A 57671-nucleotide genomic window follows, 5' to 3' on the forward strand; every position below is an offset into this window, starting at 1 on the left:
GAATACTTCCTTTCTGAACTTATCCTTGGCGGAGAAATTTTCAAAGGCATAATGGAATTCACATTGCCCAAGATAAAACAGCAGGATGTGCAAAAGGTTGGAAAGATAGTGTTGGGGACGGTAAAGGAGGACGTCCACAACATAGGCAAGGACATATTCAAAGTATTTGCGGAGGCATCGGGGTTTGAAGTGGTGGACATAGGCATAGATGTTCCCGAGGAGAAATTTGTAGAAGCGGTGAAAGAACACAATCCGGACATAGTGGGCATGTCGTGTCTCATCACGGCGGGAGTAAGCTCGATGAAGAAGACCGTGGATTCACTAAAGGAAGCCGGGGTAAGGGACAATATAAAGATAATAATAGGCGGAGGCAGGGTAGATGAAGGAGTAAAAGAGTTTGCCGGGGCGGATGCCTGGGCGGACGATGCGGCGAAGGGAGTAAGGCTTTGCAAACAATTAATGGGGATTGAGGGGTGATGGCGATGGCGGTAAATACTGCAAAGGAACTTGCTGAAAAGCGTCTAGCGCGAATAATGGCGGCTATTAACTTGGAGGAACCGGATAGAGTTCCCCTTCGGGGGTTTGGAGGAGATGTGATTCCGGCCTATTACGGCATAACACAGCATGAATATTGCTATGACTACGAAAAAGCTATAAAAGCAGTAGAGAAGTATTTAAAAGATTTTCCCTTCGACTGGCCTACGGCAGGAATTACCGGTTTGGACGGGCGCGTATTTAGTGTGGCGTTTTCGGAATATCCCGATATAGCGTCAAACACCACGTTTATAACGGGTCCGATGCACGATGTGTTAGGAGACAAATACTACCGGTATCCCGGCAGGGAAATAGCCGAAGATGCATCTCCCCAGTTTATCGGCGGCACTTTTATGGAAGCCGATGAATACGACAAATTGATCGAAGACCCCGTGAAGTTCGTTGCGGAAACGGTGTTACCGAGAACGTGCCGCAATATGGGGACTCCGCGCCAGACCATGGCGACAATGGTGAAGTTGGGTATGGAATTCAGCAGGTTTGCCGCCGCCGCCCGCGAAATTGGAGCAATTTCGGCTCAATTGGGGTATCCCTCCATTCCGCTGGGAGGAGCTTACGCACCGCTGGATATTATCGGGGACTTTTTAAGGGGTATAGAAAATGTACTTTTGGATATCAGGAGATATCCCGAAAAAGTCAAAAAGGCTGCTGAAGCTCTGGTGGAACCGATCGTAAATTATGCCCTGGCCTTTAAAAAGAGAGGAATAAATATTGCATTCATTCCGCTGCACTTGAATGAATACTTATCGCCGAAGCTTTATAAGGAGTTTTACTGGCCCACCCTGAAAGCGGTCATATTGAGACTTGTAGAGGAAGGTATGAAGGTATTTGTATTCTTTGAGGGCCGCCATGACGCCCATCTGGAGACTATCCTCGAGCTGCCCAAGGGCTGGGGTATAGCGTATTTTGAAAAGACCGATGTGGTGAAGGTAAAAAATCTCCTACAGGGCCACACCTGCGTCATGGGAGGTATACCCATCAGCCTACTGGTAGGAGGTACGCCGGCATCCATAGAAAAATACGTAAAGAACCTGCTGGAGCAGGTAAAACCCGGCGGAGGCTTTATACTTTCTACGAATATTGGAACTGCTCCTAAGGAGACTCCGCTCGAAAATATCACCGCTTTGATTGAAGCGGTAGAAAAATACGGTTAAGTTTTATAAAGCCGGACACCGGTGGATTTTTTCCATCGGTGTCCCGTTAAAAAAATTTCAAATTAGAGGTGTAAGTATGTGGCTGGAAAAAGGTATCGGTGAAGAAAAAAGATGGTTTTATCCCATCTCCGCCTTTATAATAGGTGCGGCCACTTTCGTAACCCAACTTTGGACCATGTTTTACCCTCATATTCAGGCCCATTTCGGACTGGAAACCACGGCATCAATAGTTTTGGCCGCCACTTTCAGCGGAATGGGTGTCATGATTATCGGTCCACCCATTACCGGGACCATTTTGGATAAATATGGCCCCAAAATACCGTTTATGATGTCGGCGGCATCTTTTGTGGCAGGTCACAGCCTGATATTTAAAATGCTCACAATGAAGGATTGGTCCACGGCAATGTACCTTTGGTATTTGGGAAGCTTCCTGGTGGGTTTGGGAGCCGGATTTTACTCGGGCACATATACGGCTACGGTGGGGAAATGGTTTCCCGACAAGCCCGGAACGGCTATGGGTCTGGCCGTCGCCGGCGCGGGTTCCGGAACGGTCATATATTCACCTTTAGTAGCATCTTTGATAAGGTCTTACGGTTTTTCGGGGAATGTTTTCTTACTTTTCGCAATAATTGCGTTGGTGGCTTTGGTAGGATTAGGGATACCTTTTTGGAAAACACCTCCTCACGACTGGGTTCCTGCCGGAATGCAGCCTAAGTCTAAGTCTTTCAACGCAAAGTCTATTCATATAGCCAAAGATTACACCCTTCAGGAAGCGGTTAAAGATAAAAGGTTTTGGCTTCTTTACGTATGTTTTATTTGCGCGGCCTTTTCCAACATGTTCTTTGTGCAGAATGCCTCTTTAATAATCATTGAAGGATTAACCCAAACCATGAGCAGAGAGGACATCCTAGCTTCAGTCGTACCGCTATTTCTCACGATATCCGCGCTGGCTGGACTCCTGGGGAGATTTGGATGGGGTGTAATCTCCGATAAATTGGGTGGGCCGTGGAAGACTCTCTGGATGGTTTACCTTTTCCCCGCAATACTAATGAGCGCCTTTTACCTCGGATATCATTCGGTAATGCTTATATTTATAATTGGATTTTTGCTGTATTTTGGTTTTGGCGGCGAGCCGGTGGTTCACTACGCAATAGTTCCCTATGTGTTTGGTAGAAGGCATCTGGGAAAGATCATGAGTACATTAAACGCCTTTTCGGTGGGTATAGGAATAGCTTTCGGGCCGTATGTGGGGGCTTATATTAAAGATGTAACCGGAGGGTATTACTGGGCGTTGGTGTTGGCGATAGTTATACGTTTGTGCGGAACGGCCTTTGCTCTTTTGGGATTGAGGCTTGCCCAACAACAGGAAAGTTCGGCGAAGGCTTAGATAGGCAAAACAGGCATGACCATGGCATCCACTATGACAAAGGTGAAACGTTTTTATCTATAGGGCCTTGAAATCCGGGCTGTACAATAGAGTCGACGTTTTTACCGAGTTCAGAAATAGTAGATTTAGAAAACTCGGTACCGCAAAGCTGAGGTGATTTCTTCAATTGAACTCTGAACATAAGGGTGCCGACTCTGGTAATAAGATTTCTCGGATAGTAGCTGTTACGGTAGGCTTGTCTTTCCACGGTTCTTTCATAAAGTTCTGCTTTTTTTGTTCGGTTGCCTGGGCTTGCAGTATTTGATTGAGTACTGATTCAAAAAGTTTGGTCATCCCCTCATCTCTAGCTTCTTATAAAAAGAGGTGGTGCAAATTACAGAATCAATGGTAATATTATATTGAGCCATTCTCATCCCTCCAGTTAGGTTTTTGAGTTCGTCACCTTTTATTCTAACCAGAGGGGTGAGGGTGGCTCAACCCTTTTTTAAAACTTCTTTTTTACGCAATTATACGGACTTAGCTCCATTTTTTTTAATATTTTAGGTGGTGTTTGCAATGAACAAATACAAAATTACGATACTTCCGGATAATATTGAAATCTCAGTGGAGGAAAACACTACTTTTATAAAAGTTTTAACGGAAAACGGCATAAAATTTGAATTTCCGTGCGGTGGGGCGGGCAAATGCAAAAAGTGCAAGGTAAAGATCTTCAAAAAGAGCGGTCAAGAAGAGGTACTTGCCTGCCAATTGAAAGTAACCGAGGATTTAGCTGTTGAAATTCTCAAAAAGGAACAGAAACACGAGATACTGACAGAAGGTGTGGAGCGACAGGTGGTGCTGGACCCTTTAATAAAAAAGGTGTATCTGGAATTGCCCCGACCTTCCTTAGAGGATAATCGCGATGACTGGAAAAGGGTAGCCGGGAATACTGGAATAAAGACGAATCTTAAAATATTGCAGGATTTGCCGGAAAAGATAAGGGAGAGCGATTTCAAGGTTACCCTTGTACTTACAGGCGATGAAATTGTGGCCATTGAAAGCAGGGATACCAGCGATAAATTATTGGGGATGGCCTTTGATATCGGAACTACCACCATTGCAGGATATCTTCTAAATTTAAAAACGGGGCGGGAACTTATCCGAGTATCAGCTTTGAATCCGCAGACAAAATACGGTGCCGATGTGATTTCGCGCATAAAGGTTGCTTCCGAATCTAAAGAGGGGTTGGAGAAACTACATAAAGAAGTTGTGGCAGAAATAAACAACTTAATAGAAAAGGCGGTAAAAGAAACCGGCTATAAACCGGAGGAGGTATATGCCCTTACTATTGCCGGAAATACTACGATGCACCATCTTTTATTGAAAATCCAGCCGAAATATTTGGCCCGGGCCCCATACGTGCCGGTGGTAACGGAACGGGTGATTGTCGATGCCGGCGATATCGGTATAAGGATAAATCCGGCGGGAAAAGTCTTTATACTTCCCAATATAGCCGGTTTTGTGGGGGCGGATACGGTAGCGGCGGCTCTGGCTGCCGAGATGGATAAGTCCGATGAATTAAAGCTTTTAATCGATATCGGGACTAATGGAGAAATGGTGCTGGGCACCAAAGGAAGGCTCTTTGCCTGTTCCACCGCCGCGGGACCCGCCTTTGAAGGTGCCCATATATCCTGCGGAATGAGGGGAGCTCCGGGCGCCATCGACCACATCCGTATCGATGAAGAATTAGAATATACCGTAATTGGTGAAACATTACCCAGCGGTATATGCGGTTCGGGACTTTTGGATGTGGTGGCGGAACTTTTGAAGGCAGGGATTGTGGACAAAAACGGTCGAATTTTAAAACCCGAAGGGGTTACAAGTGAGTTGGGCCAAAAGTACAGGGACAGGATTGTCGACATCAACGGTATTCGGGCATTTATTCTTGAAGAAAACACTGCAACGGGACAGCCGGTATATATTAACCAAAAAGATATCAGGGAACTTCAGCTGGCAAAAGGCGCCATTGCCGCCGGAATAGAGATCCTCTTAAAAACTTTTAATGCTAAAGTTGAGGATATAAGTGAGGTATTTCTCGCGGGGGCTTTTGGGAACTATTTGAAGCCCGAAAGTGCCTGCGAGGTGGGATTAATTCCTCGAGAACTTGAGGGTAAAATAAAAGCAATTGGAAACGCAGCGGGTGGCGGAGCAAAGCTGGCCCTGCTTTCGGAAAAGGAGTATGAACGGGCAGTAATGATTTCCAAAAAGATACATTACATCGAACTCAGTACAGAGCCGGAATTTAGCAGCGTATTTGCTAAGAATTTAGGGTTTTAAAGGTTAAAAGACCACAAAAATAAAACCAAACCATAGAGCTAAACGATCTTTTGGTTGTCCATTGATATTCCTTCCAATAGAAATGTACCTTAAAATACTTCTATAAAGAAGCACCTTGTACCTTCTATTGGAAGGAATATTTTTTGTACCAAAAAGCATCAATTTATATTATAACTTCAGAAAAAAAGAAAAATGATCAACATTGACAAATATTAAAAAATGTGTTAACTTAATAACGGAGGGAACGATATACATGTATAGACAAGATATTTTCCGTGATAAGGGAGAATATATCGGGGTTCTGTTGAAGGTTTTGGCTAAACCTTCTGGCTGAAACATGTAAGATGTCCGGAGTGTGCCGTTCTGGAAATGATGAATTATCAAAATATAATATAAAAAGGGGAGGATAAAATGATTATAATAGGAGAAAAGATCAACGGAACAATTCCGCGCGTCAAAAAGGCTATAGAAGAAAGAGATGAAGCCTTTATTCGCGAACTTGCGGTAAAACAGGCAGAAGCAGGTGCCGATTTCATCGATGTGTGTGCGGGGACTTCCCCGGAGGAAGAGGAAGAGACTTTAAAATGGCTGATGGAAATTGTCCAGGATGCGGTTGACAAACCTTTATGTATTGACAGTCCAAATCCCAGAACCATAGAGCAGGTATTTAAATATGCGCGCAAACCCGGAATAATAAATTCGGTATCTGAAGAAAGGAATAAATGCGAAATTATATACCCCCTAATAAAAGGTACCGAATGGCAGGTCATCGGGCTTACTTGTGATAATAGAGGAATTCCTTCAGATGTTCAAACGAGGATAGATATAGCAAAAATACTTGTTGAAAAGGCACAAAAATATGATATTAGTCCCGAACGTATACATATTGATCCACTGGTCATAGCCATAGCAACGGATAACCAATCGGTGCATAAGTTTGTGGAAACATTGGTCAGTATAAAAAAAATTTTTCCCAACGTCAAGGTCACTTCAGGACTGAGCAATGTTTCTTTCGGAATGCCCTTGAGAAAAGCGATCAATCAAACTTTCTTAACTGTAGCGGTCTTTGCTGGAATGGATTCGGCCATTATGGATCCATGCAATAGAGAAATGATGACAACGCTGCTGGCGGCTGAAGTTATAGCGGGCCGGGACAAACATTGCAGAAGATTTGCTAATGCGTATCGAAAGGGTTTAATTGGTCCTATAAAGACGCTGCCCGGTGATGCAAATTAGAGGAGAGGTAAAGCTGCGGTAGGAAAGGATTATCATGGTAAAAACTAGTACCGTTCTTGATGGCCGCCTTCACCGTAAAATGCGGGATGATATAATGTTCGTAGATTCTCACGTACATATTTCTTTGAACGGCATGAATTCAAAAGATTGGCGCAGGATTTTAGCGGAAGGCAACTATAAGCCAATCATGGAAATATTGGATTTATACAAAAGTAAAAACATCCTGATACTTCGCGATGGCGGTGACAATCTTGGGGCATCTTTAGCCGCCAGGGAAATAGCGGGGCGAATGGGTATCATTTATAAAACACCGGGATGGGCGATTTACAAAAAAGGAAGGTATGGAGGCTTTTTAGGTAGGCCCGTCACCGATATTAAAGATTTTAAAAGCATGTTCGCTGAACTTTTGAAATCTAAACCCGACCATCTTAAGGTTATATTAACCGGGATTGTGGATTTTAACTCGTACGGACAATTCGGCGGAATTTCATTTTCTTATGAAGAATTGTATTATATGATTCAACGGGCAAAGGAAAAGGAATTGCCTATAATGGTCCATGCAAACTCATCCGCGGCAGTTAAAATGGCTATCGAAGCTGGAGCCGATACGATAGAGCACGGGTATTTCATTACCGATGAAGAGCTGCATATGATGGCTGAAAGAGATGTAATATGGGTACCAACTCTGTCGCCTTTGGGTAACATTATTGAAAATAAAGATTTCAGATATCGATATCGCAATCAGATACAGATTATTAAAAGGATTTTTAATGAACATTTAGCAGCTGTCAAAAAAGCGATTGATTTAGGAGTAAAAATCGCTATCGGAAGTGATTCGGGCTCATTCGGTGTGTATCACTCTCAGGGCTTCTTCGATGAAGTTAAACATATAAAAAAGTGTGGAATTTCTGAAAATCAAATATTTAAGATAGCCTTTGTAAATGGAATAAAAGCTCTGGGTATAAAGCACCTCGAACTCAAATTGTTAGAAAACCAGGGTTAATATCGGAGGAGGATATATATTTATGAAGATAGGGACGAGGAAAATTACGTATCTTGCTATGTTCGTCGTGCTCAACATAGTACTCACCAGAGTTGCCAGTATAAGGATAGCTTCTGGAACGGTGGAGGCTATAAGGATCGGATTTGGAGGATTTCCGGTTATACTGGCGGGCATTGCACTGGGTCCGGCTGCGGGGGGTGTTGTGGGTGCGTTGGGAGATTTGCTGGGTTACTGGATAAATCCCATGGGGCCTTATATGCCTCATTTTACGGTGACAGCAGCCTTAACCGGTATAATACCAGGGCTTGTGATGCGAATTTTTAAAAATGAACAACCCGCTCTTTGGCAGCTGTTTTTAGCTATTGCAGTGGGGCAGATAATAACATCGGTTCTGCTCGTCCCATATTTCCTTTATAAACTGTTCGGTGTTCCGCTGGTCTACAAAATGTCCACGGCTTGTCTGGTACAGGCTTTTAATATACCTATATATACAATATTCACCAGGCTGCTTTTAAAAAGGGTCAACCTTAAGCCAGCGCTTTCAAAAAATTAAGTAGAATAATGGTTGATAACTTTGGTCTTCAGCCCCGAGGCGAAAAAGAATCCATAAATTTCAACTTAGGGGTATTTTTCAATTTCAACATATATTGACAATAATTTAACAAAATAGTATTATAAATACGTAGAGTTGTGAAAACATTAACAAACTTGTACGAGAGGAGAAATAAGATGGTTAAGATCCTTTTCGAGAAGGATAAATGCCTGGGTTGTAAGACATGTGAACTTGCCTGTGCCGCTGCCCATTCAAAGACCAGAAGCTTGCTGGGTGCCATAAAAGAAAAAAAGGTTCCCCGGATTAGAATAAAGGTCAAAAACGGTAAGCTCAGAGCAGAGCAGTGTACCCTTTGCAGCAGTCCCAGGTGTATTGAAGTCTGCCCTGTCGGTGCCTTGAACAGGAGCAAAAGCGGGATCATCAAGGTAAATACCCTCTTATGCACTATGTGCGGCCTGTGTCAGGAGGCGTGTCCCTTCGGCGCCATCGTCTTGAGCGATTACCCCACCGTTTGCGACCGCTGTATAGAAATGGATGAACCTTTTTGTGCAAAAGCATGCCCTACAAGGGCGCTCGAGGTAAAAGCTGTCTAGGGGGGTATAATCGTGGAAAACTGTGCATGCAACACATGTGATGCAGCAACAAAAAAATTATACGAAAAGGCCAAGAGTGAACGAATAGACACCATATGGGACCGCGCTCTTGCCATGCAGCCCCAGTGCGGCTTTGGAGAAATGGGGTTATGTTGCACCAATTGTTCCATGGGTCCATGCAGGATCGTAAAGATTTCTGAGGATGGCCCTAAAGCGGGTATATGCGGAGCTACCGAAGACACCATTACTTCGAGAAACTTTGCTAGAGCGGTTGCCGCCGGTGCCGCGGCCCATTCCGACCATGGAAGGGATATTGCCCTGGCACTTTATCACGCCGGGGATAAAACCCGAATAAGGAATGAAGAAAAGCTGTTTAAAATAGCCGGTGAGTGGGGGATAACGGTAGAAGGCAAAGATACTGTGCAGATCGCCAGAGAAATGGCCGAAAGGGCTCTGGGAGAGTTCGGTAAAGTATTCGGAAAACTTCAATTTTTGCAGAGGGCTCCTGAAAAGAGAATAAAATTGTGGGATGAACTAGGGGTGGCTCCCGGGGCTATAGACAGAGAAATAGTAGAGGTTCTGCACTCTACTCATATGGGATGTGATGCCGACTATAGGAATATAATCAGGCAAGCTATAAGGGCCGCTCTGAGTGACGGATGGGGAGGCTCCATGATCGGCACAGAGTTGAGCGATGTGCTCTTCGGTACTCCCATGCCGAAGAAAGTGGAGGCCAACCTGGGCGTTCTAAAGAAGGAATGTGTAAACATAGTGGTACACGGCCACGATCCCACACTGTCCGAGGCAATCGTACTGGCGTCCAGAGACCCGGAACTCCTGGAACTTGCGAGAAAACAGGGGGCGGAGGGTATAAACGTAGTGGGTATGTGCTGCACGGGCAACGAGATAGCCATGAGGCAGGGAATCCCGATGGCAGGCGATTTCTTCCAGCAGGAACTGGCGATCGTGACCGGTGCCGTTGAGGCTATGATAGTTGATGTGCAGTGCATAATGCCTTCCCTCGCCACAGTTGCTAAATGCTACCACACCAAGTTGATTACTACCTCTCCTAAGGCAAAGATCCCAGGGGCAATACATATAGAATTCAACGAACAAAAGAGTTTGGAGATCGCTAGGAGAATCGTGAAGGATGCGGTGATGAATTTCAAAAACAGGAAGGTGGAAGTTTTTATTCCCGATGATAAAAGCGAGGGGAGAATAGGGTACAGCTTTGAGGCGATAATTAAAGCCCTCGACCGGGTTACGAATTCCTTTGCCCATCCTTCCGGGACCGTAAAACCTCTCGTGGATGCCATAAAATCGGGTGTGCTCAGGGGTGCAGCCGCGATAGTGGGCTGCAATAACCACAGGCAACCTCACAACACGTGCCACGTCACTCTTGCAAAGGAGCTTCTTAAGCGGGACATAATTGTTGTGACGACGGGGTGCGGCGCCCATGCCTGCATTAAGGCGGGGTTAATGGATAAGGATGCCCGAAAATATTGTGGTAAAGGCCTTGCCACCGTATGCGAATTACTTGACATACCTCCCGTGCTCCACATGGGGTCCTGTGTGGATATAAGTCGTATCCTGGTACTGTTATCTGAAGTTGCGAAGTACATGGGGGTGGATATCAGTGATCTGCCGGTAGCTGCGGCGGCTCCAGAATGGATGTCGGAGAAGGCTCAGTCTATAGGGCTCTATGCTGTAGCGTCCGGTGTATACGTGATACTGGGTGTACCTCCCGCGGTCACCGGGTCTGAAAATGTAACAGGCTACCTGACAAAAGGCCTGGAGAGCGTTCTGGGGGGCAGGTTTGAAATAGAGAATGATCCGGTCGAAGCTGCAGCAAAAATCGCGGCTCACGTGGAAAACAGGCGCAAACGGCTGGGAATATAAGTGAGGGTAAGAGGTATGAAGATAGCTGTGACCGGCAAGGGCGGTGTCGGCAAGACCACCCTTGCCGGAGTCCTTGCAAAATTGTATGCAGAGGAAGGCTACAGGGTTCTGGCCGTAGACGCGGACCCCGACGCCAATCTGGCAATAGCGCTGGAATTTCCGCGGGATAAACTGGATAAGATTATGCCTCTTTCGGAGATGAGAGAACTTATAGCGGAAAGGACCGGAGCCCAGCCTGGTCTTATGGGCCAGATGTTTACGCTGAATCCAAAAGTTGAAGACGTACCTGAAAGATTTTGCGTCGAGCACGGGGGCGTTAGACTCCTGGTGATGGGTGGTATAAAAAAGGGCGGCTCGGGCTGTGCCTGCCCGGAACACGCCTTTTTGCGGGCCATAATGCGGCACTTGCTTCTTGAAAATAAAGATGTTCTGATAGTGGACATGGAAGCGGGCATCGAACATCTGGGAAGGGCAACGGCGGATGCGGTAGACGTTTTCATAGTTGTGGTCGAGCCTGGCTTGAAGAGCATTAACACGTATCACTCTATACGAAAGCTGGCCGCGGATATCGGTATAAACCAGGTGCTGGTAGTGGGAAATAAGGTTAAAGACCGCGAGGATGAGAAGTTCATAAAAAGCAACGTGGAAGTGGAAAAACTCCTAGGGATCATAAATTACGATCCGCGAATCGCGGAAGCCGAACGTGACGGCCTTTCTCCCCTTTTCGCCGGCGAAAAAATCAGGCAGGCTGTCGCCGCTATTAAAAACAAGATTGACAAACATTTCGGTTAAACCAGCTTTTATCCTCTCATGCTGACAAATTATGCCTGAGGGGAGTGTTTTATTGAACTTAAACGGAGAGTCTAAATTATTTTAAGAAAGGATGGGTATAGTTATGACTTTCAAAAGCGATATTGAAATAGCCCAGGAGGCTAAACTTGAGCACATAAAAGATATCGCCATTAAAATCGGTCTTTCCGAAGAAGATATCGAATACTACGGGCGGTACAAGGCTAAGGTTGATTACAACATATTAAGGCGGTTGGAAAATAAAAAAGACGGGAAGCTGATACTAACTACGGCCATAAACCCCACACCTGCGGGCGAAGGTAAGACCACCACCACCGTCGGACTCGGCGATGCCCTCAGGAGACTTGGTAAAAACGCCGTCATCGCCCTCCGGGAACCTTCACTGGGGCCGGTTTTCGGGGTAAAAGGCGGAGCGGCCGGAGGCGGTTACGCACAGGTAGTGCCGATGGAAGATATAAACCTGCATTTTACCGGAGACCTGCATGCAATAGGTGCAGCAAACAACCTGCTGGCGGCAATGGTGGATAACCACATATACCAGGGGAATGAACTGGGTATTGATCCGCGGCGCGTTGTATGGAAGCGCTGTATGGATATGAACGACAGGCAGCTGCGGTTTGTAGTGGACGGCCTGGGGGGGAAGGCTAACGGGGTTCCGAGGGAAGACGGCTTCGATATAACGGTGGCTTCCGAGGTCATGGCGGTTTTCTGTCTGGCTACCGACCTGGAAGACCTTAGGAATCGACTTTCCAGAATAGTGGTCGCATATACATATGACGGTAAACCGGTAACCGCCGGTGACCTGAAAGCCCACGGTGCCATGACCGCCCTGTTAAAAGACGCCTTTAAACCCAACCTGGTCCAGACCCTTGAAGGGACTCCTGCTTTCGTCCACGGAGGTCCTTTTGCCAATATCGCCCACGGCTGTAACAGCCTCATAGCAACGAAAATGGCGATGAAGCTGGCGGATTATGTGGTAACCGAGGCAGGGTTCGGTGCTGACCTGGGTGCCGAGAAGTTCCTGGATATAAAGTGCAGGGTTGCGGGGATAAAACCCGATGCGGTGGTAATCGTAGCCACGGTCAGGGCGCTGAAGTACAACGGAGGCGTACCTAGGGAAAAGCTGAATGAAGAAAATCTGGAAGCCCTCCGGAAAGGCTTACCGAACCTGCTGAAGCATGTGGAAAACGTAACAGTTAAATTCGGCCTGCCGGCTGTGGTTGCCATTAACCGTTTCCCCTCTGATACTCCGGCAGAACTGGACCTGGTTAAAAATGAATGCATGGCTATGGGGGTAAAAGCGGTTATTTCCGAAGTATGGGCAAAAGGAGGCGAGGGTGGAATAGATCTGGCCCGAGAAGTGCTCCGCCTTATAGACGAAGGCAAGAACAATTACAAACCCCTTTACCCGCTGGAAAAGGGCATTGCAGAGAAGATCGAGATCATAGCCAGAGAAATTTACGGGGCGGATGGTGTCGACTTCACCACCGCCGCTAAGAAGGAGATAGAGACGATAGAAAAACTCGGTTTCACAAATTTGCCGGTTTGCATAGCAAAGACGCAGTACTCCCTGAGTGACAATCCGGCTTTGTTGGGAAGACCCACTGGATTTAAGATAACAGTAAGAAATGTGCGTATTTCCGCGGGGGCAGGGTTTGTCGTGGCCCTAACCGGGGAAATAATGACAATGCCGGGATTGCCGAAAAGGCCGGCTGCAGAAAACATTGATGTGGATGCAAACGGGAAGATAAGCGGGCTGTTCTAAGGAATTAGAAAGCACCGGACCATAAAGGGGCTGACGATGGGGGCGGTGGCAGATGAAGGAAAAATTTAAAATATTAATAGCTTCGGGGGCCGATGAACCTGCCGCCCCCGGACCCTTTCAGGTAAGATACAGCGGTGAGTACGTACACCGTAGATTACTACCACATCTGACCGACTATAAAAGGGGCAAGGGTGTACCGGATAAAAAATGTTTGGAGTACAGAAAAAGATTCAACCTTGACAATTCTAAGTATATAGCAGGAATTATTCTTACTCCCGGAATTTTGCCGCAAATCGTAGATGAACCGGAGGAGTTTATACCTTCGGAAATCCCGGAACACAATATTCTTATAGCAGCGGGGGTCCACCCGGATATAATGATCGAGCTCATTGAAAAAGCCGCGGGCAACGGATGCCGGGCGCTGATCGCCCCCAGGGAAGATCCGAGCTGGATTGACTCGGTTCTTGAAAGAAAGATCAGAGGGCTATGCGCCGGCTTGGGCATCGAATGTGTTTTCCCACGCCCCTTCTGCGCCCTGCAGAAAAGCGGCTTTGCTTTCATTGATGAATTTCTCGAAACTTTTGGCCTCGGAAAGCCCGAATATGAGATTACATTGAACAAAAACGGGATCATTGAGGATGTTTTGGTCAGATATTCGGCACCCTGCGGCGCCACATATTACGTGGCGGCGGGCCTTATCGGTATGAAAAAAGAAGAGGCTGTAGAAACGGCTAATAAACTCTGGCACTGTTATGTGTGCCTCGCAAGCGGCAAGATAGATCCGGACCTCGGCGATTCGATAATGCATATTGCGGCCCATATAAATCTAGCCGTCGCGAAAAAAGCGGTGGAAAAAGGGAGCGGGAGGGTATAACGTGCTGATAGATAAGAACATTTACGAATTCGTCAAATTACTGGCCTCCAGGGAACCGGTGCCGGGAGGAGGAGGGGCGGCAGCTCTGGTCGGTGCCATAGGTGTGGCTCTGGGCAGTATGGTTGGAAATCTTACAGTTGGCAAAGAAAAGTATAAAGAAGTGGAAGCAGAGATAATCGGGATACTGGAGAGCGCCGGAAGCCTGCAGGCTAGGCTGCTGGATCTTGTTGACGAAGACGCTAGGGTATTCGGCAAAGTCGCCGGTGTATACAAAATGCCGAAAGATACCGAAGAGGAAAAGAAAAAGAGAAATGAGGCGATGCAGCAGGCCTTAAAGGAAGCTTGCGGTGTGCCGCTTAAAATCATAGAACTTTCATATGAGGCTATAAAACTCCACAGGAGGCTGGCGGATATCGGTACAAGACTGGCTGTCAGTGACGTCGGCGTCGGTGTATTGTGCCTGAAGGCCGCGCTGCTGAGCGGCCGGATGAATGTGCTCATAAACCTGAACGGCATCACCGATGAGGAATTTGTAAAAAATACAACCGATTATATGGAAAGAATCTGCTCTGAAGCTTTAGCAATCGCCGGTGAAACTTATGAGAAAGTTGAGAATATATTAAAAAAATAGCTATTATCAAAGGGGGTAAATGGAAGCCGCCGGGTGAGGGGTATTACCGGCTGTTATTTAAATTATTAAGCATGCATATAGGGGGCGTGTCAGATGGCTGATATTGTTAGCGGTAAAGAAGTTGCTGAAGCTTTGAAGCAAAAACTTGTAGACGAAGTGGATGAATTAAAGTCCAATGGTATAATTCCGGGCCTTGCAATAGTTCTGGTTGGAGACAGGCCTGATTCTTTATCGTATATAAAAGGTGCACAAAAAAGGTGCAGTGAAATAGGCATTGACTGCCGGTTGGTTCAACTGCCGGCGGATACATCGGAAGAGGAATTTGTATCCCGGATCCGCCAGCTCAATCAAGACAGGAGCGTACATGGTATTCTCGTCATGAGGCCCCTTCCCGCAACTATATCCGAAGACAGGGTAAAATACGAGATTTCGCCGCTGAAGGATGTGGACTGTTTCAACCCGGTGAATATGGCCAAAGTTATGAGCGGTGAGGAAGGAGGCTTTGCTCCGTGTACACCGTCGGCCGTCATGGAGATCCTGGATTATTACGGCATAGAACTCACCGGGAAAAGGGTGGTAATCGTCGGCCGCAGTATGGTAGTGGGAAGGCCGCTGTCCATGATGATGTTGAAACGGCACGCCACTGTAACCATTTGCCATACCAGAACCGTTGACCTGGCGAAAGAGACTTCCAGAGCTGAGATCCTGGTGGCTGCAGCTGGAAAAGCACGAATGATAAAAAAGGATATGGTGGGCTCCGGAGCGGTGGTGATAGACGTAGGAATCAATTTCGATGAAAACGGTAAGATGTGCGGTGACGTGGATTTTGAAGCTGTAAAGGAACTTGCCGGCAAAATAACACCGGTCCCCGGTGGAGTGGGTTCCGTCACGTCGACGGTGCTGGCCAAACATGTCATCCGCGCCTGCCGGATGCTGATTGATCAGGAGGGTTAGAAATGATTATCATGCAGGGCAAACCCTTTGAAAAAATTCTAGAAATGATAAAAGATGTAGATAAGGTATTCATCACCGGGTGCAGTCTTTGCGCCACATCCTGCATGGCCGGTGGAGAACAACAGATTATGGAAATGAAAGAAAGGCTTGAAAAAGAAGGCAAGGAAGTTACAGGCTTTGTAGTGCTTGAAGCATCCTGCAACAGGCTTCAGGTAAGATCGGCCCTGAAAAAGAAAAAGGAAGAACTGGGGAAAGCCCAGGCCGTCCTTTGTATGGCGTGTGGAGATGGGGCTCAGACCGTGGCCGGAGTTCTGGAAGATATTCCCGTATACCCCGCCAATGACACTTTATTTATAGGCGAAGTTGAGCGCATAGGTCATTTCTCCGAGATGTGCAGGGCCTGCGGGGAGTGCGAACTGGGGTGGACAGCCGGCATTTGTCCTGTGACGCGGTGTGCTAAAGGGCTTTTAAATGGGCCCTGCGGCGGCTCGAGGGACGGGAAATGCGAAGTAGACAGGGAAAATGAGTGCGCATGGGTGCTCATATATGAGAGACTGAAGAAGATGGGCCGGCTGGAAAATATTAAGGAGATAAAAGCTCCCAAGGATTACAGCAGGGCTTATAATCCCAGGAAGATTGTAGTCGGCTGCAGGAAGGAGGGATAATATGGGACTCAGGGAAAAGCTGGAGAGCGGCGGATTCGCGCTAACCGCCGAGATGGCGCCACCTAAAGGGGTAAATACGTCCAGATTCAGAGAATGCGCCAGGGGAGTAAAGGGCCGGGTGGATGCGGTTAACGTCACGGACTTCCAGAGTGCCGTGGTGAGAATATCCTCATTGGGAGCTGCAATTATGCTGCTGGAAGAAGGAATCGAGCCGGTAATGCAGTTGACCGGCCGGGACAGGAACCGGATAGCAATACAGGGAGAACTCTTGGCTGCAGGAGCGCTGGGGATTAAGAATATCCTGGCCCTCACCGGTGACCATCCGGTATTCGGAGACAACAGGCAGGCAAAGCCGGTATTCGAATTGGACTCGGTCAATATCCTCCAGATTGCAACCCTTCTCATGGAAGGAAAGGATCTGGCGGGCAACCCCCTGGACGGCGCCCCGGACTTTTATCTTGGAGCCAGCGTGACACCGCTTTTTAATCCGCTGGAACTTCAGGTGCTGAAAATGGAAAAGAAAATAGCAGCCGGGGCCAAATTCTTTCAAACTCAGGCGGTATACGATATCGAAGTGCTGAGAAGGTTCCGGGAGAAAACAGCCCACCTCGATGCAAAGGTGCTGGTAGGTGTAATTCCATTAAAATCACCGGGAATGGCCAATTACATGAACAAAAACGTGCCCGGCATATTCGTGCCTGAGGGTGTCATAGAAAGGCTCAGGAATTCAGAAAACAAGGTACAGGAAGGGCTGAGGATCGCAGCGGAATTCATAATGCAAGCGAAAGAAGAGAAGCTTTGTGATGGGGTCCACATAATGGCAATAGGTGCTGAAGAAAACGTACCAATACTTTTGGATATGTGTGGATTTTAGGTACCGCTGTAGGTAGACGAAATCAGTATTGGGGGAGGAAGGGAAGTGTCAAAACGGATTGTCGTAATTGGGGCAGGTCCCGGCGGATATGTAGCTGCACTGACGGCTGCCAAGCTGGGTGCTCAGGTGACGGTCATAGAAAAGGACAGGGTGGGCGGAACCTGTCTGAACAGGGGTTGCATCCCCACGAAAGCCCTTCTGGCCTCAGCGGAGGTACTCACCGCCGTGAGGGAGGCGGAAGAATACGGGATCAAGATTGAAGGCGAAATAATACCCGATATGGGGCTCATAATCGCCAGAAAAAACAAAGTCGTCGAAAGACTGAATAAAGGAATAGAATTTTTATTCGAAACAAATAACGTCAGGCTTGTGAAAGGCAAGGGGACGCTGGTAGACAATAAAGCTGTAAAAGTTGATCTGGAGGAGGGCGGCTGCGAGACACTGGAGGTTGATAATATTATAATCGCTACCGGTTCGTCGCCGGCAAAAATACCGGTGTTTCCTTTCGATGGGAAAAAGGTGCTAACCAGCGATGAAATACTGAATTTAGGCTACGTGCCTTCAAGCATAATCATAGTCGGCGCCGGCGTTATCGGATGCGAATTTGGCACCTTCTTCAGTACGATGGGAAGCGCGGTAACCATGGTCGAAATGATGGAACGGGTTCTTCCCACCGAAGATCCCGATGTGGGCAAAGAGATGGAAAAGGTGCTGAAGAGGAAGAAGATAAAGCTGCACCTCAAATCCAGAATAGAAAAGGTAGAAATTCAAGAAAACGGCGTTAAAGCTGTGCTGGACAGTGGTAAAGAACTGGAAGCCGAAATAATGCTGGTGGCGACAGGCCGGAAGGCCGAAATTAATGGCATCGGCCTGGAGACTGTAGGTGTGAAGATGGATAAGGGCCGGATAATCGTCGACGATCGCATGGAGACCAGCGTAAAGGGGATTTATGCCATAGGGGATATCGTACCCGGACTACAGTTAGCTCATGTGGCTTCGTTTGAAGGTATTTGTGCTGCAGAAAACATAATGGGGATTGAAAGCCGTATGGATTACAGCGCGGTACCCAGAGGAATATTCACAGACCCCGAAGTTGGGGCGGTGGGAATGACAGAAGAAGAGGCGCTAAATGCAGGATTCAGGATCAGGACGGGCAGGTTCTATTTCAGGGGATTGGGAAGAGCTCAGGCTGCCGGAAAAATTATAGGTTTCGCCAAGATAATCGCCGAAGAAGATACGGACCAAATACTTGGTGCTTCTATAATGGGACCGAACGCCACAGACCTGGTCCACGAGATCGTGCCGGCCATAAAGTACGGTATTACCGTAAAGGATTTGAGTAAGTTAATCCACTCTCATCCGACTTTCAGCGAGGCGGTTATGGAAGCGCTGCACGATGTGCACGGCCAATCAATACATAATGCGTAACGGAGATGATTATATGGCATACACCATAGCATTTGCCGGCAAAGGAGGCACCGGCAAAACGACGCTGGCCGGTTTTACTGTAGATTACCTGGTGGAAAAAGAATTAGGAACGGTACTGGCGGTGGACGCCGACCCGAACTCCAATCTAAACTCGGTTCTCGGCGTTGAAGTAGAATTTACGCTGGGTGAGATAAGAGAAGAAGTGAAGAACAATCAAGATGGAGTTTTCCCTGGAGGCATGACCAGGGCCGAATACCTGAATTTCCGGCTGCAACAGTCCATAGTAGAGGCGAAAGGCTATGATCTGCTTGTCATGGGAAGGCCGGAGGGCCAGGGATGTTACTGCTTCGCCAATGGTGTTTTAAGGGGAGCCACCGATAAACTTTCCGACTCCTATGCTTTTATGGTGATAGATAATGAGGCGGGCCTGGAGCATTTGAGCAGACGCACCACCAGAAAAGTCGACCTAATGTTTGCGGTAAGCGAGTGCTCCAAAAGGGGTATTGATGCCGCATACAGAATTAAGGGGCTCATAGAAGAACTTAAACTCGATGTAGGCGAGCTTTTCCTGATAATAAACCGGGTCCCGGAGGGGGGACTTACCACGGAAATTGTGGATGCAGTAAAACGTTACAATCTTACCCTTGCCGGCACTGTTCCCCTGGATGAAGAGATTTATGATTACGACAACAGAGGGATACCCCTCGTGAAGGTTCCCCGGGAAAACAAAGCGTTGATGGCTTACCGGAAAATACTTGATGACATTCTATTGTCCAGAATTGAGTTGCATAACAAAAAAGGCTGTTAAAGGCCGAAAACGGAGGCGAAGGATATGACGTATAAAAAACCGGTTCAGAAGCTTGCAGGAAAAATTAGAGAAATCACCCTCGGAGAAAACCTGAAACTGGGAGGAGAGTCGGTACTCCCGTTCTACAGCTTTGACGGAGATACGGGCCATAAGCCCGTAATAGGTATGGAGATCTGGGACGTGCACCCCGAAAACTGGCCAACCACCGTTATGGAAGAGCTGGGCGATAGGGTCAGAAACCCGGTTGAATGGGCGAAATTCTGTGAGGAGAAATACAAGCCTGATTTTCTCTGCCTGCGGTTCGTCGGGGCGAATCCGGATATGGGCGATAGGACTCCGGAGGAATGCGCTCAAATTGCAAAAGAAGTAGCCGAAGCCGTAACGCTTCCTTTGGTAATAGCCGGATGCGATTCCAATGAGAAAAACGGAAAGATTTTCACGAAGGTCGCAGAAGCGCTGGCAGATAAAAATTTCGCTTTTCTTTCGGCGGTGGAGTCGAACTACAAGGAAGTCGGAGCGGCGGTAGGGCTGGCATACGGCAACATAGTGGTAGCGGAATCGTCGGTAGATCTTAACCTGGCAAAGCAGCTGAATATCCTTTTGATGCAGCTCGGCGTGAAACCGGAAAAAATGCTGATGAATCCCGGATGCTCGGCCGTCGGCTACGGTTACGAGTACGTTATAACCACGCTGGACAGGATAAGACTCGCCGCCCTGGACCAGAACGACGCCACCCTCCAGTTGCCCATAATTATGCCGGTATCCTTTGAAACCTGGAAGGTGAAAGAATCCGCAGCTTCGGTGGAAGATGTGCCTGAATGGGGAGACCAGGAAGAGAGAGGAATCGCTATGGAAATTTCTACATCAGTTGGAATTCTGGCAGCAGGGGCAAATGCTGTTGTATTAAGGCATCCCAGATCCCTGGAAGTTGTCAGGGAGTTTATCAACAGCTTGATCCAGTAAATAGGGAAGGAGAGATAAAAATGGCTTTGACCGGAATGGATATATACAAACTTTTGCCCAAGAAAAATTGTAAGGAATGCGGCTTTCCCACCTGCCTGGCTTTCGCAATGAAGCTGGCCCAGGGGGGTGTTGAAGCAGAAAAATGCCCCTACATGTCTGAAGATGCCAAAACGCGGCTTTCCGAAGCAACAGCCCCACCAATGAGGACAGTCAGGTTCGGTGCCGGTGATAGGTGCTATACATTGGGAGGAGAAACGGTCCTTTTCAGACACGAAAAAACATTCGTCAACAGGCCCCGGTTTGCCGTCGCCTTTTCCGATACCATGAGCAATGAGGAAATTCAAAGCAAAATAGAGCGCATGAATAAGGTCGATTATATAAGGATTAGCGAAGAAATGTACGTGGAAATTGCGGCATTGGAGTGCAAGAGCGGAAATAAAGATACATTCCTATCCTTGATAAAGCGGGTAAAGGATGGCTGCAAGAAAGCTGTACCCATGATCATAACTTCAGATCCGGAAATTGCCAGAGCAGCTGTTGAGGAATGCAGGGAGTCAGGTCCGATTCTTTTCGGTGCCGACGAACAGAATTACGAGGCTATGGTTAACCTGGCAAAGCAATACAACCTGCTGCTTGGCGTAACTGCACTCGACCAGGAAAAGCTCTACGATCTCGTCCAGAAAATCCAGAACCTGGGTTACCGAGAGCTGCTTCTGAGTACCGGGAGCACCGCTCTCAAACAGGTATTTGACGACGTGGTCAATATAAGGAGGACCGCTCTGGTGTCCCAGGACAGAACTTTCGGTTACCCCACGGCGGTTTTCGCCCACAAGCTGGCAAAAGAAAAAATGATGCAGCTGGCGATAGCCACGCTCTTTGTAGAAAAATATGCATCGGTGATCGTGCTGGATGATATCGACTATTCTCTGGCTTTACCGCTTTTCGCCCTGAGACAAAACATTTACACCGACCCGCAGAGGCCGATGAGGGTCGAGCAGGGCCTTTACCGGATAGGTTCCGCCGATGAAAATTCACCCCTCCTTGTCACCGTTGATTTTGCCCTGACATATTTTATAGTCTCCGGCGAGGTTGAAAGGTCAAAAGTTCCTGCCTGGATGCTCATTCCCGACGCCGGTGGATATTCGGTGCTTACCGCATGGGCCGCCGGCAAGTTCAGCGGTAAGACCATAGCCAGAGCAGTAAAGGAGTTTGCCGTAGAGGAAAAACTGAAGACCAGAGAGATCATAATACCCGGGAAGGTGGCAGTGCTGAAAGCCGATATCGAAGATGAGCTGCCCAGCTGGAAGGTCGTGGTAGGTGCCGAGGAAGCAGCCCTGCTGCCCAAGTTCCTCAGAGATTATACAGGCAAAAAAGTATCGTAATTTGATGGAGGTGTCAGTATGGCGAGATTTATGACAATAGGCGAGAGAATTCATGTTATTTCTCCGGTTATTAGGAAAGCCCTCCAGGAGAGAGACCCCGCCCCTATCCTTGAAAGAGCCAGGGAACAGGTTGAAGCCGGAGCTCATTACCTGGACGTCAACATCGGACCTGCCGAACGGGACGGGGAAGAGCTCATGCCCTGGGTGGTGAAACTCCTGCAAAGCGAATTTCCCGATACGCCTTTGTGCTTGGATACTGCAAATACAAAGGCTATCGAAGCGGGGCTTAAGGTTTACGACCCAAAACCGGGCAAGGCAATCATAAATTCCGCCGACGCCGGCGCCAGGATAGGTATGCTGGAAGTGGCCGCCGAATACGGGGCGATGGTTATAGGGCTGTGTGCCAAGGAAGGTATACCCAGGGACAATGATGAGCGCATAGCCTACTGTACAGAGATCCTTGACAGGGCAATGGCTGTGGGCTTGAATCCGGAAGATATACTCTTTGATCCCCTGTTCGTCGTAGTAAAGGGGATGCAGGAAAAACAGCAGGAGGTGCTCGAGGCCGTAAGACAGATTTCTGAAATGGGTCTGAAGACCACCGGGGGCTTAAGCAATGTCTCTAACGGATGCCCCAGAAACCTGAGGGGTCTTATCGAGGCGGTATTTTGTTCAATGGCAATTCAGTGCGGCTTAACCTCCGCCATTATCAACCCCTGCAACAAGCTGCTTATGGATGTAATAAAGACGTCCGAGGTCATTAAGGGGTGGAACCTGTACTGCGATTCTTATCTTGAGTTATGAGATTAGAAAGATAAAAAGGAGGGTAATTATGACGCTGTTTGACATTATTTTCACAGGGTCCAGGCAGGCGCTGGAAGCCGCGAAAGCCACTGTGGCAGCGGCGGTCGAGAAAAAGGGAAGCGACGCAAGGGTAGCATTTCCCGAGACCGCCTACAGCCTTCCCACCATCTATGCGGCTACCGGAAAGAAGATTGGCAGTCTGGGGGAACTCCGGGATGCCCTTTCCATCGTCGAGAGCCTTATCGTACCCGAGCAAAATCTGGAAAAGGCTTTAAACGCCGGGCTTGCCACCGCCCTTTCGGCAGAGATTATCGAAGCCTGCAAGTATGCGGTTGAAGAGAAACCGTACAGCGAGCCATGCGCCGGGTTCATTTCCGACGCAGTGATCCGTTCCCTCGGTGTACCACTGGTCACCGGTGATATACCGGGTGTCGCAGTGGTGCTTGGTGAAGCCCCGTCGGCGGAAGAAGCGGCAAAAATTATCAAGGGTTACCAGAATAAAGGCCTTCTCGTCTTCCTGGTGGGGAAAATAATCGACCAGGCCATAGAGGGCAAAGTCAAGATGGGGCTTGAACTCCGCGTTATACCTCTCGGCTATGATGTAACTTCTGTTATCCACGTGGTGACGGTTGCAATAAGGGCGGCACTTATATTCGGCGCAGTACCTCCCGGTAATCTGGAAGAGCTACTCAAGTACACAAAGGAAAGGGTACCGGCTTTTGTAAACGCCCTGGGGAGCTTAAGCGGGCTGGTCGTATCCGCCGGTGCCGGTGCCATAGCCCTCGGATTCCCGGTAATTACCGATCAGGACGTGCAGGAAGTGCCTCACTATCTAATCGTCCAGAAGGACTACGATAAAATTGTGCCCACTTCCCTGGAGGCGAGGGGCATAAAGATAAAAATAACAGAAGTGCCGATACCCGTAGGATTTGCAGCTGCCTTTGAGGGCGAAAGGGTAAGAAAGGAAGATATGTTTGCCGAATTCGGCGGCGGGAGAACTCCCGCGTGGGAGCTGGTACGGATGAGAGACATGGCGGAGGTGGAGGACCATAAGATAGAGGTAATAGGTCCCGACATAGATACCCTTGCGCCCGGTGGCGGCAAACTGCCTTTAGCCGTTCTGGTGGAAGTAGCGGGTAAAAATATGCAGGAAGACTTCGAACCCGTTATAGAGCGCCGGATCCATTACTTCCTCAACTATATAGAAGGTGTAATGCATATAGGCCAGAGGGATATAATGTGGTTGAGGATCAGCAAGTCTACCTATGAAGCCGGCTTCAGGCTGCACCACATCGGAGAGGCGCTCTACGCCAAGTTGCTGGATGAGTTTGGCAGCATAGTTGATAAGATACAGGTAAAAATTTACACCGACAGGCAAAAGGTGGAGCAGCTCGCCGAGGAAATAGCAAAGCCGAAATATGAGGCTAGGGACGCAAGACTTGCCGGGCTTACTGATGAAAGCGTGGATACCTTTTACTCCTGCCTGCTGTGCCAGTCCTTCGCACCCGCCCACGTCTGCATAGTAACGCCGGAAAGGCTGGGGCTCTGCGGAGCTGTAAGCTGGCTTGACGCAAAGGCGACGAAGGAGATCAATCCCACCGGCCCCTGCCAGCCGATAGTAAAGGGCGAATGCAGGGATGAGGTAAAGGGTTCCTGGGATTCGATAAATAAGGCGGTGCAAGAACTTTCCCACGGAGGGACTAAGGAAGTAAACATCTACTCAATTATGGATAATCCTATGACCTCCTGTGGTTGCTTCGAGTGCATCTGCGGCATAATGCCGGAAGCAAACGGCGTGATAATCGTCAATAGGGAATATACTGGCATGACTCCTCTCGGTATGACCTTTGGAGAACTGGCATCCACCACAGGAGGAGGCGTCCAGACTCCCGGTTTTATGGGTCTGGGCAGGCAGTATATAACGAGCAAGAAATTCCTCCTTGCCGAAGGTGGAATCAAGAGGCTGGTTTGGATGCCGAAGGAATTAAAAGAGGCCCTTAGAGATAAATTAAATCAAAGGGGCAGAGAAATCGGAATAGAAAATTTCGCCGATAAGATAGCTGACGAAACCGTGGGGACAGACCCCGATTCTGTGGTAGAGTTCCTTAACAGAGTAGGTCATCCCGCTATAGCAATGGATCCAATCATGTAAAATAGGGAGGTAATATTATGAATCTGCCTTCTGATATAAAGTATCACAAGGAACATACCTGGGCGAAAGTAGAAGGAGATTATGCCGTCATCGGCATTACCGACTACGCCCGGGATAAATTGGGAGAAGTGCTTTTCGTGGACCTTCCCGAAGTCGGTGATTATATTAAAAAGGATGATGTTTTTGGGACCGTGGAATCCGGGAAGGTTGCCTCGGACCTTTATGCCCCGGTAAGCGGAGAAGTGGTAGAGGTTAACGAGGAGCTGGCAGACAGCCCGGAGCTCGTGAACGAGTCCCCGTATGAAAAGGGCTGGATGATTAAGGTGAAAATGAGCGACCCATCCGAGTTGGAAGAACTGCTGGATGGCGTCGAATATTCAAAGTTACTCAAGTAAATCCCGGTTACCGGTAAAATACTCCCCAACTTCATGATTATCCGGCGCTCCAGGGTCCGGCTTTCTTGCTTCAAATTCGCCTTCAACGACCCTGGAGCGAATGTTTATACGTTTAAAAACTTTCGCTGCTTTTGAAGAGGATTTATGTATTGTTAAAGAAAAGGTGAAAACATGGATGGATGCACTATACTGTTTAAACCCCAAAACAGGATCATAAAAGTGAAAGAAGGCACCAGCCTATTGGAAGCCGCCCGCAAGGCCGGGGTTTTCATCGACGCGCCCTGCGGCGGCAGTGGTCATTGTGGGAAATGCAGGATAAGGATACTCGAGGGAGATTACAGGTTTGAGAAATCTCTCGTTCTTCCCGATGCGGATTTTGAAAAAGGGATACGTCTGGCGTGCCTCACTTATGCACTGAGCGACATGGTCGTAGAGCCCCTGGAAATTAAGGTGACAAACGAGGTGCTGGTAGAGGATGTGGATCCCGGCGAAGAAGAAAAGGGGTGGATCAAAAAGGCTCGAAGGATGATGGAAGATTCGGGGATAGAAATTAAAAGCGGGTTAGAAAAAATAAGGCTCGCCCTCGACCCTCCAACCTTGGACGATAATATCCCGGATTGGGAACGCCTTTGCGGGGGACTTGCGACAAAGTGCGGCCCCCAATCCCCCCGGTGTTCCCTGGATGTGTTGAAAAGGCTGCCGGGAACTCTTAGAGGGAATGGGTTTGATATAAACGTAATACTGGCAAGAGAACATGGCGATTGTGAGATAATAGACGTTAGGGGTTCCTGTGCGGATAAACCCCTTTACGGGATATGTGTTGACGTGGGGACAACCACCGTAGCGGCAAATCTGGTGGAGCTTGAAACAGGAAAGATAAAGGAGTCGGCGAGCGCCGGAAATCTCCAGATGCAGTACGGCGCCGATGTTATAAGCCGGATCATTTATTCGACCGGTGAAGGCGGTCTTGCCGCCCTCAAACATGCAGTCGTCGAGGGTACAATAAACCGGCTGGTTGAAGAGATGACCGCGAGGCTTAATATATACCCGGAGGATATAATCTTTGGGGTTTTTGCGGGCAACACCACAATGGCTCATCTTCTTCTTGGAGTTGAAGCGGAAAACATACGGCTGGAACCCTATATACCAGCTTTTAGGAACCATCCACCGCTTAAGGCTAGGGATGTGGGAATTCGTATAAATCCCGACGCGCCGGTGTTTATAGTGCCGGGTGTGGCGAGTTATGTCGGTGGGGATATTGTTGCGGGGGTCCTGGCGGCCGGCATTTGGGACAGCGACGAGAATGTGCTGTTTCTCGATCTTGGTACCAACGGTGAGTTAGTATGCGGAAACCGGGAAGTCATGGTTGCCTGCGCGTGTTCGGCAGGCCCTGCTTTTGAAGGTGGAGAAATAAGCTGCGGCATGAGGGCTATGCGGGGAGCCATAGACGAAGTAACGATAGACGGAAGGACTTTAGAGCCCTGCTACAGCGTGGTAGGAGGTACCAAACCCCGCGGGATATGCGGTTCCGGTTTGATAGACCTCGTAGCCGCCATGTTTATGACGGGGATTATAGACCCGAAGGGAAAGATAAACGCCGGTTTGAAATCCGAAAGAATAAGATTCGACGATAACCTGGGCGTCCACGAATACGTAATAGCATCTCAGAACGAGACTGAAGACGGCCGCGAGATAACCATAAATGAGATAGACTTGGACAATTTCATCAGGGCAAAAGGTGCGGTCTACGCCGGGATAAGGACGCTGCTTAAAACCCTTGATATGAATGTCACGGACATAAATAAAATAATAATAGCCGGCGGCATAGGCAGAGACCTGAATATTAAAAATTCCATAAACATAGGCTTGCTGCCGGAATTGGAAGAAGAAAAGTTCGTTTACATCGGCAACAGTTCCCTCATTGGGTCCTATCTTTGCCTCATCAGCAGGGGGGCGAGAGAAAAAGCAAAACATATAGCGGAATCAATGACCTATGTGGAACTCAGCGCCTTCCCCGGTTACATGGAAGAGTTCGTAGGGGCCTGTTTTCTGCCCCACACCGATATAAGGCTTTTTCCGGGTGTTATGAAGAAGTAGAACGCAATCGGGTTCATGAAGAGAGTGAGGTGAAGAGTATGTGCGAATCCAGGGCAGTTCTGCTTGAAGACGGCCGGGAAAAGGAACTAATGGAAAATGTCATTTACCTAGAGCCCCGAAATGGCAGTATCTTCTTGTGCGACCTTCTCGGGAGAGAAATAACGGTGGAGGCCAGGATTAAGGAAATCAAGCTCCTCGACCACAAGATCATTCTGGTGAAGCAGTAGTTAACGGAATAAGTAAGGGCATTCGCCGCTGTTACGAAAGCAGCGCAATGAGGAGAAAGGTGAAACGAGACGTTTCACCTTTCTTTATCTTTCAATTCTGCTTGTTATGCATCTTCAGCTTGACATCTTTCCGCGTGCCCGGCTGGTTGCTCTCCAGCTGGGCTTTCTGTGATTTGACTTCCCGTGGACTGGGCCTGCCCGCAGGTTTGTATATATTTGATCCTATCTCGGTACGGGCAAAGGTCTTTTTACGGGCAAACAGCTTTTTCTTCAAAGACAAAACAATCCCTCCTCATGTTTGGTCCAGGCTGGACAGTACCTTATCGAAGAGGTCTATATCGCACCTCCCCCTGACCCAGTGTATGCAGGTCTCGCAGCTAACCGCCTTTTCCGCGTTATCAAAAGAGCTGGCTACCGCATCATCGCCGATGTAGGTATATCCGGGGCAGGCTTCTCCCACCGCGTGAAGTTGCATTTTACTTACCATTTTTTCACTCCTGTTCGGGCTTTTTTAACTCTGATATTATTGTGGGGCAATTTTAGATAAAATATTAAAATTTTAGCCGGATTAACATTTCGACCAAACAGTTGTATAATATAATTCAAGTATGAGTCAATAATCGGATTAAAGGTGTGAAAGGAGGATAGAAAATGCCCGTTTACGAATACAAATGTGAAGACTGCGGACACCGATTTGAAGTACTCAGGAAGTTACAGGAAAGGGACGAACCCATCGAATGCCCCGGCTGCAGAAGCGGAAACACTCGCAGGGAGGTATCGGCCTTCGGGACCGGCATAAGCAGCGGGAGTTCTGGAACGCCGGGCTCCTGCGGTTGCTCCGGGGGCTCGAAGTTCGGGTGAGCTCAGGTTTAACAGCCCCCGGCGGGGGCCGTTTCATATTTGGGCGATATTGTAAATAAAAAGGGCTTTTGTTACAATAAAAAGAAATGAACCATTCGGGAGGGGAGAGGGTCGATAACATGAATCTCGAACAGCTTTTGGTGAAACTAAAGAATTCGGACCGTTTTAAAAGATGCGTAACCCGGTGGGAGGTCATTCCTCCGAAAACGGCGGAATACGAACCCTTTCCCGACTATCTCGATAAAAGACTCATTTTTGCCCTGAACAAAAAGGGCATTCACAGTCTTTATTCTCATCAGGCGAGAGCTCTGGAGGAGGTCACGAAAGGCAACTGCGTGGTGGTCGTGACTCCTACCGCTTCCGGGAAGACCCTATGCTATAACCTGCCTGTCCTCAACGCCATTATGCAGGATAAAAACAGCAGAGCCATCTACCTCTTTCCTACGAAGGCCCTTTCCCAGGATCAGGTGGCCGAACTCATGGAAACGGTAGAGACTATGGGAGAGGATATAAAGACCTTTACTTACGACGGCGACACCCCGCCTTCAGCCAGGGTGGCCATACGCAAGGACGGTCACATAGTTGTGACCAATCCCGATATGCTGCACACCGGTATATTGCCCCACCACACCAAGTGGATAAAACTTTTTTCCAATTTGAAATACGTGGTAATAGACGAAGTCCATACTTACCGGGGGGTCTTCGGCAGCCATACCGCCAACGTTATCAGGCGCCTCCACAGGATATGCAGGTTTTACGGCTCAAATCCGGTATTCATATGCTGTTCGGCCACCATAGCCAATCCGAAGGAACTGGCCGAAAAACTCACCGGCAGGCAGATGGTACTCATCGACAGGAGCGGGGCGCCTTCCGGCGAAAAAAACGTGATTTTTTACAATCCCCCGGTCGTAAACCGGCAGCTCGGTATCAGGAAGAGCAGCCTTCTGGAGGCGAAAGACCTGGCCCTTGAGTTTTTAAAAAACGGCATTAAGACGATAGTATTCGCCAGGAGCCGGTTAGGCGTAGAGGTAATGCTCACGTATCTTAAGGAGGGAATGAAAAACGCCCTTTATGGTTCCGATTCCATAAGAGGCTACAGGGGCGGATATCTGCCCCGGGAAAGGCGCGAGATAGAGAAAGGCCTGAGGGAGAACCGGATTCTCGGGGTTGTCAGCACCAATGCCCTGGAGCTGGGTATAGATATAGGAGGACTGGATGCCAGCATAATAACCGGCTATCCGGGTTCCATAGCAAGCACCTGGCAGCAGGCGGGCCGGGCCGGAAGGCGTTCGTCGGTATCGGCTTCTATACTCGTGGCCTCCAGCAGTCCCCTTGACCAGTATATAATAAACCACCCGGACTATTTCTTCGGTTCACCGCCCGAAAGCGGCCTGATAAACCCCGACAACCTGTACATACTGGTCAGCCATATAAAGTGTGCGGCTTTCGAGCTGCCCTTTGAAGACGGTGAAAAATTCGGCGTGGAGACCACCGAAGAGATACTTTCATTTTTGGAGAGCGAGAAAATCCTGCGCCATGTGGGGGGCAGGTGGCACTGGATGGCTGACGCCTTCCCGGCCGAAGAGATCAGTCTGCGCAGTGCTTCGACCGAGAATTTTGTAGTAGTGGACATCACCGAAGAGCCCAGGGTTATCGGAGAGGTGGACAGGGTCAGCGCCCCGATGCTCATCCATGAAGAGGCCATTTACATACACGGCGGTCAGCAGTACCAAGTGGAAAAGCTGGATTACGAGGAGAAAAAAGCCTACGTTAGGAAGGTCGATGTGGATTACTATACCGATGCGAACCTGGCGGTGGAAATAAAGGTACTGGATGTGTTAAAAGAACAGCCCCGGCGGGAAGATACCGCCAGGTACTTCGGAGAGGTTCTGGTTACGTCGCTCGCTACCATGTTTAAGAAAATTAAATTTTTTACCCATGAAAACGTGGGTTCCGGCCCCATACACCTGCCGCCGGAAGAGATGCATACCACGGCTTTCTGGTTTACGGTTCCGGAAACTATCTGCGGCCTCACGGCAGAAGATTTAAGATCAGGGCTTGCGGGTTTGTGCAACGTGCTGGTCAACATCGCTCCCCTTTACCTGATGTGCGACCCCAGGGATATCCGCGGCGTCATCCAGGTCAGGTCGCCCTTTACCCGGAAACCGACGATTTTCATCTACGACGCCTATCCAGGGGGAGTGGGCTTTGCCGAAAGGCTTTATCAGATGGATGTGCAACTTTTAAAAGCCGCCCGTCAGATCATCCTCGAATGCGGCTGCGACGACGGGTGTCCCTCATGTGTGGGGCCCCTGGAAGAAGTAGGTCCCGGCAGCAAAGCTTCCGCCTTAAAACTAATTCAAGGGGTGCTTTCCGATTGAACCTCTCGGAGAAATTGAAAGTCTTCGTTGCCGGAAAGGACAAAAAGGATTCATGTTATCCTGCAGCGGGAGAAGACAGTGATGAACTGAACCGTATCTCTCGCGTGCTCGGCGGTGAGCTTTTGGTAACTCCTTACGGGAGGCACATAGCCGTAGAGAGGGTTTTTGAAGGGCATTTTTGCCACGCCGGTGTAATGCTGCGCTCTGTCCTGGAAATTTCCCCGGAAATAATAAAGCTCGCCGCCAAAAACACCGATTTTGCGGAGCTTGATTTTAAAAAGACGGCTTTTATTGATACGGAGACAACGGGCCTTGCCGGAGGTTCGGGGACCTATGCCTTTTTAATAGGAATCGGTTATTTCGAGGGGGACTCGTTCAAACTGGTGCAGTATTTTATGAGCGATTTCGACAGGGAGCCCGCAGTGCTTCACAGCCTGAGGGACCTGCTCGGCAATTTTCGGAGCGTGGTGAGTTTTAACGGAAAAGCCTACGATATACCGCTCCTTTCCGCCAGATTTCTCATAAACAGGATGGGAAATCCCCTGGAATCCCTGGCTCATCTCGACCTGCTCCATACCGCCAGGCGCATATTCCGTGAGCGACTTCAGAGCGTTAGCCTGTCGTCCCTGGAACAGTCCCTTTTTTATATGGCCAGGGAGGATGACGTACCCGGTTTTGAAATTCCTTCAATATATTTCAAATATCTCAGGGAAAAGGACCCGCTCCCCCTGAAACCCGTGCTGCACCACAATCGAATGGACATCCTCTCGCTGGTGAGCCTTCTGGTCAAAATAGGTCAGGCCCTGGGCGATCCATTTCAATCAGATGCCTGCTGCGGCCAGGATTACTACTGCCTTGGACGCCTGTACGAGGATATGGGGATGTTTAAAGAGAGCATCGAATGTTACAGGAGGGCCCTTGACGTGCCGGGCGTGAGGGACAGGGCTTATCGGCAGTTGTCTTTGCTCTATAAAAGGATGGGCCGGTGGGACGAAGCTGAAAAAATATGGATACAAATGGCCAGGGAAGGAATTTACCTGCTCTTTGCACTGTTGGAACTTTCAAAGTTTTACGAGCACAGGAAGAGGGATTACGAGAATGCGGCCCGAACGGCTCGACAGGCTCTGGAACTGGTCTACAGCAAAAAAAGACTCCTGGGGGAGCACGATAGAACCGAAATAGAAGAAATAAAAAGGCGCTTAAATCGTATATTGTCGAAGATGTTAAAGGTGCGGGGGGATCAAATAAAAATTATATAAAAGTCGAATAAAAGGCTGTGGAGGTGTTAAATTATGAAAGACGCCATCAAAATGGCTGCCCAGCTGATGGCTCTTTCGGCCAGGACGGCCCCCAAAGCCGGCGGCAGGGACAACATCGAGATAAGGATAATCGAGGGCGAGGATCTGAAAAAAATAGCCGGTGAGATGTACGCTTACGGAGAAAAGACGCAGAAGATCAATTTTGACAGGGACGGAAAAAACGTCGAAGATTCCGATGCGGTGCTACTCATCTCATTACACGGAGCCAAACCGATGGGGCTGAACTGCGGTGCCTGCGGTTATCCAGAATGCTCAAGGATTCCGGCATCGGTAAACGGGCCGGAATTTGCCGGACCGGTATGTGCATGGAAGTTGCTCGATCTGGGGATTGCCGTAGGGTCAGCGGTAAAAACCGCCAGCATACTGAATGTGGACAACCGCATAATGTACCGCATAGGCGTTATAGCCAGGAAGATGGGCCTTATAGACGGGGAAGTTGTGGTCGGTATCCCGCTGTCTGCAACCGGCAAAAATATTTTCTTTGATAGGAAATAAACTTGTATAGTGTGAGCCGCTGTGCTATAATATATAAAAAATTTAAACATATACCTTCGGAAGAGTGCTTTCTCCCTGCCTGCAGCGAGCGGAGGATGGTGTGAGCTCCGCGGCACAGAAGGCATGTGGCAGCCGGAGGGATAGCATAATAAAATTTTACATGTTCTTTTAAAAGCGGCAGGCTATGGCCTGCAACTAGGGTGGAACCGTCCGCTGTCAGGACCCCTAGACTGTTTGACCGGTCTAGGGGTTTTTAATTTTGCAATTTTTTTGGCAGAAAGGAGAGACGTAAATGGCCGAGAGCGGAGAAAAGCTAATGAACAAAATAGTTTCCCTGTGCAAAAGAAGAGGTTTTGTGTTCCAGGGGTCCGAAATATACGGAGGCCTTGCGAATACGTGGGACTACGGCCCGCTGGGGGTCGAGCTGAAACAGAATATAAAGAGAATATGGTGGAAAAAGGTCGTCTATGAGAGGGATGACGTGGTAGGCCTTGACAGCGCCATTTTGATGCACCCGAGGGTTTGGGAGGCTTCGGGGCACGTCGCCGGCTTTAACGACGCCCTGGTAGACTGCAAGCAGTGCAAGTCCAGGTTCAGGGCCGACCACCTCATCGAAGAGACCCTGGGCATGCATGTGGAAGGCAAGAGTGTCCAGGAACTTACGGAGATAATCCACGGCAACAGTATAAAATGCCCGGTATGCGGCGACGTTGCCTGGACCGATGCCAGGATATTCAACCTGATGTTCAAGACCCACCAGGGGGTTACTGAAGATTCCAGTTCAGTAGTGTACCTGAGACCGGAGACCGCCCAGGGCATATTCGTGAACTTCAAAAACGTACTGGATAGCAGCCGCGTTAAACTTCCCTTTGGAATCGCGCAGATAGGCAAAGCTTTCAGAAATGAAATTACCCCAGGGAACTTTATCTTCAGAACCCGGGAATTCGAACAGATGGAACTGGAATTCTTTGTAAAACCCGGAGAAGATATGGAATGGTTCGATTACTGGAGGCAGTTCACCATGGACTTCTTCTTGTCGCTGGGGGTGAAAAAAGAAAACCTGCGCCTCCGGGATCATTCGCCGGAAGAACTTTCCCATTATTCCAAGGCCACCACAGACCTGGAATACAATTTCCCCTTCGGATGGGGTGAACTCTGGGGAGTCGCCAACAGGACCGACTACGACCTTTCGCGGCATATAGAGCATTCCGGAAAAAGCCTGACCTATTTCGACCAGGAGGAAAACAGGCATATCGTTCCCTATGTAATAGAACCTTCGCTGGGCGTCGACAGGGCGATGCTGGCCATCCTCTGCGATGCTTACAGGGAGGAAGAGGTGGATGGCGAGACCAGGGTAGTGCTCGGCTTTCACCCTGATGTGGCTCCCATCAAATGCGCCGTATTTCCGCTTTTCAAGAAAGAGCCGCTGGAAGAACTGGCGAGGAAGATCTACCGGGACCTTAAAAAATGTTATGTGGTGGAATACGACAATACGGGCAGCATAGGCAAGCGCTACCGCCGTCAGGACGAGATCGGAACCCCGTTGGCAATAACCGTGGATTTCGACAGCCTCGATGACCACAAGGTGACAGTTAGAAACAGGGATACCATGCTTCAGGACCGGATAGGAATAGACAATATCAAGGAATATCTGAAGGATAAACTCGGCTTTTAGGTTTTTGTCCGTATACTTTTTGGAAAAACCGCCTACTCTATATTTGAGAAGGAGTGGGCGGTTATGTATTATTACAGGTATGACGGGAACATCCTCGATTTCACGAGGGGCCCGCTTACTGGAAAAATATTGAAAATGGCGGACAACTGTTTTATAAGGGAGAGAAAGGACCGTATAACCCTTTTCAGCCTGAAGCTCACAATGGTATGTCCCGGTACTTACAGAGAAGGCGGTTTGATGGAGTTTTTTATGCTGGTAAATAAGAAAAAAAGTTCGCCGACCTGCGACATGTGTTATTACGGCATTATGGGCCGCGGCAAGCTGTGTACTGTAAATTCCTTTCTGCTACCAGGGCATTTTCACCATAAGAAGGCCAATTTTAATTCAATGGTCGCGCTGCTGCGCTACAATGGGTATCTGCAGTTGCCGGTGCCCGATCCACTTACGTGGAGCTATATGAACTTCAGGTATTAAAAAAGGCCGCTCCGGAACGAAGCGGCTTTTTAAAATGCCTTGAGAGGGCTTAAGGCCTTCTGCATCTCTTCTTTTATACTCTCCAGGCCTTCAGGGGTTTTGGCCTCGCAGCGCACGATGAGCTCGGGTCCGGTATTGGAGGCCCTGACAAGACCCCACCCGTCGGGAAAGAGCACCCTGGCGCCGTCTACGTCTATCATTGGGTATCTTTCCCTGAAGTACTTCTTGATCGACTCCACCTTTGCGAATTTTTCGTCGTCGGGGCAGGCCACCCGTATTTCCGGCGTCGAATAATACTTCGGCACGTCAGAAAGTAGTTCCGATAATTTTCTGCCGGTTCTGGAAAGGATCCTTAACAGCCGGGCGGCTGCATAAAGGGCGTCGTCAAAACCGTAATACTCATCGGCGAAAAACATGTGGCCCGACATCTCGCCGGTGAAAACGGCGCCGATTTCCTTCATCTTGGCTTTTATCAGCGAATGGCCTGTTTTGTAAAACATGGGCTTGCCGCCAAGCTTTTCTATCTCCTCCACCAGGGCCTGAGAGCACTTTACTTCAACGATGGCAGTGGCGCCGGGGTGTTCAGGCAGGATTTCCCGCCAGAAGAGGATCATGAGCATATCCCCATATATGACGTTTCCGATGTCGTCTACCACACCTATGCGGTCGCCGTCGCCGTCAAAACCGATGCCCAGATCCAGGTTTTGCCTCAATACCAGCTCCCGGAGGTCTTTTAGATTTTCGGGCTTCACCGGGTCGGGGAAGTGATTGGGGAAGGAGGGATCCGACTCGCAGTAGAGCGGGTATGTTTCAACTCCCAGCCGTTTGAACAACTTTTCGGCGAAAAGAGATGCAGTACCGTTGCCGCAGTCTATCCCGACCCTCAGGGATTTGGACAACTTGATTTTATCGCATATGGTTGAGATGTAATCTTCGCTGGGGTCTATATGAGACAGTGAGCCTTTTCCGGATTCAAAGTCCCCCTTTTCCATCATGGTCCTTATTTTCTGGATGTCGTCGCCGTAGAGCGTGGCGTGCCCGAAGGCTATCTTAAAACCGTTGTACTGCGGGGGGTTGTGGCTGGCGGTTACCATGATCCCCGGATTGATACCGTAATGGATTCTGGAAAAATAAAATATGGGGGTTACCACCGTGCCAAGGTCCACTACATCACACCCGGTGGACATCAGCCCTTCGATCAAAGCCTGTTTTAGAGAAGGCGAGGAAGACCGGTTGTCGCTGCCCACCACAACCTTTTTCTCGCCGTTTCTCAGAGCGAACGTTCCGAAAGCCCGCCCGAGGGTTTGGGCCACTTCATCGTCGAGCTCTTCACCCACGACGCCCCTTATGTCGTACTGTCTGAAAATATTGGAATTCAACCTTTTCATGGGACCCACCTCCCTGAATATTAATAGTGTATTCCCAGCGCCCACATGATTATGGTAAGGAGTATCTCGAAGGCTATGAGAAATATGATCATCCACTCCAGCCTTGTACCCCGCTTGGCGTGGACCAGGCTTGTAAAAACCTCCGTAATATCCAGCAGGGTTTCGGTCTTATGCCGGATTTTCTCGTACCGGTCGCCCAGTTCAAACTGTTCTACCAGCTGTATGTAAAGGTTTTCACTTTCCTCGTTGATCCAGGTTATTTCTGGTTTATCCAGCAGCATTATATAAGAGAGGGTGTTGTATTTGAAGCCCAGAATCTTGCCGGACATCCTGGCGAGTTTTTCGTCCGATATGTTCAGTCTACCCGTTTCCAGGTAATTTATTATATCTTCGACGGCATCCATTAAATCGTCAATTTGGTCTTCAATTCTGGCCAGGGCTACGGATTTAGCCAGTACTGTAGCTATTATTTCCAGATACATTTCCCTAATTTCCGGGATGACAGTGTACTCGTGGCTGACCGAGAGCTCTTTCCCGGGATTTATCATTAGCGTGTAATCGTCGGTGTAATCAAGGGAGGTTACGGGAGGAAGATTTTTTTCTGTATCCTTCAGATATTCCAGCAGGTCCATTATCTCGTGGTGTTCGAAATTTAAAAAGACCATGGAGCCGAAAGAAAATATATAAGCGGATTTGCCCTCGGGCATCCGGACAATACCTTTGAGTTGCTCCTGGGACAGCACCAGAGGTTCGTCACACTGGTATTTTTTGTTTATGCCGAAGTGAAGCGACAGGCGGTTTCTATTTATCTCGTTGCAGAGGGAAGCTGCCTGTAATTTTATGCTTCTCAAAACAATCAAACCTCCCAATATCAAAATTATACCATTTTATCCGGATTCTCACAAGAAAAGGCGGGATTGTGCGGTCGATAATTTCGCTTTATATTATTGACGGCGAAAAATAATATAAGTATAATTAAAATATGCTCTAACCAACCAAAGTTACGAGAAAGTTGTCCAAGGAGGATGCAGTTATGAAAATAAACAATTACAACAGAAGATACTGGCCGGTGCTGATAATTTTCATCACTCTTGGGGCGTACAATTCTACATTCGGATTGCTGGCTGTAGCGTGTATGATTGCCCCGGTGCTTACGGCCTTTTTTAAGGGCAGGATGTGGTGCGGAAGATTCTGCCCCAGGGGGAGTTTTTTTGACCATGTGCTGGCCAGGTTGGGTGACAGAAATCGGCGCATACCGCAGCTTCTTAAAAAGACATGGATGCGGTGGATCATTTTTATTTCGCTGATGACGTATATGGGTTTCAACCTTTATATAGCAGAAAAGAGTATCTATGGTATAGGTGCAGTTCTGTTTAAAATGGTAATTATAACCACAGTCTTCGGCGTATTGCTGGGGTATCTCTTTGCGCCGCGCAGTTGGTGTAAAATTTGCCCGATGGGCACTCTGGCGATGATAGCAGGAAGGGGCGCGAAGGTTCCCCTGGTTATAAAATCGAGTGAGTGCAGGCTCTGCGGTATATGTGCCCGAAACTGCCCTTTAGAAATTCCCGTACATTCTTTCAGGGATGTGGGGATAGTTGAAGATCCTGATTGCCTGAAATGCGGAGTGTGCATTTCATCCTGCCCGGTGACGGCGCTGAAGTTGGAAGATAAAAACGAATCCCGGGGCGCCGTAGAGATTTACTCTTAATCCTGAGGACCGCGTCATGCGGTCCTTTTTACCGAAATTTTGCGGTAGGATTTGAAAATATGTTATAATAAAAACAAAATGCTACTTTTCACCGGCGGAGGAGCTTATGAGGGCCGTTATTTTTACCGGAGGGCGTATCGAGGATTACGAACCTCTTAAAAAATACGTAAAACAGGCGGATTTAATCATATGCGCTGACCGCGGCGTATATCACGCCCTGAAGATGGGGGTTATACCCCATTTGGTAGTCGGAGATATGGATTCCATAACCGAAAAAGACTGGGACAAAATATGCGAATATAAAGCAGAATTACGTACATTCCCGAAGGAAAAGGATTTTACCGATACCGAACTCGCCGTGGAAGCGGCTCTGGAAAAAGGGGCGAAAAAGACGGTGCTGCTGGCCGGATTGGGCGATAGACCCGATCACAGCCTGGCAAATATTTTTCTCATGGTCAACTATAAAAAAAAGGGAATGGACCTGATGCTGGCCGGGGAGAACTGGGAGATGTTTGTGATAGACGGCGCAAGTGAAATCGAGGGCGAAAAAGGTCAGATCCTTTCCTTGATACCGCTCACTCCTGAAGTAAGTGGTATTGAGACTGCCGGATTGTACTACCCTCTCAAGGGTGAGATTATTCCAATGGGGGCGTCCAGGGGGATCAGCAACGTCTTAACCGAAGACAGGGCTGTGGTAAAGGTTAAGCGGGGTATGCTGCTGGCCGTGAGGTTGAGCGGCGTTGAGTAGATTGCCCTGGGATTTAAAGTGTACGCAATATTAAGAAAAGGTGGAATTTTATGCTTTCAATGGATGTCTTCAGGGCTATAATTGATTCCATCCACGACGGCATTATAGCCGTGGACCCGGAAGAACGTATAATTATAATTAACCGCTCCGCCGAAAAGTTGCTTAAAATTGACAGAAACGCGGCCCTGGGTAAGAGCGTGGGAGATGTGGTTCCCAATACCAGGCTCCCGGTCGTGCTCAAGACGGGGAGGGCGGAACTCAACCAGTTTCAACAGCTGGAGGATACCACCATAGTAACGAACCGGATGCCGGTTTTCGACAGCAGGGGAAAAATAACGGGGGCGGTGGCGGTTTTCAGGGACATAACCGAGGTAAAGCACCTGGCCGAAGAGGTGACTAACCTGCGGGAGCTCCATAGCCTTTTGGAAGCAATCATAAATTCCACCCAGGATGCCATATCGGTGGTTGATGCCGAGGGCAGGGGTATCCTCGTAAATAAAGCCTACACCAGGATAGTGGGGCTAACCAAGGAGGATGTGATAGGCAAACCCGCCACCGTGGATATAGCCGAGGGTGAGAGCGTGCATTACCAGGTGTTGAGGACGGGCGAGCCCATCAAGGGTGTGCCGATGAAGGTCGGCCCGAACAAGAAGGAGGTAGTAGTTCACGCCGCGCCGATAATAGTAGGGGGTAAGTTGAAGGGCAGCGTGGCCGTAGTACACGATGTATCCGAGATAAAAAGACTTACCGAAGAACTGGATTTCATAAAGCGGAGAATGAGACATCTGGAAGCCAAATACTCCTTTGACGACATTTTGGGGAAGAGCAGTGCAATAAGGGATGCCATAGAGGCTGCAAAAAATGCGGCGAGAACCAACGTCACCGTGCTGCTTAGAGGCGAGAGCGGCACGGGCAAAGAGCTCTTCGCCCATGCCATCCACAACGGCAGCGAAAGAAGGCACAATCAGTTCATCAGGGTGAACTGTTCGGCTTTGACCGACAGTCTCCTGGGCAGCGAGCTTTTCGGCTATGCGGACGGCGCCTTTACCGGAGCCCGGCGGGGCGGGCGCAAAGGGCTTTTCGAAGAAGCTAACGGCGGCACGATCTTCCTGGACGAAATAGGAGAAATAGGGCTAAACCACCAGGCCATGCTGCTCAGAGTGCTGAACGAAAAAGAAATTATTAGGGTGGGAGAAAGTAAGCCGGTACCCGTAGATGTCAGGGTTATTGCCGCGACAAATATAAATCTGGAGAAAGCCGTTGAGGAAGGGCGCTTCCGGAAGGACCTTTATTACAGGCTCAATGTGGTGCCGATACACATCCCCCCGCTGAGGGAACGTAAAGAAGATATCCCGCTCCTGACGGACCATTTTATCAGGAAGTACAACCAGGAATACGGCAGGGCCGTAGAATCCATTGACGAAGAAGCTTTAGAGATTCTTATGGAATACGATTGGCCGGGGAATATAAGAGAACTGGAGAATGTTATAAGCCGGGCGATTATAAACATGAAGTTCGGCGAAAACGTAATCAGTAAAGAACACTTGCCCAGGCTCTATCTCCATCAAAACGAGGACAAATCCGAAACCATAAGCATAACCCAGCCTTCAAAGCCCTTGAAGGAAATACTGGAAGACGTCGAGAGGCAGACGATAAAAAGCGTCCTTGAAAAAGTGGGCGGCAACCGGAATGAAGCCGCGAGGATTCTCGGAATTTCTGTGAGAAACCTGTTTTACAAGCTGAAAAAGTTCAATCTTTGAAATTATAGACTGCAAAATATTTCATGTAATCCTTTGCATCAAATGCAATTTTTTGCATCTAAATTCGGTCGAAAAAAGCCGAAAATTGAGGTCTTTTTAGATTTATGATGTGGTACGATTTTTGCTCTATTATTTTATCTGGAGGTGGTCGCGTGAAGTCACTTCAGGAACTGCTAGAAAAGGCCCGCAGCGCAAAACCAAAAGTGATTGCGGTGGTAAAAGCCGAGGATGACGATGTTTTAAAGGCTGTCAAGACCTCTCAAGAGCTAGGGCTTGTAAAAGGTGTGCTGATTGGCGACAAAAAGAAGATCGAGTCGATAATGGATAAGCTCGGAATGGAAAAGACCAATCTTGAAATCGTAGATGAACAGGACACCTCGCAGGCTGTAGCTTCCGCGGTGGAACTAGCCAAAAAAGGTGAGGTACAGGCCCTGATGAAGGGGCTTATACAAACCAAGGATTTTCTGAAGGGTATAGTTTCAGGCGACAAATCCCTCACGGGCGGCCGGCTGTTGAGCCATGTGGCGGTTTTTCAGGTGCCGCATATGGAAAGGCTTATGCTGGTGACCGATGCTGCTATGAATATTTCACCCGATTTATCCCAGAAGTACCAAATAATGAAAAACAGCCTGTCGGTAGCCCGGAGTCTCCAAATCAAGAATCCCAGGGTGGCAGTTTTGTCTGCCGTAGAAGTGGTCAACCCATCGATTCCCTCGACGATGGATGCGGCTATTATATCAAAAATGGCCCAGCGGGAGCGATTGGAAGCCGTGGTGGACGGTCCGCTGGCGCTGGACAATGCTGTGTCAAAAGATGCCTGTATACATAAGGGCATCGATTCTCCAGTGGGTGGCGAGGCCGACATCCTGCTGGTGCCCGATCTGATAAGCGGTAACATCTTATACAAATCGCTGGTATACTTCGCCAGGGCTAAGGTGGCCGGCATTGTGGCCGGTGCGGAGGTACCTGTGGTGCTCACTTCCCGCGCCGATTCCGACGAGAGCAAAACCTATTCAATAGCCCTGAGCGTGCTGATGGGCTAGGATTTGGCTGAAAGCAAAAGTTTTGAAAAAGGGCTTTTTGATGGCTGGTTTTAGCTATCTTAAAAAAATTTAAATGGAGGGGAAAATCATGGAACTTTTTAAACTGATCGGCGGGATGGGTCATGAAGAGGTGGTATTCTGTAACGATCCCGAATCAGGACTGAAGGCTATAATCGCGGTTCACAACACAAATCTGGGCCCCGCTCTGGGCGGCTGCCGTATGTGGAACTACGCTTCCGAGGAAGACGCAATCAGTGACGTTCTGCGCCTCTCCAGGGGTATGACCTATAAAAACGCCATGATGAACCTGCCCCTCGGCGGAGGAAAATCCGTAATTATAGGCGATCCCCGCAAGGATAAGTCGGAAAAGCTTTTCAGAGCTTTTGGGAAATTCGTCAACAGCCTGGGTGGAAAATATATTACTGCCGAAGACGTGGGAACCTGCCCGGAGGACATGAAAATCGTTGTTCAGGAGACCTCCTATGTAGCCGGCCTTGATGGAAAGAGCGGTGATCCATCCCCTATTACCGCGCTGGGTGTGTTTCTCGGCATAAAAGCCTGCTGCGAGTGGGTTTACGGCAGTGACGACCTGAAGGAAAAGACCGTTGCGCTTCAGGGGCTGGGCCATGTAGGCATGGAACTTGTGAGGCTGTTGACTGAAGCCGGAGCCAAACTAGTCGTAACAGATATATATTCCGACCGGATCAATGAAGCTAAAGAGAAATACGGTGTCCAGGTGGTCGAACCTGAAAAGATTTATGAAGTTCCCTGCGATATTTTTGCTCCGTGCGCCCTCGGTGCCGTTATAAATGAAAACACCGTAGACAGGCTGAAGTGCAAGATAGTGGCCGGTTGCGCCAATAACCAGCTCAAAGACGAGAGTTTTGCGGAAGAACTGGCCCAGAAGGGCATCCTGTATGCGCCTGACTACGTCATCAACGGCGGTGGCGTGATCAACGTCTCTATAGAGGTATCCGGACAGCCCTACAGCAGAGAACTCGTCAATGAAAAACTCCAGATAATTCCCAGGAGATTGAAGGAAGTATTCCAGTTCGCCGAGAAAGAAGGAATCACTACAGCAAGGGCCGCCGACATAATCGCCGAAAAGATCTTCATGAAAAAATAACGTTCGAAATCAAAAATCCCGGCGTCCGGGAACTGAACGGCAGGGGCAGGAAGCGATGGGGTCCTGCCCCTGCAGTCAATACTGTTAAATATAGTTTCACTGCGAAAATCAGTTTATTCCCTACCATAAACATTTTTCGAATTTCAATGGATTGGAGGAAATGCCGGTGACGGTTTACGGAATACTGGCGATAAATCCGGGTTCAACATCCACGAAAATCGCCGTTTTTGAAAACGAAGAACTAATATTTGAGGAGAAAATCAGCCATTCTACCGAGGAACTTTCAAAGTACGACAGCATATTAGCTCAGTACCTGTTCAGGAAGAAGTTAATTCTTGAAGTAATAGATCAAAAGGGTTATAATTTGAGTAGGCTTAAAGCTGTTGTCGGCCGCGGAGGCCTGTTGAAGCCTCTGGAGGGTGGGACCTACACCGTCAACGAACGGATGCTGGAAGACCTCAAAAGGGGTGTGCAGGGTGAACACGCCTCCAACCTGGGAGGAATCCTGGCTTACGAGATAGGCCGGGAGCTGGGCGTGCCTGCTTTCATAGTCGATCCGGTGGTGGTAGACGAGCTGGAACCCGTCGCCAGGATTACCGGGTTGCCAGAAATAAAAAGGCGCAGCATATTCCACGCTTTGAACCAGAAAGCCGTGGCCAGAAGAGTGGCAAAAACTCTGGGCAGAAGTTACGAAGAGCTTAACTTGATCGTTGCCCACCTGGGCGGAGGAATCACTGTTGGTGCCCATAAAAAGGGCAGGGTGGTCGATGTAAACAACGGCCTGGACGGCGAAGGTCCGTTCTCGCCGGAAAGGGCAGGGCAGTTGCCGGCAATGGATTTTGCGAAACTTATTTTTTCCAAAAATCTGACCATTCAGGAAATAAAGAAAATGATAGCCGGCAAAGGCGGCCTGGTGGCCCACTTCGGGGTAAACGACGCCCGGGTAATAAAGAAGATGATAGAAGAGGGCAGTGAGGAAGTAAAGCTGGTATACGAAGCCATGGCATACCAGGTGGCCAGGGAAATAGGAGCATGCGCTGCGGTTCTTTGCGGACAGGTGGATGCGGTGGTTCTTACGGGCGGGCTCGCTCATGATGAGATGCTGGTGGACTGGATAAAGAAACGGGTTTCTTTCATAGCCCCCGTTCACGTCTTCCCCGGAGAAGACGAACTCAGGGCTCTCGCTGAAGGCGCATTGAGGGTTCTAACCGGCCAGGAAAAGCCGAAGGAGTATTTTTAAGCAAATTTAAAGGATAGGAGGTCCGGAGTTGAACAGGATTATCATCGATAAGGATAGATGCAAGGGCTGCGGCCTCTGCATCGAAGTATGCCCGAAAAAAGTTCTGTGTTTTGACGATGACGTGGTCAATGCGCTGGGCTATCATCCTGTAAAGGCAAAGGAAGGATGCATTGCCTGCGGTTTCTGCGCCACGGTGTGTCCCGATGTGGTATTTACAATATACAAAGAGGAAAAAGGGGGGAAATAAATTGGAAAAGATACTGATGAAAGGCAACGAAGCCCTGGCCGAGGCTGCAATAAGGGCCGGGTGCCAGTGTTTCTTCGGTTACCCTATAACACCCCAGAGCGAACTGCCGGCATACCTCGCCAGGGAGATGCCCAAAAGGGGGGGAGTTTTTTTACAGGCGGAAAGTGAAGTTGCAGCTATAAATATAGTTTACGGCGCCGCGGGAGCGGGTGCCCGTGTTATGACATCCTCGTCCAGTCCCGGTATTAGCTTAAAGCAGGAAGGCATATCATACCTGTGCGGCGCGGAACTCCCCTGCGTAATAGTAAATATTATGAGGGGAGGCCCCGGACTGGGAGATATCCAGCCCGCCCAGTCGGACTACTTTCAGGCTACCCGCGGTGGAGGCCACGGCGACTACAGGACGATAGTACTGGCACCGGCGTCGGTACAGGAACTGGTTGATTTAGTCTACGATGCCTTCGATCTGGCGGATATGTACAGGAACCCGGTGCTCATCCTGGGCGATGGAATACTGGGCCAGATGATGGAGCCGGTCGTATTCAAGGAAAGGCCTGCGAGGGAACTGCCGCCCAAGACCTGGGCTACTACCGGCAAAATGGGCAGGCAGAAGCCCAATGTGATAAATTCCCTGTATCTCGACCCCGTGCAGCTTGAAGAGCACAACCGCAAGCTCCAAAGAAAATACCAGGAGATAGAGGAAAAAGAGGCCAGGTGGGAGATCCTGAACGGTGACGACGCCGAATACTTCGTTGTGGCCTACGGTATCTGTGCCCGTATTGCCCATGCGGCCGTTGAAATGGCAAGGCAGGAAGGCATAAAAGTAGGACTTATACGACCCATAACCCTGTGGCCTTATCCTAAAAAGGCCTTCGAAGAGGTTCTTTCGAGAGCCAAAGCATTCCTAACCGTTGAATTGTCCTGCGGTCAGATGGTGGAAGATGTGAAACTGTCGGTAGACGGCAGGGCACCGGTGTATTTCTACGGAAGAACGGGTGGTATGGTACCGACCGCCGAGGAGATTTTCAGGGAAATAACGAAAATGAGGGGGCATTCCTAATGAAGCTGGTTTTCGAAAGGCCGAAATCCCTGCAGCTAACAAAGACCCATTACTGCCCGGGATGCGGTCATGGTACGATACACAGGCTTGTGGCCGAGGTGATGGACGAACTTAATATAAAAGAAAAGACTATAGGCGTTGCTCCCGTAGGGTGTGCGGTTCTGGCTTACAATTACTTCGACTGCGACATGCAGCAAGCTGCCCACGGCCGGGCTCCCGCCGTAGCTACGGGCATAAAGCGGGCTCTGCCCGACCGGGTTGTATTTACCTATCAGGGTGACGGGGACCTGGCAGCCATCGGTACCGCAGAAATTATTCATGCCGCAGCCAGGAGCGAGAATATAACGGTGGTTTTCGTAAATAACGCCATATACGGAATGACCGGTGGTCAGATGGCGCCGACGACCCTGATAGGCCAGCGCACGGAAACCAGCCCCTATGGGCGCGATCCCAAATTGGCAGGATATCCGATAAGGGTTTGTGAAATGCTGGCAACACTAGATGGTCCTTCGTTCCTAGCGAGGGTTGAGCTCACGGACGTAAAAAATATAAACAGGGCAAAAAGTTATCTTAAGAAGGCTTTTGAGATCCAGCTGGCTGGAAAGGGGTTCTCTCTGGTGGAGATCCTGTCCCCGTGTCCGACCAACTGGGGCATGAGGCCTGTGGATGCCGTTGACTGGGTAAGGAAAGAAATGGTGAAGGTATTTCCGCCGGGTGTATTCAAGGAACCGAAGGAGGGTAATGTATGAAGATGGAAGTAATTATGGCAGGTTTCGGAGGCCAGGGGATCATGTTGATGGGCGAAATCCTGGCCCACAGTGCCATGCTCGAAGGGCGGGAAGTTTCCTGGATACCTTCTTACGGCCCTGAAATGAGGGGTGGTACCGCCAACTGTATGGTGGTTATCTCCGATAAGAGGATCCCCTCGCCTATAATATCTTCACCGGATATACTTGTTGCAATGAACAAACCTTCTATGGACAAATTTACCCCAACGGTGAAATCCGGCGGAATTGTGATCCTCAACAGAGCCCTTATAGACGAAAAACCGGCAAGACAGGATATAGAGATCATAGAAGTAGACGCCAGCGGTATAGCCGATGAGCTGGGTAATATGAAGGTCGCGAATATGGTGGCGTTAGGAGTCCTGGTGGGCAGAACCGGGATCGTGAAGCCGGAGACTGTGCTCAAGTCGATAGACTATTTTCTCCCCGAACACAGGAAGAACATGATTGAAATAAACGAAAAGGCCCTGATGAGGGGGATCGCCGAAGTGAAAAAATAAACCCGGACATTATTATGTATTTGAATACCCAGTTTTCTGGGTATTTTTTTTTGCCGTATAGTTACCCCAGCTCTGTCAACTCTCCCGTGTTCCGGTCGTACATTGCGTTTGCACATGCCACGCATAGACTGAAGAGGTTCCAAGACTACAGTCGCCACTGCGGATACTGTTCAACCGGATAAATATGATGCACCGTTGTGGCTGGAATAGTTTTGCCCCGCCCCTGGCCTGCCGCAATGGGGTGTTTTCACTCGCCCGTGATGGGCCGCATATTATGTTATTGCAAATATATTTAATGGACTAAATAATATAAATGGAGGTTTAGTTATGTCTAATCAGCAACCCCGTAGAGTTCCTCGGTCCTGTCCTCCAGGATTTCAAGGACGATATATCGTTCAGCCCGGTGATACCTTTTTCAATATAGCTCAGATGTTCAGAACGCGCTTAGAGGCCCTTGCTGTAAATAACCCTCATATCATAGATCCCAATATTATAAACCCTGGTGATGTCCTTTGCGTGCCAGGTCTTATTCCTTACCCCTGTTGTATTGTTCTAAGGCCCGTACCTCAATTTCGTTTGCCCTTTGGAGCAGGAGCAGTAGCTTTTGTTAATTTTGCTCCTCAAGGAGGTCAAGCAGTGAGCTTTTTAGCAACCCTCCCCCAACCTTCCGCATTTGGCAATTTTGATATCTATGTGGGTGAAATTTATATTCCTGACATTGGAGGATTTGGCAATCAGTTGTTTCCGACTGCTCAGGATCCGCCGACCTGGGCAACTAGAATAGATCTTCCTACTGCTGCAGCAATTGCACCTAACTCCAGAGTAGTAATACGTCCTGCTAATTCAAATACCGGCATATCCGGCGATATTATATTTGATGCAACGATTCAGGGCGGTAGCTGTCATTTATAATTTTTATGTTGGGCGGCAAAGGCCCCAAGATTTAACCCCCCTATTCCTTGATTATATCAATTGCTTTATCTAACGCTTCAAGAAATTCTTTCTCTCGGGCAGTATTAACAGGTTTGTCCAGTAACTCCTCGCCTAATTTGAATACACATATAATTAAATTATTAACAAGCTTTTTCTTATCTTCTTTATCCATTCCCGAAGCCACCGGCCTCCTTTGCGTGTTTGCATCATGATGATACTTGCACAGCGGCTGCCAATTGTTCTCATACCAAAATGATTCATAATTTCCTTTGTGTGGTGTGATATGATCCACCACCGCTGTCGGTGTCAGCTTTCCTTCTCTTTGACACTCAACACATAGCGGATGCTCTCGTAAGAATCTTTCCTCCATCTCGCATCGATCCCCTCTCTGCCGCCGTCCTCCGTCTCTCGTCCTGCGACCTTCGCTTCTGCTTCTTGTGTTTGTCGCAGTATCGTTGCGTCGTTAAGTTCGGACATCCTGGCCAACTGAAAACCGGTACTCATGGCAAAGGATGAAAGCGGCCATTAAATGTGATAAAATAAAAAAGTGTCGACGTGGAATACAGCCGGTGGGAATCCACCGAGTATCGGGGGAGTTGCTTTATGAGAGTTTTTGCCATTTACTCTCCGACAAGATCTATAAAAAGCTTTCCGGTAACGGTTGGAATAGCCGGGGAACTGAAAAAACGAGGCTATACCGTTGGACTTATTAACGCCGGGGATGATGCTGGCGTAGAAGCTGGCCCCTTTGAAACAGTATCCCGCGCAAGCCCTGAATGTACCGCAATTTACATAGGCGGCGGGTTTTCGCTGGAGGAACTTCTCCGTTTATATAGACAGGACTACGTAATACTGGAGGGTTTTGAAAAAGTAGCGGCCCCCAAAATTCTATGGGTGGAGAGGGAAGAAAATCTCAGAGATTTTACCGATGACCTGGTATTTGCCGTTACAGGCCATTTTGTAAAGGCTCCCCCTTTCTGCGAGGGCGTTCCCTTCATAGAGGTTAAAGATGTTAAACGCCTGGTGGACCTTATAGAAGAAAGGGTCTATGAAAAGTTGCCCGGCATCGAGGGGGGAGGATGCGGCCTTTGCGGAAGGGATTGCTACGGCATGGCAGCGGATATATTGAAAGGCCGGGCATCCAGGAAAGATTGCAAAGGTTCCCAAAACGACCCCGTTGAGATTAAAATAAATGGTAAGAAGCTGGATATGGTTCCCTTTGTCAGAAACATGGTGGTATCGGTTGTCAAAGGGGTGCTTTCCCCGTTGAAAGGCTTCGAAGAAGGACAAATAGAGATCAGGATTAGAAACCCTGGGGAGGGTTAAAAAACTTTGGCCATGCTTGATATGCTGATAAACTGCCGGCTGTGCCCGAGGCGCTGCGGAGTTAACCGCCTAAAGGGTGAGAGCGGGTTCTGCGGCGCTGCGGACAGGGTGGTGGTGGCAAAGGCTTTCGCCCACCGTTGGGAAGAACCGTGCATAAGCGGGGACAGCGGGTCAGGGACCGTGTTTTTCTCGGGCTGCAACCTGAGGTGCGTTTTTTGCCAGAATTACAGGATAAGCCAGGAGTGGTTCGGCAGGGCCGTAGGCGAAGACGATCTTGTGGAGATTTTTCTCAGACTCCAGGCAAAAGGAGTGCACAACATCAACCTGGTTACGCCGACAATATATACCCCGCAGGTGGCCGAAGCACTGAAAAAAGCCAGAAGTAAAGGGCTTTTTATACCAGTGGTATGGAATTCCAATTCCTATGAAAATCCGGAAGCTCTTAAGATGCTGGAAGGGCTTGTGGACGTATACCTGCCGGACATCAAGTATTTCGACGGCGCCGCCGCCCGGAGGTATTCCAGAGCAGGTGATTATTTCGATCGTGCGGCACCGGCGGTGCTGGAGATGTACCGGCAGGTAGGGGAGCCGGTATTTGACTATAAAGGTATCATAAAAAGGGGCCTTATTATCAGGCACCTGGTTCTGCCCGGGTTGAAAGAAGATTCAAAGAAAATACTAGAATGGATAAAATCAAATTTACCCCGGGGTGTTTACATCAGCCTCATGAGTCAGTATATGCCCTGTTATAGAGCCGGGGAATTTCCCGAAATCAACAGGGTTCTTTCGACAGGGGAATACGAGGAGGTAATAGAGTATTTTTTCGAACTGGGCCTTGAAAACGGATTCGCCCAGGAGGAAGGGTCGAATTCAGTAAAGTACGTACCGGATTTCGACCTGGAAGGAATTCCATAAAATAAAAAATAATAATAGGAGGGTTTTTAATGCGAGATCCCAGATATGAAAAGCTTGCCCGGATCCTGATCCACTATTCGGTGGAGTTAAAAGAGGGGGAAAACATTCTGATTGAGGCCGGCCCCGGAGAAGCTCCACTCGTAAAAGAACTGGTGCGGGAGGCTTACAGGGTAGGAGGCAGGCCCTTCGTATCCCTGGCCGTGCAGGAAATTCAGAGGGAGATACTGATGAATTTGAGCGAAGAGGCTGCCAGGATGATGGCCCGCTACGATTCCGAGCGGATGAAAGATATGAACGCCTATATAGGCATCCGCGGAGGGGACAATGTGGCGGAGCTTTCCGACGTACCCCATGATAAAAAATCCCTTTACATGCAGCTTTACGTAAAACCCGTTCACGGGGATATAAGGGTTCCCCATACCAAATGGTGCGTTTTAAGATACCCCAATGCTTCCATGGCCCAGCTGGCTGACACCAGTACGGAAGCCTTCGAGGATTTTTATTTTAAGGTGTGCTGCCTGGATTACGAAAAGATGTCCAGAGCCATGGATCCGCTGGTGGAGCTCATGAACAGGACTAAAAAGGTTCGCATAGTCGGCCCTGGGACGGACCTTGAATTTTCCATAGAAGGCATTAATGCAGTGAAATGCGACGGCAAGAGAAATATCCCGGACGGCGAAATATACACGGCTCCGGTCAGGAATTCGGTCAACGGGTACATAACGTACAACGCTCCGGCCATTTATCAGGGATACACTTTTGACAATATAAGATTCGAGTTCAAGGACGGTAAGATCGTAAAAGCCACCGCGAACGATACCGAACGACTGAACAAGATCCTTGATACCGACGAAGGGGCAAGGTATATCGGTGAGTTTGCCATCGGTATAAATCCCTATATACTGAAGCCCATGAAGGACACCCTTTTTGATGAGAAAATAGCGGGAAGCATCCACTTTACTCCAGGAAGGGCTTACGAGGAATGCAACAACGGTAACGAGTCAGCCATTCACTGGGATCTGGTGTACATCCAGAGGCCGGAATACGGTGGCGGAGAAATCTGGTTCGACGACGTACTCGTCAGAAAGGACGGGCTTTTTGTGCCCAAGGAATTGCAGGGTCTCAATCCCGAAAACCTCGTCTAATCCTCGAACAGGTACCTCGCCATTTCTTCGATTTCTCTTTTGCGACGCCGGGTTTCCGGTTCGTCGATGGTTAGGTTTTCAAGATCTATTACATCTCCTTCCCTGGCTCTTTCGGGAAGGAGATGTTTTTTTATATTTATAATCTTTCCGTCCGTGGTTTCAATGACGGCAAATTCGCCCTCAAAGCGGTCTATAACTCCCTTTTTGCCCACGACCATTTTCACCTCCGGTTACCTGGAAGTTCTTACTTTTATTCCGGCGCCGTCGCTTTCCATTATCACATGGCCGTTTCCGGCGGTTGTGTACACTTTTACATTATGCTTCCGCAGCCTTTCCAATGTTTCCCTGTGCGGGTGGCCGTAGTCGTTGTCCTTCCCGAAGCTGATCACCGCATAACGGGGCCACACTGATTTTAGAAATTCCGTGGAAGTGCTGGAACTGCTGCCGTGATGGCCCACCTTCAATACGTCGGCCTTCAGGTCGTATTTTTTCTCCAGCATTTCCCGTTCGGAGAGCTTTTCAGCGTCACCGGTCAGGAGAAAGGAGTTGTTTTTGTACGTTATTTTAAGCACTGCGCTGTAGTTGTTCAATTCATCGTAACGGGTATTGTTGGGAGCCAGAACCCGGATATCGATACCGGCTTCCAGCGGTATAGTCATCCCCCCCTTTACGGTAGTAATTTTGAGTTTTTTGTCGGAAACGGCCTGCATGAGATCTCTGAAGGTCTTTGTGGTCGTAGTGACCCTGGGCATGTATATTTTGCCTATGTCAAAAGTATGGATGACGTCGTCTATAGCCCCGATATGGTCCTCGTGGGGATGGGTGGCCACGACGGCGTCGATCCTTTTTACGCCTTTTTTCTTTATGTAATTTATAACCGTTTTTGCATCGTCGTTATTCCCGGCATCTACGAGCATGGTACTGCCCCCGGGGAATATTATAAAGATGCTGTCGGCCTGGCCTACGTCCAGGAAATTCACCTCCAAAACTCCGCTGGAAGTGCCAGATCCTTCCTGATCAAGGCCGATTTCGACGGCACACCCAGGCAGGAAGGCTGCAGCGATGATGGCCAATAAAAGCAGAATGATTACGGGTTTGTTCCTAAAGGCTTTTTTCATGGCGTCATACCTCCTCCTGTTTTTACAGCAACTACGATATTTTAACAGATTCTATCCTTTGCGGACAAGACTGATATATTAAAATCAAAAAAAGGGCTAAGGCTTTAACCCTAACCCATGATCCGGATTTATTAATCCCAGCACGATTTGCCGTCGGTGGTTATACAGGTTCCGCCCGCCTGATCGTCTTTTCTGGTATACGCGTCGCAATAGGTGCCCTCCTTTGAGGTACAGGTGGGCCTGATGGCGTTGACCATAACGTTTTCTGCACAGCATTCCCGGTTGTTATTGTATTTACATGTGGTGACATTGCATTTGAGGTTGGGCATAAAATCACCTCCATAATAAAGTTTTCTACTAACTAGTATTTCCACCAGGGAGGAATTCACTCTTTTTTGTAGAATTTATTCTACGGGGTGCTAGCTTTGCGTAAAATAAATCTAAGCAGGGTCATTGATAAATTTGATATGGAAATTCTCGTCAAGGTGGATAATTTACCCGACATCTACGTGATCGATCTTAACCGCCCGGGACTTGAGCTTGCCGGTTTCTTTGATTATTTCGCCTTTGAGAGAATACAGATCCTTGGCATGACCGAAATTTCCTTTTTGGAAAGCCTGGCTCAAAACTTGAGGCGCGAACGTCTGGAGAGACTGCTTTCCTACGATTTGCCCTGCATTATAATCACGAGGAACTTGAACCCGCCGGAGGAACTGCTGGACTTGGCTGAAAAGTACGGCCGGTGTATATTAAGGACCCCTGAGGCCACTACGAGGCTCATAAGCAGGTTAACCGATTTTCTCGAGAGTGAAATGGCTCCCAGGACCACCGTCCACGGAGTGCTCATGGACATATACGGGGTGGGGGTGCTGCTCCTGGGGGAAAGCGGCATCGGGAAAAGCGAGACCGCTATAGAACTGATAAAGCGCGGCCACCGGCTGGTAGCCGACGACGCGGTTGAAATAAAGCAGGTGGCAAAAAACGTCCTCATAGGTATGGCCCCGGAAATCATACGCTATTACCTGGAAGTAAGAGGCCTGGGCATAATAGACGTCAAGACGGTATTCGGAGCCGGCGCGGTCAAGGACGATATAAGAATAGATATGGTGGTCGAGCTAGTGGAGTGGGAAAAATATAAAGAAGGAGACCGGCTGGGCCTTCAGGAGGAAAGAATTACTATTCTTGAATCCTCCATCCCAAAAAAGACCATTCCGATAAGACCAGGAAGAAATCTCGCCGCCATTATAGAGGTAGCGGCCATGGACCACAGGTTAAAGGCTATGGGCCACAATGCGGCGCTATTATTCACTCAGAAGTTATTCAGCAAAATACAGGAAGAAAAAAATGATTGAATACAAGGGGGGAAAATTGTGCTGGATAAACTGGAAAATATAAGGCAACTGGATAAAAGCGGCATGTTCGATCTTATTTACGGCCTTGCCGACCAGTGCGAAGAGGCGGTTAAAATAGCCCGGGAATCGGTAAAGGGCCTTAGGTTTTACAACATCGTCAACGTTGTTATTACCGGCCTGGGAGGTTCCGCCATAGGCGGTGACCTGGTGAGGATGCTGGCCGGCGACACGGCTGCCCTGCCCATTATGGTAAACAGGGATTACAGCCTGCCCTCGTTTGTGGATGAGAAGACGCTGGTGATAGCGTCCAGTTATTCCGGTAACACCGAAGAAACCCTTGCGGCCTACGATGAGGCTGTGAAGAAAAAGGCCCGAATTGTGGCCATAACCACCGGCGGCGAACTCAAGAAAAAGGCGATGGCGGATGAAATTCCGGTGATAACAATACCGCCCGGCCTGCCGCCGCGCGCGGCCATCGGGTATTCCTTTTTCCCGCTGCTGGTGCTTCTCGAAGAACTGGGCATTATACATAACTGCACAGTTCAGATCCCCGGAGCCATCGAGCTGATGAGAGAGGTGAGGGATGAACTCGCCCCGGAGGTCCCCGAAGAAAAGAACCCGGCCAAAGCCCTTGCAAGAAAAATACACGGCAAACTGCCGGTAATATACGGTTCTCAGGGAGTTACCGATGCACTGGCGGTTCGCTGGAAGGGCCAGATAAACGAGAACGGAAAGCACCCGGCCTTTTTCAACGTGTTTCCGGAACTGAATCACAACGAGATAATGGGGTTTGAGGGCGACCCCGGGCTCCTAAAAGAAGTGGAAATAGTGATATTGAGGTCGCCCGAAGAAAACGACCGGGTGAAAAAGAGGATCGAAATCACTTCGGCCTTGATCCGCGATAAGGTGTCGGGAATCAGCGAAGTCTGGCCCGCCGGAGACTCCCGGCTGGAGAGGATCATGTATCACGTGATTTACGGGGATTACGTAAGTGCTTACCTGGCGGTATTGAACGAAAAAGACCCGACGGAAATAGACTTCATCAATATATTGAAAGAGAGGATGAAGGGGTAATACCTTGAAGGAGTGATCCCTTTGAAACTGGAAGTGGATACCCACTGCCACACGGTCGCCAGCGGCCACGCCTACAGCACGGTTATCGAAAACGCGAAAGCCGCAGCCCAAAAAGGCCTGAGGATGATCGCCATAACGGACCACGGGCCTTCTATGCCGGGAGGTCCTCACCTTTACCACTTCGGCAACTTGAAGGTTTTACCGAGGCAGATCGAGGGCGTGTACATCCTGAGGGGTGTGGAGGCTAACATCCTGGATTATGACGGTACCCTCGACCTGCCGGAAGCCTACCTGCGGAACCTGGATATAGTTCTAGCCGGTTTTCATACTTATTGTTACCGGGGAGGTAATGTGGAAGAAAACACCCGGGCGGCTATAAATGCCATGAAAAACCCGTACGTCGATATACTGGTGCACCCGGGAAATCCGGAGTTTCCGATAGACATCGATAAAGTCGTGAAAGCTTCCGTGGAATACGGGGTGCATCTTGAGATAAACAACAGTTCCTTTACGGTAAGCCGGCGCGGAAGTGAAGAAAACTGTATGCTTATAGCCAGGAAAGCGGCCGGTTTCGGGGCAAAAATAGTTGTCGGCAGTGACGCACATATCTGCTTTGATGTGGGCAATTTCGATAAAGCCCTACGCATCATCCGGGAAGCCGGCCTTCCCGAGGAAAACATTTTAAATACCTCGGCGGAGAAAGTGATAGCTTATTTGAAGTCCAAGGGGAGAGAGTTACTACCAAAACAGGACTCAAGTTCAAAAATGTAATCAGGGGGGAATTTTGATGGAGGCAGTGGTTTATTTAAACGGAGAAAGGGTTGACTATGCGGATGCAAGAGTATCCGTAGAAGATCGCGGGTTCCAGTTCGGCGACGGCCTTTACGAAGTCGTCCGGGTATACGGCGGAAGGTTCTTTTATTTGGACCGCCATCTGAAGAGGTTGCAGAAGGGTGCTGATGAGATATACATGGAGCTCGATTTCGGCCTCGACAAGTTAAAGGATATATGCAAAAAAGCGGTGGCAGAGGGCGGTTTTAAAGATGCTTCCGTTTATATCCAGGTTACCCGGGGTGCAGCGCCCCGCCAGCACGTCTTCCCTGAGAAAAGCTCCTGCACTTGGGTCGTGATAGCGCGTGAAGCCAAACCTCAGCCCAGCCAATTTTACGAAAACGGTGTCAACGTTATCACCGTCCCTGATGAACGCTGGACTCGCTGCAATATAAAGACCGTGCAGCTTATAGCGAACTGTATAGCCAAAGAAAAAGCCAGGAGGGCAGGAGCGTACGAAGCCGTATTCCACAGGGGTGGGATAGTCACGGAAGCATCCAGCAGCAATGTATTCATAATCAAAGATAAAAAGCTGATCACCCACCCGGCAAACAACCTGATTCTACACGGTATAACGAGAAGCGTGGTGCTTGAAATCGCTGAAAAGCTAGGCTTCAATGTGGTGGAAGAGACTTTTTCCCTGGATAGACTTTTCGATGCCGACGAGGCTTTTCTCACCGGAACCATGACTGAGGTAATGCCAATCGTAAAGGTTGACGGCAAGATGATAGGTGACGGGGTTCCCGGCGAGATGACCAGGGACATTATCGAGGAGTTCGGGAAACTCACAGAAACCGTTGACCAGTAACGAACGATATCAAGGATCCAAATCGAATAAATTGCGACGCGGTGTAATATAGATAGGGTAAAAGGTCATGGGAGGGCGAAATATGTGCTGGCGACCTTTTACCCGATTTTTTTGCCTTTTTCTCGCTACGGTGTTGGTGCTTTCTTTGGCGGGATGTGATACAAAAAGAGACTCACGGGGGCGCGATGAAGGAGAACAGAAAACCTGGCAGGGAGTTATAACCCTGTGGGATTTCCCCAGATGGAAGGATAAAAACGGCAGCAGTTACGGGTGGATTGAGAGGAAAATCGCTGAATTTGAAAAATCGCATCCGGGAGTATTCATACACCTTAGAAAATTAAAATGGGAGTACGGGATGGTAGAGCTGAAAGCTGCGGCTGCTACGGGGACGAACCCCGATATAGCTCCCGTGGCAGGTGATATCGATTTTATCCTGCAGGGTTATCTGGAGCCCGTCGACGAGTTTTTTACACCGGAAGAGCTCAAAAGGTACGATGAAAGAGTTTTGCAAGCCTTGAGCTACAACGGCCGGCTCTATGGGTTTCCGTGGTTTATTACCACATACGGCTTGTATTTAAACGCTGACGCCTTTCGTGCCAGGAACGCCCGGATTCCCCCTGAGGGAGTATGGAGTTATCAGGAATTTGTAGAGGCTCTTCAAAAACTAACATATGATAAAAATCGGGACGGCAAACCAGACTATTTCGGCTTCAACAGCTTACTGTATCCGGGTAGCTACCAGTTGTGGGGCTTTCTTACCATGGATGGGGCGAGAATTTTCGATGAAAACGGGCGCTTCGTACTTAACAGCCCTGAAGGGAAATCGGCCCTAGCTAAAATTGTGGACCTTTTGGCAAAGTACAGGGTGGTGCCCGCAGACTTTGGTACGAGCGACGAAAAACAGGTGTGGGGTGATTTCATAGAAACAAAAAAGATAGCCGTATATCCGGCAGGACCGTGGGCTATAAACATTCTTGCGGAAAAGCAGCGGGAAGGCAAGGGCTTTGAATTCGAAATAGCCCATTATCCTTCGGGCTCGAGTAAAGCGAGGCCAGTTGCCACCGTTGCCGGCTATGCTATCTTCAAGCAGCAAGACCCGGAGAAAAGGGCTATGTGCGCCGAGTTTTTAAAGTTTATTACATCGGAAAGGGAACAGGAAGAACTCATGAATTACGGAGTTTTTCCGGCTATTAAGGATCTTCAGGAAAAGGTGAGCGAGGATAGGCACATGAAGCGCATGAAAGAAATACTCGATAATGCCGAGATTCTTCCTAAAATACGGAATTTCACCAGAGTGGATGAAATTATAACGAGCCAGGTACGCCAGGCAATTCTCGGCAGAAAGACTCCCGACCAGGCTCTTGATGATGCAGCGGAGGAGATCAGGAAACTGCAGGAGGGTACCATGCAGAATCTCCCATAAAATTGGGGATTCTAATACCGAACCGGTAATTATGGATTTAAAGGTCTCGGAGAGTGAAGGATTTGAACATAAGACCCGCAGAATTTAACAGCCTGGTGGTCGTAGGTTCTCCCGTATCTCACAAGGGTTTTACCTTCATACCCGTTATCGATGTGACTATAGGTGGTTTTACCGTAAAAAATAGTTTGATATTTTTGGGAAATATAGTCCCGCAGGCCGTGATTATTATGGACAAAGAGGACGTAGTGGGTATATATGCGCTAAAGGAAAATTTCCGGGCGGAAGATGCGCTAAAAAACTAAAGGGACGCGGCATTCCGCCGCGTCTCTCACTTGAGAAAGTTTTAAAGTGAAATCATTAATATTTTTCCGCTGACGTAAAAGTACTATATAGGAGTTTAATGTATAATAT

59 protein-coding genes and 1 pseudogene are annotated in these 57671 nt (G+C 48.8%); 51 read left to right on the top strand and 9 right to left on the bottom strand.

Going from position 1 to position 57671, the window contains the following annotated elements; translation table 11 throughout:
- From LZ11_RS04465 to LZ11_RS04475, 3 genes are all read left to right on the top strand, one after another.
- Positions 1 to 477, top strand: a 477-nt coding sequence (locus tag LZ11_RS04465) for a cobalamin B12-binding domain-containing protein (protein ID WP_148866705.1), incomplete at its 5' end; no start/stop codon positions are given.
- Between the two features lie 5 nt (positions 478 to 482).
- Entirely contained in the window at positions 483 to 1706 is a 1224-nt protein-coding gene (locus LZ11_RS04470; protein WP_148866706.1) for a uroporphyrinogen decarboxylase family protein, read from the top strand.
- Positions 1707 to 1782: 76 nt separating this feature from the next.
- Positions 1783 to 3093: an MFS transporter gene (locus LZ11_RS04475; protein WP_148866707.1), complete on the top strand. Its 1311-nt coding sequence runs from the start codon at positions 1783 to 1785 to the stop codon at positions 3091 to 3093.
- Positions 3094 to 3101: 8 nt separating this feature from the next.
- Here LZ11_RS04475 and LZ11_RS13155 read toward each other — a convergent pair.
- A pseudogene (locus LZ11_RS13155) lies at positions 3102 to 3500 on the bottom strand (transposase); the annotation flags it as partial.
- Positions 3501 to 3648: 148 nt separating this feature from the next.
- On the opposite strand from LZ11_RS13155, the gene LZ11_RS04485 reads away from it, so the two are divergent.
- From LZ11_RS04485 to LZ11_RS04590, 22 genes are all read left to right on the top strand, one after another.
- Entirely contained in the window at positions 3649 to 5409 is a 1761-nt protein-coding gene (locus LZ11_RS04485) for an ASKHA domain-containing protein (protein ID WP_148866708.1), read from the top strand.
- A 411-nt stretch (positions 5410 to 5820) separates the two neighbouring features.
- Complete coding sequence (locus LZ11_RS04490; RefSeq protein WP_148866709.1) at positions 5821 to 6645, top strand: methyltetrahydrofolate cobalamin methyltransferase; 825 nt, start codon at positions 5821 to 5823, stop codon at positions 6643 to 6645.
- Positions 6646 to 6739: 94 nt separating this feature from the next.
- Positions 6740 to 7648, top strand: coding sequence for an amidohydrolase family protein (locus LZ11_RS04495; RefSeq protein WP_148866710.1), 909 nt, complete (start codon positions 6740 to 6742; stop codon positions 7646 to 7648).
- Between the two features lie 22 nt (positions 7649 to 7670).
- Positions 7671 to 8201, top strand: coding sequence for a folate family ECF transporter S component (locus tag LZ11_RS04500; protein WP_148866711.1), 531 nt, complete (start codon positions 7671 to 7673; stop codon positions 8199 to 8201).
- A gap of 176 nt (positions 8202 to 8377) precedes the next feature.
- Entirely contained in the window at positions 8378 to 8794 is a 417-nt protein-coding gene (locus LZ11_RS04505; RefSeq protein ID WP_148866712.1) for a 4Fe-4S binding protein, read from the top strand.
- A gap of 12 nt (positions 8795 to 8806) precedes the next feature.
- Positions 8807 to 10693: an anaerobic carbon-monoxide dehydrogenase catalytic subunit gene (gene cooS, locus LZ11_RS04510; RefSeq protein WP_148866713.1), complete on the top strand. Its 1887-nt coding sequence runs from the start codon at positions 8807 to 8809 to the stop codon at positions 10691 to 10693.
- Between the two features lie 15 nt (positions 10694 to 10708).
- On the top strand, positions 10709 to 11485 hold the full coding sequence (locus LZ11_RS04515) for an ATP-binding protein (RefSeq protein WP_148866714.1): 777 nt from the start codon (positions 10709 to 10711) through the stop codon (positions 11483 to 11485).
- A 103-nt stretch (positions 11486 to 11588) separates the two neighbouring features.
- A complete protein-coding gene (locus LZ11_RS04520) occupies positions 11589 to 13268 on the top strand; it encodes a formate--tetrahydrofolate ligase (protein WP_148866715.1) in 1680 nt (559 codons plus the stop codon).
- A gap of 52 nt (positions 13269 to 13320) precedes the next feature.
- On the top strand, positions 13321 to 14142 hold the full coding sequence (locus tag LZ11_RS04525; protein ID WP_148866716.1) for a DUF166 domain-containing protein: 822 nt from the start codon (positions 13321 to 13323) through the stop codon (positions 14140 to 14142).
- 1 nt (position 14143) lies between these two features.
- Positions 14144 to 14773: a cyclodeaminase/cyclohydrolase family protein gene (locus tag LZ11_RS04530; RefSeq protein WP_148866717.1), complete on the top strand. Its 630-nt coding sequence runs from the start codon at positions 14144 to 14146 to the stop codon at positions 14771 to 14773.
- 93 nt (positions 14774 to 14866) lie between these two features.
- The gene (locus LZ11_RS04535) at positions 14867 to 15727 is read left to right on the top strand and encodes a bifunctional 5,10-methylenetetrahydrofolate dehydrogenase/5,10-methenyltetrahydrofolate cyclohydrolase (RefSeq protein ID WP_148866718.1); all 861 of its coding nucleotides are present in this window, start codon (positions 14867 to 14869) and stop codon (positions 15725 to 15727) included.
- A gap of 2 nt (positions 15728 to 15729) precedes the next feature.
- Positions 15730 to 16392, top strand: coding sequence for a methylenetetrahydrofolate reductase C-terminal domain-containing protein (locus tag LZ11_RS04540; RefSeq protein ID WP_148866719.1), 663 nt, complete (start codon positions 15730 to 15732; stop codon positions 16390 to 16392).
- Between the two features lies 1 nt (position 16393).
- Complete coding sequence (locus tag LZ11_RS04545) at positions 16394 to 17266, top strand: methylenetetrahydrofolate reductase (protein ID WP_148866720.1); 873 nt, start codon at positions 16394 to 16396, stop codon at positions 17264 to 17266.
- A gap of 45 nt (positions 17267 to 17311) precedes the next feature.
- Complete coding sequence (gene lpdA, locus LZ11_RS04550; protein ID WP_148866721.1) at positions 17312 to 18694, top strand: dihydrolipoyl dehydrogenase; 1383 nt, start codon at positions 17312 to 17314, stop codon at positions 18692 to 18694.
- Between the two features lie 13 nt (positions 18695 to 18707).
- Positions 18708 to 19502 (top strand): ATP-binding protein, encoded by a 795-nt coding sequence (locus LZ11_RS04555; RefSeq protein ID WP_148866722.1) that lies wholly within the window; start codon positions 18708 to 18710, stop codon positions 19500 to 19502.
- Positions 19503 to 19526: 24 nt separating this feature from the next.
- The gene (acsD, locus tag LZ11_RS04560; RefSeq protein ID WP_148866723.1) at positions 19527 to 20465 is read left to right on the top strand and encodes an acetyl-CoA decarbonylase/synthase complex subunit delta; all 939 of its coding nucleotides are present in this window, start codon (positions 19527 to 19529) and stop codon (positions 20463 to 20465) included.
- A 20-nt stretch (positions 20466 to 20485) separates the two neighbouring features.
- Positions 20486 to 21847: an acetyl-CoA decarbonylase/synthase complex subunit gamma gene (gene acsC / locus LZ11_RS04565; RefSeq protein WP_148866724.1), complete on the top strand. Its 1362-nt coding sequence runs from the start codon at positions 20486 to 20488 to the stop codon at positions 21845 to 21847.
- 18 nt (positions 21848 to 21865) lie between these two features.
- Positions 21866 to 22651 (top strand): carbon monoxide dehydrogenase/acetyl-CoA synthase methytransferase subunit, encoded by a 786-nt coding sequence (gene acsE, locus LZ11_RS04570; RefSeq protein ID WP_148866725.1) that lies wholly within the window; start codon positions 21866 to 21868, stop codon positions 22649 to 22651.
- Positions 22652 to 22679: 28 nt separating this feature from the next.
- On the top strand, positions 22680 to 24803 hold the full coding sequence (acsB, locus tag LZ11_RS04575) for an acetyl-CoA decarbonylase/synthase complex subunit alpha/beta (protein WP_148866726.1): 2124 nt from the start codon (positions 22680 to 22682) through the stop codon (positions 24801 to 24803).
- 17 nt (positions 24804 to 24820) lie between these two features.
- Positions 24821 to 25198 (top strand): glycine cleavage system protein GcvH, encoded by a 378-nt coding sequence (gene gcvH / locus LZ11_RS04580; protein WP_148866727.1) that lies wholly within the window; start codon positions 24821 to 24823, stop codon positions 25196 to 25198.
- A gap of 171 nt (positions 25199 to 25369) precedes the next feature.
- Positions 25370 to 27295 carry a corrinoid activation/regeneration protein AcsV gene (gene acsV / locus LZ11_RS04585; protein WP_148866728.1) on the top strand — a complete coding sequence of 642 codons (1926 nt, stop codon included), beginning with the start codon at positions 25370 to 25372 and terminating at the stop codon, positions 27293 to 27295.
- 38 nt (positions 27296 to 27333) lie between these two features.
- Positions 27334 to 27522, top strand: coding sequence for a CooT family nickel-binding protein (locus LZ11_RS04590; RefSeq protein ID WP_148866729.1), 189 nt, complete (start codon positions 27334 to 27336; stop codon positions 27520 to 27522).
- Between the two features lie 91 nt (positions 27523 to 27613).
- Here the strand turns inward: LZ11_RS04590 and LZ11_RS04595 are convergent, their stop codons facing one another.
- Both LZ11_RS04595 and LZ11_RS04600 read right to left on the bottom strand, forming a co-directional pair.
- Entirely contained in the window at positions 27614 to 27802 is a 189-nt protein-coding gene (locus LZ11_RS04595) for a hypothetical protein (RefSeq protein ID WP_222927186.1), read from the bottom strand.
- 12 nt (positions 27803 to 27814) lie between these two features.
- Positions 27815 to 28009 (bottom strand): hypothetical protein, encoded by a 195-nt coding sequence (locus LZ11_RS04600; protein ID WP_148866730.1) that lies wholly within the window; start codon positions 28007 to 28009, stop codon positions 27815 to 27817.
- 164 nt (positions 28010 to 28173) lie between these two features.
- Here LZ11_RS04600 and LZ11_RS04605 point away from each other — a divergent pair, with 164 nt between their 5' ends.
- The 6 genes from LZ11_RS04605 (at position 28174) to LZ11_RS04630 (ending at position 34727) form a co-directional block, all read left to right on the top strand.
- Positions 28174 to 28383, top strand: coding sequence for an FmdB family zinc ribbon protein (locus tag LZ11_RS04605; protein ID WP_148866731.1), 210 nt, complete (start codon positions 28174 to 28176; stop codon positions 28381 to 28383).
- A 119-nt stretch (positions 28384 to 28502) separates the two neighbouring features.
- The gene (locus LZ11_RS04610) at positions 28503 to 30764 is read left to right on the top strand and encodes a DEAD/DEAH box helicase (RefSeq protein ID WP_148866732.1); all 2262 of its coding nucleotides are present in this window, start codon (positions 28503 to 28505) and stop codon (positions 30762 to 30764) included.
- Complete coding sequence (locus tag LZ11_RS04615; protein WP_148866733.1) at positions 30761 to 32023, top strand: ribonuclease H-like domain-containing protein; 1263 nt, start codon at positions 30761 to 30763, stop codon at positions 32021 to 32023. The genes LZ11_RS04610 and LZ11_RS04615 overlap by 4 nt, the downstream gene beginning before the upstream one ends.
- 33 nt (positions 32024 to 32056) lie before the next feature.
- Positions 32057 to 32578: a ferredoxin domain-containing protein gene (locus LZ11_RS04620; protein ID WP_148866734.1), complete on the top strand. Its 522-nt coding sequence runs from the start codon at positions 32057 to 32059 to the stop codon at positions 32576 to 32578.
- A 292-nt stretch (positions 32579 to 32870) separates the two neighbouring features.
- Positions 32871 to 34253, top strand: coding sequence for a glycine--tRNA ligase (locus LZ11_RS04625; RefSeq protein ID WP_148866735.1), 1383 nt, complete (start codon positions 32871 to 32873; stop codon positions 34251 to 34253).
- 63 nt (positions 34254 to 34316) lie between these two features.
- Complete coding sequence (locus LZ11_RS04630) at positions 34317 to 34727, top strand: hypothetical protein (RefSeq protein WP_148866736.1); 411 nt, start codon at positions 34317 to 34319, stop codon at positions 34725 to 34727.
- A 29-nt stretch (positions 34728 to 34756) separates the two neighbouring features.
- Here LZ11_RS04630 and LZ11_RS04635 read toward each other — a convergent pair whose 3' ends face one another.
- Together LZ11_RS04635 and LZ11_RS04640 are read right to left on the bottom strand one after the other, a co-directional pair.
- A complete protein-coding gene (locus tag LZ11_RS04635; RefSeq protein ID WP_148866737.1) occupies positions 34757 to 36115 on the bottom strand; it encodes a phosphomannomutase/phosphoglucomutase in 1359 nt (452 codons plus the stop codon).
- Between the two features lie 20 nt (positions 36116 to 36135).
- Positions 36136 to 36966 carry an RMD1 family protein gene (locus LZ11_RS04640; protein ID WP_148866738.1) on the bottom strand — a complete coding sequence of 277 codons (831 nt, stop codon included), beginning with the start codon at positions 36964 to 36966 and terminating at the stop codon, positions 36136 to 36138.
- Positions 36967 to 37148: 182 nt separating this feature from the next.
- Between LZ11_RS04640 and LZ11_RS04645 the strand changes: the two genes are divergently transcribed.
- The 11 genes from LZ11_RS04645 to LZ11_RS04695 all read left to right on the top strand — a co-directional run bounded on the left by LZ11_RS04645 (position 37149) and on the right by LZ11_RS04695 (position 47247).
- The gene (locus tag LZ11_RS04645; protein WP_148866739.1) at positions 37149 to 37826 is read left to right on the top strand and encodes a 4Fe-4S binding protein; all 678 of its coding nucleotides are present in this window, start codon (positions 37149 to 37151) and stop codon (positions 37824 to 37826) included.
- A 106-nt stretch (positions 37827 to 37932) separates the two neighbouring features.
- Positions 37933 to 38574 (top strand): thiamine diphosphokinase, encoded by a 642-nt coding sequence (locus LZ11_RS04650; protein WP_148866740.1) that lies wholly within the window; start codon positions 37933 to 37935, stop codon positions 38572 to 38574.
- 50 nt (positions 38575 to 38624) lie between these two features.
- Positions 38625 to 40334, top strand: coding sequence for a sigma-54 interaction domain-containing protein (locus tag LZ11_RS04655; RefSeq protein ID WP_148866741.1), 1710 nt, complete (start codon positions 38625 to 38627; stop codon positions 40332 to 40334).
- Between the two features lie 152 nt (positions 40335 to 40486).
- Positions 40487 to 41377 (top strand): bifunctional enoyl-CoA hydratase/phosphate acetyltransferase, encoded by an 891-nt coding sequence (locus LZ11_RS04660; protein ID WP_148866742.1) that lies wholly within the window; start codon positions 40487 to 40489, stop codon positions 41375 to 41377.
- Between the two features lie 88 nt (positions 41378 to 41465).
- Positions 41466 to 42503, top strand: coding sequence for a Glu/Leu/Phe/Val family dehydrogenase (locus LZ11_RS04665; protein ID WP_148866743.1), 1038 nt, complete (start codon positions 41466 to 41468; stop codon positions 42501 to 42503).
- 166 nt (positions 42504 to 42669) lie between these two features.
- Positions 42670 to 43743: a butyrate kinase gene (buk, locus tag LZ11_RS04670; RefSeq protein ID WP_222927187.1), complete on the top strand. Its 1074-nt coding sequence runs from the start codon at positions 42670 to 42672 to the stop codon at positions 43741 to 43743.
- A 28-nt stretch (positions 43744 to 43771) separates the two neighbouring features.
- Positions 43772 to 43990, top strand: a complete 219-nt coding sequence (locus LZ11_RS04675; RefSeq protein ID WP_148866745.1) for a 4Fe-4S dicluster domain-containing protein — start codon at positions 43772 to 43774, stop codon at positions 43988 to 43990.
- A 1-nt stretch (position 43991) separates the two neighbouring features.
- Positions 43992 to 45050 carry a 3-methyl-2-oxobutanoate dehydrogenase subunit VorB gene (locus LZ11_RS04680; RefSeq protein WP_148866746.1) on the top strand — a complete coding sequence of 353 codons (1059 nt, stop codon included), beginning with the start codon at positions 43992 to 43994 and terminating at the stop codon, positions 45048 to 45050.
- Positions 45050 to 45799, top strand: a complete 750-nt coding sequence (locus LZ11_RS04685; RefSeq protein WP_148866747.1) for a thiamine pyrophosphate-dependent enzyme — start codon at positions 45050 to 45052, stop codon at positions 45797 to 45799. Before LZ11_RS04680 ends, LZ11_RS04685 begins: the two co-directional genes overlap by 1 nt.
- A complete protein-coding gene (locus LZ11_RS04690) occupies positions 45796 to 46335 on the top strand; it encodes a 2-oxoacid:ferredoxin oxidoreductase subunit gamma family protein (protein WP_148866748.1) in 540 nt (179 codons plus the stop codon). Before LZ11_RS04685 ends, LZ11_RS04690 begins: the two co-directional genes overlap by 4 nt.
- A gap of 327 nt (positions 46336 to 46662) precedes the next feature.
- Positions 46663 to 47247, top strand: a complete 585-nt coding sequence (locus tag LZ11_RS04695; RefSeq protein ID WP_148866749.1) for a LysM peptidoglycan-binding domain-containing protein — start codon at positions 46663 to 46665, stop codon at positions 47245 to 47247.
- Between the two features lie 40 nt (positions 47248 to 47287).
- Here the strand turns inward: LZ11_RS04695 and LZ11_RS04700 are convergent, their stop codons facing one another.
- Positions 47288 to 47638: an HNH endonuclease signature motif containing protein gene (locus LZ11_RS04700; RefSeq protein WP_148866750.1), complete on the bottom strand. Its 351-nt coding sequence runs from the start codon at positions 47636 to 47638 to the stop codon at positions 47288 to 47290.
- Between the two features lie 233 nt (positions 47639 to 47871).
- On the opposite strand from LZ11_RS04700, the gene LZ11_RS04705 reads away from it, so the two are divergent.
- From LZ11_RS04705 to LZ11_RS04715, 3 genes are read left to right on the top strand one after another with little or no spacing between them, the layout of a single operon-like run.
- Entirely contained in the window at positions 47872 to 48594 is a 723-nt protein-coding gene (locus LZ11_RS04705) for a hypothetical protein (RefSeq protein ID WP_148866751.1), read from the top strand.
- Positions 48595 to 48606: 12 nt separating this feature from the next.
- A complete protein-coding gene (locus tag LZ11_RS04710) occupies positions 48607 to 49509 on the top strand; it encodes a radical SAM protein (protein WP_148866803.1) in 903 nt (300 codons plus the stop codon).
- Between the two features lie 29 nt (positions 49510 to 49538).
- Complete coding sequence (locus tag LZ11_RS04715) at positions 49539 to 50654, top strand: aminopeptidase (RefSeq protein WP_148866752.1); 1116 nt, start codon at positions 49539 to 49541, stop codon at positions 50652 to 50654.
- On the opposite strand, the gene LZ11_RS04720 is transcribed toward LZ11_RS04715, so the two are convergent.
- The 3 genes from LZ11_RS04720 to LZ11_RS04730 all read right to left on the bottom strand — a co-directional run bounded on the left by LZ11_RS04720 (position 50651) and on the right by LZ11_RS04730 (position 52101).
- The gene (locus tag LZ11_RS04720; RefSeq protein WP_148866753.1) at positions 50651 to 50872 is read right to left on the bottom strand and encodes a DUF3006 domain-containing protein; all 222 of its coding nucleotides are present in this window, start codon (positions 50870 to 50872) and stop codon (positions 50651 to 50653) included. The genes LZ11_RS04715 and LZ11_RS04720 overlap by 4 nt on opposite strands.
- Before the next feature lie 12 nt (positions 50873 to 50884).
- Entirely contained in the window at positions 50885 to 51772 is an 888-nt protein-coding gene (locus LZ11_RS04725) for a ComEC/Rec2 family competence protein (protein ID WP_148866754.1), read from the bottom strand.
- Positions 51773 to 51903: 131 nt separating this feature from the next.
- Positions 51904 to 52101: a DUF1540 domain-containing protein gene (locus LZ11_RS04730; protein WP_148866755.1), complete on the bottom strand. Its 198-nt coding sequence runs from the start codon at positions 52099 to 52101 to the stop codon at positions 51904 to 51906.
- Positions 52102 to 52197: 96 nt separating this feature from the next.
- Here LZ11_RS04730 and hprK point away from each other — a divergent pair, with 96 nt between their 5' ends.
- The 6 genes from hprK to LZ11_RS04760 all read left to right on the top strand — a co-directional run bounded on the left by hprK (position 52198) and on the right by LZ11_RS04760 (position 57562).
- Positions 52198 to 53124, top strand: coding sequence for an HPr(Ser) kinase/phosphatase (hprK, locus tag LZ11_RS04735; RefSeq protein ID WP_148866756.1), 927 nt, complete (start codon positions 52198 to 52200; stop codon positions 53122 to 53124).
- A gap of 18 nt (positions 53125 to 53142) precedes the next feature.
- Positions 53143 to 54198, top strand: a complete 1056-nt coding sequence (locus LZ11_RS04740; RefSeq protein WP_148866757.1) for a bifunctional phosphoglucose/phosphomannose isomerase — start codon at positions 53143 to 53145, stop codon at positions 54196 to 54198.
- A 21-nt stretch (positions 54199 to 54219) separates the two neighbouring features.
- Entirely contained in the window at positions 54220 to 54969 is a 750-nt protein-coding gene (locus LZ11_RS04745; protein WP_148866758.1) for a phosphatase, read from the top strand.
- Positions 54970 to 54985: 16 nt separating this feature from the next.
- A complete protein-coding gene (gene dat, locus LZ11_RS04750) occupies positions 54986 to 55837 on the top strand; it encodes a D-amino-acid transaminase (RefSeq protein ID WP_148866759.1) in 852 nt (283 codons plus the stop codon).
- Between the two features lie 82 nt (positions 55838 to 55919).
- Positions 55920 to 57260: an ABC transporter substrate-binding protein gene (locus LZ11_RS04755; protein ID WP_170240291.1), complete on the top strand. Its 1341-nt coding sequence runs from the start codon at positions 55920 to 55922 to the stop codon at positions 57258 to 57260.
- A 62-nt stretch (positions 57261 to 57322) separates the two neighbouring features.
- The gene (locus LZ11_RS04760) at positions 57323 to 57562 is read left to right on the top strand and encodes a hypothetical protein (protein WP_148866761.1); all 240 of its coding nucleotides are present in this window, start codon (positions 57323 to 57325) and stop codon (positions 57560 to 57562) included.
- The last annotated feature ends 109 nt before the right edge of the window (positions 57563 to 57671 follow it).

Source organism: Thermosediminibacter litoriperuensis (assembly GCF_008124715.1).
In the GTDB taxonomy this organism is placed as follows: domain Bacteria; phylum Bacillota; class Thermosediminibacteria; order Thermosediminibacterales; family Thermosediminibacteraceae; genus Thermosediminibacter; species Thermosediminibacter litoriperuensis.

Bases quoted from the DNA above. Each gene is read 5' to 3' on its own strand.
- LZ11_RS04470 (WP_148866706.1), top strand. From the start codon at position 483: ATGGCGGTAAATACTGCAAAGGAACTTGCTGAAAAGCGTCTAGCGCGA.
- LZ11_RS04475 (WP_148866707.1), top strand. From the start codon at position 1,783: ATGTGGCTGGAAAAAGGTATCGGTGAAGAAAAAAGATGGTTTTATCCC.
- LZ11_RS04485 (WP_148866708.1), top strand. From the start codon at position 3,649: ATGAACAAATACAAAATTACGATACTTCCGGATAATATTGAAATCTCA.
- LZ11_RS04490 (WP_148866709.1), top strand. From the start codon at position 5,821: ATGATTATAATAGGAGAAAAGATCAACGGAACAATTCCGCGCGTCAAA.
- LZ11_RS04495 (WP_148866710.1), top strand. From the start codon at position 6,740: ATGTTCGTAGATTCTCACGTACATATTTCTTTGAACGGCATGAATTCA.
- LZ11_RS04500 (WP_148866711.1), top strand. From the start codon at position 7,671: ATGAAGATAGGGACGAGGAAAATTACGTATCTTGCTATGTTCGTCGTG.
- LZ11_RS04505 (WP_148866712.1), top strand. From the start codon at position 8,378: ATGGTTAAGATCCTTTTCGAGAAGGATAAATGCCTGGGTTGTAAGACA.
- LZ11_RS04515 (WP_148866714.1), top strand. From the start codon at position 10,709: ATGAAGATAGCTGTGACCGGCAAGGGCGGTGTCGGCAAGACCACCCTT.
- LZ11_RS04520 (WP_148866715.1), top strand. From the start codon at position 11,589: ATGACTTTCAAAAGCGATATTGAAATAGCCCAGGAGGCTAAACTTGAG.
- LZ11_RS04525 (WP_148866716.1), top strand. From the start codon at position 13,321: ATGAAGGAAAAATTTAAAATATTAATAGCTTCGGGGGCCGATGAACCT.
- LZ11_RS04535 (WP_148866718.1), top strand. From the start codon at position 14,867: ATGGCTGATATTGTTAGCGGTAAAGAAGTTGCTGAAGCTTTGAAGCAA.
- LZ11_RS04540 (WP_148866719.1), top strand. From the start codon at position 15,730: ATGATTATCATGCAGGGCAAACCCTTTGAAAAAATTCTAGAAATGATA.
- LZ11_RS04545 (WP_148866720.1), top strand. From the start codon at position 16,394: ATGGGACTCAGGGAAAAGCTGGAGAGCGGCGGATTCGCGCTAACCGCC.
- LZ11_RS04555 (WP_148866722.1), top strand. From the start codon at position 18,708: ATGGCATACACCATAGCATTTGCCGGCAAAGGAGGCACCGGCAAAACG.
- acsD (WP_148866723.1), top strand. From the start codon at position 19,527: ATGACGTATAAAAAACCGGTTCAGAAGCTTGCAGGAAAAATTAGAGAA.
- acsC (WP_148866724.1), top strand. From the start codon at position 20,486: ATGGCTTTGACCGGAATGGATATATACAAACTTTTGCCCAAGAAAAAT.
- acsE (WP_148866725.1), top strand. From the start codon at position 21,866: ATGGCGAGATTTATGACAATAGGCGAGAGAATTCATGTTATTTCTCCG.
- acsB (WP_148866726.1), top strand. From the start codon at position 22,680: ATGACGCTGTTTGACATTATTTTCACAGGGTCCAGGCAGGCGCTGGAA.
- gcvH (WP_148866727.1), top strand. From the start codon at position 24,821: ATGAATCTGCCTTCTGATATAAAGTATCACAAGGAACATACCTGGGCG.
- acsV (WP_148866728.1), top strand. From the start codon at position 25,370: ATGGATGGATGCACTATACTGTTTAAACCCCAAAACAGGATCATAAAA.
- LZ11_RS04590 (WP_148866729.1), top strand. From the start codon at position 27,334: ATGTGCGAATCCAGGGCAGTTCTGCTTGAAGACGGCCGGGAAAAGGAA.
- LZ11_RS04600 (WP_148866730.1), bottom strand. From the start codon at position 28,009: ATGGTAAGTAAAATGCAACTTCACGCGGTGGGAGAAGCCTGCCCCGGA.
- LZ11_RS04605 (WP_148866731.1), top strand. From the start codon at position 28,174: ATGCCCGTTTACGAATACAAATGTGAAGACTGCGGACACCGATTTGAA.
- LZ11_RS04610 (WP_148866732.1), top strand. From the start codon at position 28,503: ATGAATCTCGAACAGCTTTTGGTGAAACTAAAGAATTCGGACCGTTTT.
- LZ11_RS04620 (WP_148866734.1), top strand. From the start codon at position 32,057: ATGAAAGACGCCATCAAAATGGCTGCCCAGCTGATGGCTCTTTCGGCC.
- LZ11_RS04625 (WP_148866735.1), top strand. From the start codon at position 32,871: ATGGCCGAGAGCGGAGAAAAGCTAATGAACAAAATAGTTTCCCTGTGC.
- LZ11_RS04630 (WP_148866736.1), top strand. From the start codon at position 34,317: ATGTATTATTACAGGTATGACGGGAACATCCTCGATTTCACGAGGGGC.
- LZ11_RS04635 (WP_148866737.1), bottom strand. From the start codon at position 36,115: ATGAAAAGGTTGAATTCCAATATTTTCAGACAGTACGACATAAGGGGC.
- LZ11_RS04645 (WP_148866739.1), top strand. From the start codon at position 37,149: ATGAAAATAAACAATTACAACAGAAGATACTGGCCGGTGCTGATAATT.
- LZ11_RS04650 (WP_148866740.1), top strand. From the start codon at position 37,933: ATGAGGGCCGTTATTTTTACCGGAGGGCGTATCGAGGATTACGAACCT.
- LZ11_RS04655 (WP_148866741.1), top strand. From the start codon at position 38,625: ATGCTTTCAATGGATGTCTTCAGGGCTATAATTGATTCCATCCACGAC.
- LZ11_RS04665 (WP_148866743.1), top strand. From the start codon at position 41,466: ATGGAACTTTTTAAACTGATCGGCGGGATGGGTCATGAAGAGGTGGTA.
- LZ11_RS04685 (WP_148866747.1), top strand. From the start codon at position 45,050: ATGAAGCTGGTTTTCGAAAGGCCGAAATCCCTGCAGCTAACAAAGACC.
- LZ11_RS04690 (WP_148866748.1), top strand. From the start codon at position 45,796: ATGAAGATGGAAGTAATTATGGCAGGTTTCGGAGGCCAGGGGATCATG.
- LZ11_RS04695 (WP_148866749.1), top strand. From the start codon at position 46,663: ATGTCTAATCAGCAACCCCGTAGAGTTCCTCGGTCCTGTCCTCCAGGA.
- LZ11_RS04700 (WP_148866750.1), bottom strand. From the start codon at position 47,638: ATGGAGGAAAGATTCTTACGAGAGCATCCGCTATGTGTTGAGTGTCAA.
- LZ11_RS04705 (WP_148866751.1), top strand. From the start codon at position 47,872: ATGAGAGTTTTTGCCATTTACTCTCCGACAAGATCTATAAAAAGCTTT.
- LZ11_RS04710 (WP_148866803.1), top strand. From the start codon at position 48,607: ATGCTTGATATGCTGATAAACTGCCGGCTGTGCCCGAGGCGCTGCGGA.
- LZ11_RS04715 (WP_148866752.1), top strand. From the start codon at position 49,539: ATGCGAGATCCCAGATATGAAAAGCTTGCCCGGATCCTGATCCACTAT.
- LZ11_RS04720 (WP_148866753.1), bottom strand. From the start codon at position 50,872: ATGGTCGTGGGCAAAAAGGGAGTTATAGACCGCTTTGAGGGCGAATTT.
- LZ11_RS04725 (WP_148866754.1), bottom strand. From the start codon at position 51,772: ATGAAAAAAGCCTTTAGGAACAAACCCGTAATCATTCTGCTTTTATTG.
- LZ11_RS04730 (WP_148866755.1), bottom strand. From the start codon at position 52,101: ATGCCCAACCTCAAATGCAATGTCACCACATGTAAATACAATAACAAC.
- dat (WP_148866759.1), top strand. From the start codon at position 54,986: ATGGAGGCAGTGGTTTATTTAAACGGAGAAAGGGTTGACTATGCGGAT.
- LZ11_RS04755 (WP_170240291.1), top strand. From the start codon at position 55,920: ATGTGCTGGCGACCTTTTACCCGATTTTTTTGCCTTTTTCTCGCTACG.